A 55,318-nucleotide genomic window follows, 5' to 3' on the forward strand; every position below is an offset into this window, starting at 1 on the left:
GATTCGGCCCAGGCTTCGTCGCTGACCCGCGCACCGGTCATGCGCAGCAATTCACGTCCCAACGCGTGAGGCAGTGAGCCGTCGGCAAAGGTGATGCGCTGCAACGCGGCTTTGACGAAGTCCGGTACTGGCACAAAATTCTTGCGCAGCGCCTTGGGCAAGTTGCGCACCAGTGCGATGCACTTGGCTTCGATCACTCCCGGCACCAGCCATTCCAGGCGCTCGGACGGCAGTGCCGGCAGCAATGGCGCCGGCACCCGCAAGGTCACGCCGTCACGTGGATGGTTGGGCTCGAAGTGGTAGCTCAAGGCCAACGCCAGATCACCCAAATGCAAGGTGTCCGGATAATGCGCAGCGGTCACTTCACTGGCCTCGCGGGCCAACACGTCTTCTTCGCGCATGACCAGCAACTGCGGGTCTTTCTGGCTGTGGATGCGATACCAGCTGTCGAACGTCGCAGTCTGGTGGATATCGGCTGGCAGCCGCGCATCGTAGAACGCGAACAGGGTTTCTTCGTCAGCCAGGATGTCGCGGCGGCGCGCCTTGGCCTCCAATTCGTCGAGTTGCTCGAGCAGTTGCGTGTTGGCGGTCAGGCACCTGGCTCGGGACTGGATTTCCCCGCGTACCAGGCCTTCACGAATAAACAGCTCACGGGACAGTACTGGCTCGATCGGCCCGTAATGCACCGGCCGCCGGCCAACCACGATCAGCCCGAACAAAGTGATTTGTTCGAAGGCGACAACCTGCCCGCGCTTCTTCTCCCAATGGGGTTCGAAGTGGTTCTTCTTGATCAAGTGCCCGGCCAGCGGTTCGATCCAGTCAGGTTCGATCTTCGCCACCATCCGCGCGTAAAGCTTGGTGGTTTCCACCAGTTCTGCGGTCATCAGCCATTGCGGGCGCTTTTTCCCAAGCCCCGATGAAGGGTGAATCCAGAAGCGTCGTTGGCGGGCACCGAGGTAATCGCCGTCTTCGGTCTTCTGACCGATCTGGCTGAGCAAACCGGACAGCACGGCTTTGTGCAGTTTCGGGTAATCCGCCGGTTCTTTATTAAGGCTCAGCTGCATGTCGCGGCAGATCAGACTCAGCTGCCGATGGGAATCGCGCCATTCGCGCAGACGCAGGTAATTGAGGAAGTTCTTGCGGCACCAATTGCGCAGCGGACTGGCAGTCAGGGCCAGGCGCTGCTCTTCAAAGCCACGCCACAGATTGACCAGACCGGCGAAGTCCGAGTCCACGTCTTTCCACTGCGCGTGGGCCTGATCGGCGGCTTGTTGACGCTCCGGTGGGCGCTCGCGCGGGTCCTGGATCGACATGGCACTGGCGACGATCAGGACTTCCTGCAAACTGCCCAACTTGGCGGCTTCCAGCAGCATACGGCCCATGCGCGGGTCCACCGGCAGGCGCGCCAGTTGCCGACCCAGCGGTGTCAACTGGCTTTCGCGATCGACCGCCGACAGCTCTTGCAGCAGGTTGAATCCGTCGCTGATGGCCTTGCCATCCGGCGGTTCGATAAACGGGAAATCGGTGATCTCGCCCAAGCGCAGATGCAGCATCTGCAGGATCACGGCCGCCAGGTTGGTGCGCAGGATTTCCGGATCGGTAAATTCCGGCCGTCCGATAAAGTCTTCTTCAGCGTACAAACGAATGCAAATGCCCGGCTCGACCCGTCCGCAACGACCTTTACGCTGGTTGGCGCTGGCCTGGGAGATGGCTTCGATCGGCAGACGTTGCACCTTGGCGCGGTAGCTGTAGCGGCTGATTCGCGCGGTGCCACTGTCGATCACGTAGCGGATGCCCGGCACCGTCAGCGAGGTCTCCGCAACGTTGGTCGCCAGCACTACACGACGCCCCGGGTGAGACTGGAAAATTCGCTGCTGCTCGGCTGGTGACAGCCGTGCGTACAGCGGCAGGATTTCGGTGTGTTTGAGCTGGGCCTTGCGCAGCATGTCTGCGGCGTCGCGAATTTCCCGCTCGCCGGGCAAGAACACCAACACATCGCCAGGGCTGCGGCGTTCGCTGCGTTCATACGCGGCGATTTCGTCGAGGCTCGCGAGGATCGCCTGATCCACCGTCAAGTCGTCTTCGACGCGGTTACCCTCTTCGTCCTGCTCCAGCGTTAGCGGGCGATACCAGGTGTCCACCGGGAAGGTTCGGCCGGAGACTTCGACAATCGGCGCGTCATTGAAGTGTTTGGAGAATCGCTCCAGGTCGATGGTCGCTGAGGTGATGATGACTTTCAGGTCCGGGCGACGCGGCAGCAGGGTTTTCAGGTAACCGAGCAGGAAGTCGATGTTCAGGCTGCGTTCGTGGGCTTCGTCGACGATGATCGTGTCGTAGCGCTCGAGGTAACGGTCGTTCTGGGTTTCGGCCAACAGAATGCCGTCGGTCATCAGTTTGATCAGGGTGTTCGAATCGCTCTGATCTTCGAATCGCACCTGATAACCGACCAGCGCACCCAGCGGTGTCGCCAGCTCTTCAGCAACCCGGCTGGCGACGCTACGAGCGGCGATACGGCGTGGCTGGGTATGGCCGATCAGGCCGTACTGACCGCGCCCGATTTCCAGGCAGATTTTCGGCAACTGGGTGGTTTTACCCGAGCCGGTTTCGCCGGCGATGATCAGCACCTGGTGCTTGAGCAGCGCCTCTTTGATTTCGTCACGCTTGGCGGCAATCGGCAGGCTGTCGTCATAACGAATCAGCGGCAGGCTGGCACGCCGCGCCACGACCCGTTCACAGGACGCCTGCATACGCGCGACCCACTGGGCCAGCTTGTCCTCGTCAGGTTTTTTGCGCAGCTCAAGCAACTGCCGCCGCAGCCGGTGACGGTCGGCAAGCATGGCGTGATCGAGGTTTTTCAGCAGTTGGTCGATAGCGGGCAATTCGTCAGTCATCAGGTACGCAAAAGTCGTCTAGTGGTGCAGGGGGCCGATTGTCGCAGATTTGGTGTGGATTGCGGGTGCCTGATCGTTCCCACGCTCCACGTGGGAATGCAGCCCGGGACGCTCCGCGTCCCAAGAGCGTCCATTGAGGCATTCCCACGCGGAGCATGGGAACGATCTGATGGGGCTATTCGTTATCCAGCGCCTTGCGCCGATAGGGGAACACGTCGATCACCTTGCCGGCGCGAATGTCCGCTTGCAGGCCTTTCCAGTAATCGGCGTTGTACAGCTCGCCATGCAGTTGATCAAACAACCGTCGCTGCCCGGAATCGGCGAACAGGAACGGTGGGAACTCTTCCGGAAACACATCCAGCGGCCCGATCGAGTACCACGGTTCCGAGGCCATTTCATCTTCCGGCGTGCGTGGGGCCGGAATGTGGCGGAAGTTGGCTTCAGTCAGAAAACAGATTTCGTCGTAGTCATAGAACACCACGCGGCCGTGACGGGTAACGCCGAAGTTCTTCAGCAGCATGTCGCCGGGGAAGATATTAGCCGCCGCCAATTGTTTGATCGCCAGGCCGTAATCTTCCAGCGCCTCGCGAACCTGCGCTTCGTTGGCATTTTCCAGATAGAGGTTCAACGGCGTCATGCGTCGCTCGGTCCAGCAGTGACGGATAAGCACTGTGTCGCCATGGACCTCCACCGTTTTGGCCGCCACTTCCAGCAATTCTGCCAGGCAGGCCGGGTCGAACTTGCTCAGCGGAAAACGGAAATCGGCAAACTCCTGGGTATCGGCCATGCGCCCTACCCGGTCGACGCTTTTCACCAGACGATACTTCTCGATCACCGTCGCGCGGTCGACGTTCTTCGATGGCGAGAATCGGTCCTTGATGATTTTGAATACGGTGTTGAACCCCGGCAGGGTAAACACGCTCATGACCATGCCGCGCACACCCGGGGCCATGATGAACTGATCGTCGGTGTTGGCCAGGTGATTGATCAGTGAGCGATAGAATTCGGACTTGCCGTGCTTGTAGAAACCGATCGAGGTGTAGAGCTCGGCGATGTTCTTGCCCGGCAGGATGCGCTTGAGGAAGCCAATGAACTCGGCTGGCACCGGCACATCGACCATGAAATACGAACGGGTAAAGGAAAAGATGATCGACACATCGGCTTCATCGGTGATCAGCGCATCGATCTGAATCCCGTGGCCTTCACGGTGCAGCAGCGCAATCACCAACGGCCATTGGTCATCCTGGGTGTAGATGCGCCCCACCAGATACGCGCCCTTGTTGCGGTACAGCACCGAGGAAAACAGCTCGACGCTCAGCTGCGGGTCCTTGCAGACCCAGTCCGGCAGGTTCTCGCGCAACTGGGCTTCGTGCCGACGCAGGTCGCCAGGCAAATCGGCATAGGCCTCGCTGAAGCTGAAGTCGCCGAAGATCTGCTCGAGCATGCTCGACAGTTCGCCCTCAGGCTTATAAGTACGGGTTTGCGCAGCACGGGCCCGGCGCAGGCTTGGCCGCGTGGTATGGATGAACATGCAGCCGTCGCTGATCAGGTCATGGCTGAACAGTCCGCAGAAGGTCGAGTTGTACCAGGTCTCGGACAGCTCATCGTCAAAGCGCAGGTCGATCAGGCTGATGTAAGCGCTTTTCACCAGCGGCCAGAACGTGACATCCAGCAGCGCCTCGGCATCGAAGGCCTCATGCAGCCGACCGACTACTTCACTGACTTTCGCTTCATAGAGGTTGATCCGCCCCGCTGAGGCGATCTGCGCCTCCTGCCATTGCGCCTGCTCGAAACGCGCCCGGGCACCGTCGGTGATCTGGCGGAAATGCTCGCGGTAATCGTCGAAGCCATCGAGGATCATTCGGGCGATGTCGCCGGCTGGCCATTGCTGCGGCATAGAAAGACCTCTGGGAATGTTTCTTATCGTTGGAAGCTGAGCTTAGAGGCCAATTGTTACGCAAAGCAACCATTGCCATGCATCGCACCTGCGGCGACACTTGCGCGCCAATTCAGTAAGGAACAAGCCGTGAACCCCGTCGATATACTGCGCTTGCTGCTGCTTGCCGCCATCTGGGGCGCAAGTTTTCTGTTCATGCGCATCATCGCCCCAGTGATTGGCACAATCCCCACTGCCTTTTTCCGCGTATCGATTGCCGCCACCGGGTTGCTGGTGATCCTGGCGCTGATGCGCGTCAGTTGGGATTTTCGCGGCAAGTTCAAGACCGTGCTGTTGCTCGGGGTGATTAACTCGGGGATTCCGGCAACGATGTATTCGGTAGCCGCGCAAGTGCTGCCGGCCGGTTACTCGGCGATTTTCAATGCAACGACGCCGCTGATGGGCGTGTTGATTGGTGGTGTGTTCTTCAGCGAAAAGCTCACCCCGGCGAAGATTGCCGGTGTCTGCCTTGGGCTGTTCGGGGTCGGCATTCTGACCCGTGCAGGTCCCGTGGCCTTCGACATGGAACTGCTGATGGGCGCCCTTGCCTGCCTCCTCGCGACCACCTGTTACGGCTTCGCCGGTTTCCTCGCCCGTCGCTGGCTCGATCAGCAAGGCGGGCTCGACAGTCGTCTCTCGGCGTTGGGCAGCATGCTTGGCGCGACGCTGTTCCTGTTGCCGCTGTTCGGTTACAGCGCCATCAGCCAGCCACCGGCAAGCTGGGGGGGCTGGAGTGTCTGGTTGTCGCTGCTGGGGTTGGGGCTGGTCTGCACAGCCTTTGCCTACATCCTGTACTTCCGCTTGCTCAGCTCGATTGGCCCGGTCAAATCAATGACCGTGACCTTCATGATCCCGCCCTTCGGCGTGTTGTGGGGCGCGCTGTTCCTCGATGAACCATTGTCCATGGCCCATCTGTATGGCGGGGTGTTGATCGCCGCGGCATTGTGGCTGGTGCTCAAGCCGACGGTGGTGAAGGTATCGAAGGTGGCTGTACGGTAGAGAGCAGCCTCGCCACAGGAAATGCGCTGAATCAATCACCCCGCCGCCATCCGCACCCGCCGGGCCTTTAGCCCGGCCATCAACGATGGCCCGAGGGCTACCAGTGCCGAGCCAAACACCACCAGCACTGCACCACCATAACCCAGACCATTGATTTGCTCGGCATACACATATTCAGGCCAGAGCCTGGCAGCCAGTGCCACCGCAGCGAAGGTCACCAGCGGCGTGATCGCCAGCGTCGCACTGACCCGAGAGGCCTCCCAATGCGCCAAAGCTTCGGCAAATGCGCCATAGGCGATCAGCGTATTCAAACAGCAACCGAGCAGCAGCCAGCCTTGCAGCGGGCTCAGTTGCAGCGCCTCCAGCGGATGCACCCACGGCATCAGCAATAACGCGCAAAACAGGTAGATCACCATCATGATCTGGAAAGAATTCCACACCGTGAGCAATTGCTTCTGACCCAGGGCATAAAAGGTCCAGACCGCCGACGCCGCCAGAACCAGCAAGACGCCAGCGGTGTATTCACTCAAAGACGTCAGCAGTTCACTCAAACGCTGATTGAAAAACAGCCCGAAGCCGATCAATAGCACCAGCAGTCCAATGCCTTGCCCAAGGCTGAAGCGCTCCTTGAAAACAAACAGGCTGGCGATCAGCAGCAGGATCGGCCCCATCTGCACCACCAACTGCGCGGTACCGGAACTGAGCAGATTCAGGCCCATCAGGTACAGCACGTAGTTGCCCACAAGCCCCAGGACCGCCATCAACAACAGCCAGCCGCCCCGTGGGCCGAGCACTCGCAAGCTTGGCAAACGCTTGACTGCAGCCAGATAAATGAACAGAAAACCACCGGACACCATCAGTCGATACCAGGTCACCGTGACCGGGTCCATCACCAGCAGCACTTGCTTGAGTTTGATCGGCAAGATCCCCCACAGCAGCGCGGTCAGCGAGGCGAGGAACAATCCATAAACCCAGCGACCGGACGAAATGTGCATGGAGCCCCCAAAACCAGACCGCGAGAAAATCATTCTAGGCCTGGATCGCCCCGCCACACAGTTACAGTTTGGAACCGGCCGCTAATGAGACTGTACAGGTCGCAACCTGAAGTTGGCGATATGCCACCAATGTCCCCGCGAAGGCGATCTGCACAGCGACAGAGAAGTTGAAGCGGACGCAGAGGGTCCAGCGCGGCATTCCTTTGCTGCGCGTGGGAACGATCATCTGGCCCGCATTTCTGGTTTAACGCACCGCTTCAAACAACCCTGTCGCGCCCATCCCGCCACCGACGCACATGGTCACGATGCCGTAACGCAGGTTGCGCCGTTGCAGCTCGCGCACCAGGTGCCCGACCTGGCGCGAACCGGTCATGCCGAACGGGTGGCCGATGGAGATCGAGCCGCCGTTGACGTTGTATTTATCGTTATCGATTTCCAGCCGATTGCGGCTGTACAGGCACTGCGAGGCGAAGGCTTCATTGAGCTCCCAGAGGTCGATATCGGCCACCTGCAAACCCTTGAGCTTGAGCAATTTGGGCACCGAAAACACCGGGCCGATGCCCATCTCGTCCGGCTCACAACCGGCGACGGCGAAACCACGAAAGAACGCACGGGGTTTGAGGCCCAGTTCCAGGGCTTTTTCCAGGCTCATCACCAGGGTCATCGACGCGCCATCGGACAGCTGCGAGGAGTTGCCCGCGGTCACCGAGCCGTCTTCGGCAAACACCGGCTTCAACCCGGCCAGACTTTGCAAGGTAGTATCAGGGCGATTGCAGTCATCACGGTCGACGATACCTTCCAGGATCTGCACCTGGCCGGTGGTTTTGTCTTCGACTGCGTATTTCACCGCCATTGGCACGATTTCATCGCAGAACAGCCCGGCGGCCTGGGCCTGAGCGGTGCGTTGCTGACTTTGCAGGGCGTAGAGGTCCTGCTCTTCACGGCTGACGTCATAGCGGCGGGCGACGATTTCGGCGGTCTGGCCCATGGGAAAATAAATACCCGGCACCTGCTCCTTGAGTAACGGGTTGATCAGATTGTCGGTGTTGACGCGGTTCATGGTCAGGCTGATGGACTCCACGCCACCGGCGATGATGATGTCGCTGCAACCGGAGGCAATCTGGTTGGCGGCAATGGCAATCGCCTGCATACCCGAAGAGCAAAAACGGTTGAGGGTCATGCCTGCCGTGCCGGTGCCCAGTTTCGATAACACCGCGACATTGCGGCCGATGTTGAAACCCTGGGCCGCTTCGTTGGAACCGGCGCCAACGATGCAATCCTCGACACTGGCCGGGTCGATGCCATTGCGGGTCAGCAGCGCATTGACGCAATGGGCAGCCATGTCATCAGGACGAGTCTGGTTGAACTTGCCACGAAAGGATTTGGCCAGGCCAGTCCGCACGCTATCGACGATCACCACTTCACGCATGGCATACCTCATTGTTGTCGGTCAGGGATGGAATCAGCATAAATCCACCCTATTACCGACTGCGACAATCATTCACCTCGCGTATGCGCAACCATCGGCTTACTTGTTGTCCTTTTTCGCCTTCCTGTCGTGTTTGTCGGACTTCTCGAAGGCCTCCTCCAGCGCCCGATTGATGGTGCGCAACACCTTGACCCGGGCCCAGCGTTTGTCGTTGGCCTCCACCAGCGTCCAGGGTGAAATCTCGGTGCTGGTACGGTCGACCATGTCACAGACGGCGACGCGGTAGTCATCCCATTTTTCGCGGTTGCGCCAGTCGTCCTCGGTGATCTTGAAGCGTTTGAAGGGAATTTCTTCGCGGTCCTGGAAACGCTCCAGCTGGGTTTGTTTGTCGATGGCCAGCCAGAACTTCACCACGATCACGCCGGAATCACTGATCTGCTCTTCGAAGTCATTGATCTCGGCATAAGCGCGCATCCAGTCGGCACGGCTGCAATAGCCTTCGATCCGCTCCACCAGCACCCGGCCATACCAGGAGCGGTCGAACACGGTGAATTTTCCCCGCGCCGGAATATGCCGCCAGAACCGCCAGAGATACGGTTGAGCGCGTTCTTCTTCTGTCGGTGCGGCGATCGGCACGATGCTGTATTGACGCGGATCGAGGGCCGCCGCCACTCGCCGGATCGCCCCGCCCTTGCCCGCCGCATCATTGCCCTCGAACACCGCCACCAGCGCGTGTCTGCGCATGCGTTTGTCACGCATCAAACCAGAGAACCGCGCCTGCTCGGTGATCAGTTGCTCTTCGTAGTCGTCCTTATCCAGGTTCAGGGTCATGTCCAGGCTGCCGAGCAGACTCAGCTGATCGACGCTACCCGTCAGTGGCGCGGCGTTCACCGTATCCGGTTTGACCTTGGGTCGGCGCAGGGCGCTTTGCAGACCTTCGAGCAGGATCTTGCCTACCGTCAGGCTACGATAATGCGCGTCGACACCTTCGATCACATGCCAGGGCGCGTAATCACGGCTGGTGCGACGCAGCACCCGTTCGCCGAAGCGCACAAACCTGTCGTAGGTTTGCGATTGCTGCCAGTCCAGCGGGCTGATACGCCAGCTGTGCAGCGGATCATCCTGCAAGACCTTGAGGCGGGTTTTCATCTGTTTCCTGGACAGGTGAAACCAGAACTTGAAGATCAGCGCGCCTTCATCGCAGAGCATTTTTTCAAACCGCTCGGCCTGGTTGATCGCCTGGTCCAGCACCGCGTCCTTGAACAGGCCATGAACCCGGCCCTGCAACATCTGGCTGTACCAGTTGCCAAAGAAAATCCCCATCCGCCCCTTGGCCGGCAGCATCCGCCAGTAGCGCCAGGCCGGTGGGCGGGCCAGCTCTTCATCGGTCTGCTGATCGAACGTGCGAACCTCGATAAACCGCGGGTCCATCCATTCGTTGAGCAATTTGACCGTCTCGCCCTTGCCAGCGCCTTCGATGCCGTTGATCAACACGATGACCGGGAAGCGCCCTTGCTGTCGCAGTTCGAACTGGGCTTCGATCAAGGCTTCACGCAGGGCCGGCACTTCGGCCTCAAAGGTTTCTTTGTCGATGGCGTGACCGATTTCAGCGGATTCGAACATGGGGCGGCTCCCTTCCAGGTTTGAGCAAGACTAGCGGATTGGGCAGCGCTTTGTCTGAGCAATGCAGCAGGCGCTGCCATGGACCGATTCCGGGTGCAGCGATCAGCTAGAATGGCCACCTTGCCGTTGCCGAGCCAAACATGACCACTGAAATGTCCCACGCCCAGATTGACTGGGACGACCAAGGCCGTCCGCGCTCGCGCGTGTTTGACGACGTGTATTTCTCCGATCAGTCGGGCCTTGAAGAAACCCGCTATGTGTTCATCGAACAGAATCGCTTGAGCGAGCGCTTTGCCGCATTACCGGCCGATGGGCGACTGGTGATCGGGGAAACCGGTTTCGGCACCGGGCTGAATTTTCTCTGCGCCTGGCAGTTGTTCGAGCAACAGGCTGTGGCCGGTGCGCGGCTGCATTTCGTCAGCGTGGAGAAATACCCGCTCAGCCACCCCGACCTGCAACGCGCCCTTGCCCTTTGGCCTGGGCTCAAGCTTTTTGCCGATCAGCTCCTGGAGCAATATGTCGCTATCCATCAGGGCTTCCAGCGCCTGGTGCTCGGTGGCGGGCGCGTGACCCTGACCTTGCTGATCGGTGATGCGCTGGAGCAACTGCCACAACTTGACGCACAGATCGATGCCTGGTTTCTCGACGGCTTCGCCCCGGCGAAGAACCCGGACATGTGGACCCCCGAACTGTTTGCCGAACTCGCCCGGCTGGCCGCGCCTGGCTCGACCATCAGCACCTTTACCAGCACCGGCTGGGTACGACGCCTGCTCAATGCGGCCGGTTTCAAAATGCGCCGCACACCGGGCATCGGTCACAAATGGGAAATCCTGCGGGGCGAATTCCTCGGCTGGCCGCAAGACGTGCCTCTGCCTGCCGCTGGCAAGCCGTGGTTCGCCCGTCCTGACCCGCTCGTTAGCGAACGTCGAGCCTTGGTCATCGGTGGCGGACTGGCCGGTTGCGCCAGCGCTGCGAGCCTTGCTGCGCGCGGCTGGCACGTCAGCCTGCTGGAGCGCCATGGCGAGCTGGCCCAGGAAGCCTCAGGCAATCCGCAAGGGGTGCTGTACCTGAAACTGTCGGCGCACGGCACGGCATTGTCACAGTTGATCGTCAGTGGTTTCGGCTACACCCGACGCCTGCTCGAACACCTGCATCGCGGTATCGATTGGGACGGCTGCGGTGTGCTGCAACTGGCCTTCAACGTCAAGGAAGCAGAGCGCCAGGCGCAGCTTGCGGCCGCTTTTTCTCCGGACCTGTTACACCTGCTGGATCAGCCGCAAGCGCAAGCTCAGGCGGGTATTGGTCTTGAGCATGGTGGCCTGTTTTTCCCCGAAGGCGGGTGGGTTCACCCACCCGCTTTGTGTCAGTGGCAAGCGACGCACCCGACGATTGAATTGCTGACGCATCACGATGCGTTGGAACTGCGCAAGATCGATGATCAATGGCAAGCCTGGAGCGGTTCAACATTGTTGGCTTCAGCCCCGGTGGTGATTTTGGCCGGTGCTGCCGAGATCAAGCGCTTCCCGGCAAGCAGCCAACTGCCGCTCAAACGTATTCGCGGACAGATCACCCGCCTGGCACAAACGTCAGAAAGCGCGAGCCTGGCAACTGTGGTCTGCGCCGAAGGTTATGTCGCCCCTGCCCGGCTGGGCGAGCACACCCTGGGCGCCAGCTTCGATTTCAAGAGCGATGACCTGACCCCGACCACAGCCGAGCACGCGGGTAATCTGGAGCTACTCAAAGAGATATCGAGCGATCTGGTTGAGCGCTTGCACGCTGCGCAACTGGACCCCGGGCAGCTTCAGGGCCGCGCGGCCTTTCGCTGCACCAGCCCCGATTATTTACCCATCGTCGGTCCATTGGCCGATCACCAGGCCTTTGCTCAAACCTACGCCGCGTTGAGCAAGGACGCCCGGCAAGTGCCCGACATCCGTTGCCCCTGGCTGGACGGTTTGTACGTTAACAGCGGCCATGGCTCTCGCGGGTTGATCACCGCCCCATTGTCTGGGGAGTTACTGGCGGCGTGGCTGACCAACGAACCGCTGCCGCTGCCCAGAAGCGTGGCCGAGGCCTGTCACCCGAATCGCTTTGCCTTGCGCACACTGATTCGCGGCAAGGCCTGATGCGCGACGGTACGCAATGGAAAGCGCAATGAGCCGATCAACACAGTTGCGCCTACTGGCCGCGCGGCCCCAAGCCCAGTAGCATCTCCAGGATTGTTTACCTGAGGTACCTATGCTGATTCCCTACGACCAACTTGAAGTCGACACCCTGACCCGCCTGATCGAAGACTTCGTCACCCGTGACGGCACCGACAATGGCGATGAAACTCCGCTGGAAACCCGCGTGCTACGGGTTCGCCAGGCGTTGACCAAAGGTCAGGCGCTGATTGTCTTTGATCCGGACAGCCAGCAATGCCAATTGATGCTCAAGCACGATGTACCCAAAGAACTGTTTGATTGAGGCTGTCTGCTGCGATTGATCTGCCTCGTTCGCGGGAAGGTTTCAGACGCTGGAAAAGCGGGGGCCAAACAGAATAATGCTCGCACCGATCACGCAAAGGGCAACGCCCAGCCAGTCTGAACTCAAGGGACGAACCCGCTCGACCACGCCAAGCCAGCCGATGGACGCAATGATGTAAATACCGCCGTAAGCCGCGTAGGCGCGGCCGGCGTAGTTCGCTTCAACCTTGGTCAACAGCACCGCAAAGAGCATCAGGCTGAGTAACGCAGGCACAATCCACCAGGCACTTTTACCCTGGCGTAACCACATCCAGAACGCGAAACAGCCGGCGATTTCAAACAGCGCCGCAAGAAAAAACCACAGGTAATTGAGCATGCAACGGTCTCCTCAAGGCTGCCAGAATCGGCAACCCTAACGAGGCAGCTCCCCGTGAGCAAGTTCAGCCGGCGGTTTGTTTGGCCTTGGCGCGCATTTTGTCCGCCATCACGGTCATTTCGTTGTACAGCAACTGCGGGGTCTTCTGCTTCAGCGCCCAGGCCATGCGCCCCTGTTCATGGGGCAGAATCATGAATTCACCCTCGGCGACATGTTGGTAGATGTAGTCGGCGATATCGCTGGCGCTGATCGGAGAGCTTTCCAGCAGTTTGCCGACCTGGGCTTTCATGGCAGGTGTCGGGCCACGGAAGGAATCCAGCAGGTTGGTCTGGAAGAACGACGGGCAAACCACGTGCACAGCGATTTCCTGGTGCGCCAGTTCAATCAACAGGCTTTCGGACAAGGCCACCACGCCGGCCTTGGCCACGTTGTAGTTGCTCATCGCAGGGCCTTGCATCAAGGCTGCCATGGAGGCGATGTTGATGATTTTGCCTTTGCTTTTTTCCAGCAGCGGCAGGAAGGCCTTGCAGCCTTTGACCACCCCCATCAGGTTGATCGCGATCTGCCAGTCCCAGTCTTCGAGGGACAGCTCACTAAAGAAGCCGCCCGAGGCCACGCCTGCGTTATTGACGATGACATCGATGCCGCCCAGCTTCACTTCGCAGGCTTGAGCAAACGCGGTCAATTGGCTGTAGTCGCGCACATCACAACGCTGGATAAAACCGTCGCCTCCGGCTTCACGAACCAGTTTGAGTGTCTCTTGCAAACCCGCCTCGCTGACATCCGACAAGGCTAACTGCCAGCCTTCACGGGCCCAGCGCAGAGCGATTTCGCGACCAAGGCCGGATCCAGCGCCGGTGATCATCATGCGATTTTGCATAGGAAGTTGCCTTGTTGTTCCGGGGAAGATGAGCCGCAGTGTAGCGAAGGACTTTCCTCCATCCACGCACCATCAGAGTGCTGAATGCCCCAGGCAAACCACGGAGCTGTACGACGACAAATTGCGTTGCAGCCAATCGCGGGCAAGCCTTGCTCCTACAGTTTTAACGCGTACTCGTAGGAGCGAGGCTTGCCCGCGATTGAACGATAACGCGGTCTTGCTGAATGAATGCAGCAAGTAAAACAAAAGAAATAAGCCAGGCACCGGAAAACATGTTCAAAAAAAGAGGCCCACATGGGGCCTCTTCCTTATTGAGCCAAACCCTTAGTCCGGGTTGCCGTCGACAACGCCTGCGGTGTTATCGAGCAGGCTCTTGGTAGCGGTCTGCAGGAACGCGTCCAGTTTCTGCTTGAGGCCGGCTTCATCCGGCGAGTTCGGGATCACCTGACCTCCAGGGTTGGCCCCAAGCTTGTACTGCCAGACCTTGGCCGGCATATCCTTGGGTTGTACCAGAATGTGGTCACCGTTGATGATGGCCACCGTCGGTTCGTTACCCGAAGGTTTGATGACACCGATGCCCTTGTCGCCTTCCGGCAGGTTGAGCAAGTCACGCCCCCAGCATTGCTGGCGGAACTCGCCACCGATACGGCCCATGATGGTCGGCACGATATCAATCTGCGTGCCCACGATGTCACTGCGCTTGCCGAACTTCTCCTGGAGGCCCGGAGCGATCATCAGCATTGGCACGTTGAAACGTCCCAGGTCCATCTCGGTGATCTGCTGATCGTTACCAAACCCGTGGTCACCCACAACGACAAACAAGGTTTCTTTGAAATACGGCTCTTTACGCGCTTTTTCGAAGAACTGGCCCAAAGCCCAGTCGGCGTAGCGCATGGCAGTCAAGTGCTCGTTCAATGTGCCGCTGTCCGTAACCTTGTCGACGGGCAAGGGTGTCGGCAACGCATACGGTGTGTGGTTGGACAGGGTTTGCAGCAGTGCGTAGAACGGTTTTTTGCCATCGCGTTTCTTCAGTTCTTCGAGGCCACGATTGAACATGTCCTGATCGGAAACACCCCACGTCGGATCGGAGAACACCGGGTCGATGAAGTCGTTACGACCAATGAAGTTGGTCATGCCCTGATTGCTGAAGAAGCCTGATTGGTTATCCCAGGCAAAGTCGCCGTTATAGACGTACACATCGTCATACTGACGAGTGCTGAGCAATTGAGGCAGACCGGACAGCTTGTGGCTGCCTTCCGGGGTTTGCATCAGGTACTCGAAGCCCGGCAGGTTGGGGAAGCAAGCCATGGTCGCAAACATACCCTGGTGGGTATGGGTACCGTTTGAGAAGAAACGGTCGAACAAAAGGCCTTCTTTCGACAGATTATCGAAGTACGGCGTGATATTGCCGGGACGACCCAGCGCGCCCACCGAATGACCGGCGAAGCTTTCCATCAGAATGACCACGACGTTTTTGATCGGCAGGGTATTTGCCTGCGGCGGCGTAGTATCGCGACGCATGGCGGCAATATCGGCGTCGACCAGCTTGTCGTTGGCCACCAGCAACATGTCGCGCACGGTCTGCTGAGCCAAAGGCTGATCCAGAGTGGCTCTCCAGATATTGGAGCGATCGTCGGACAAACGGCTCTCCGCCGCGGAGATCAGTGTCAACGTTCCGTTGAGGCCCAACTGGTTGGCAAAGTTGGAGTTGGTGGTGTAGGCATCACCCCAACGCAGTGGCGGGCCTTGACGCAAGGTGCCACGGGCAGCCACGACACAAATCAGCATACACACCACGAATACACCGATGCGCACGTACCACGGGGCGATTTGACGCGTGCCGATGCTGCCACCGCTGAACGGGCCACGAGGCCGGGTCGCACGGTCGGCGCCCTTGAACGCCAGGCTCAACAACCAGGTGCCAACGGCCCAGGCCAGCAGATAGCGAACCACCGGGAAGCCGTACCAGAGCATGCTCATCACGGTTTTCGGGTCTTCCTTCACGTACTGGAAGACCAACCCGTTAAGGCGCTGGTGAAACTCGCGGTAGAAGTCCATCTCCATCAGGCCGAGGAACAGCGCAATGCTGGAGGCAATGGTCAGCCAGAAACGGAAGAAACCACGGGCGGCCATGATCCGGACACTGAACAGTGCCAGCAGCAGCGGGATACTGATGTAGACCACCAGACGCACGTCAAAACGCAGGCCGTTGGCAAAGGCTTCGAGGAAGGTCGAGGCCGGGGTGTCGAGGATCATCTCTCGGTTATAAACCAGCAACGCCACGCGCAGCACAGAGAGCATCACCATCATGACCAGGGCGCAGAGTAGCGTATATGCCAGATGCGATTTGACGGTCGGTTGCAGCAAGCGACTTGAAGCTCGCTGCTGACTCAGGGCGTCCGGGATTGCCATGTCGATTCAGAACTCATTGGAAGTTAAAATTTCATAAATGCAGCTGCGCCCTGCCCTCTCATAGCCATTACTTGTACGTATTGGTCGCGGGGTTTTCGCGGTGCGTAAATGGTGCACGATCACTCGCGGCATTGCCATTTATTACTGGCATGCGCTCCCAGCGTGGTGTTTCAAGGCTCTGGAACAGGAGGCTGATGAAGGCTGAGCGCGGAAAACAGCGGGTGCGGATTGTCTTGGAGCGGTTGTGAAAATTTCGTTCAACGCACATCTTGACACATAAAAAAGGGCCTTGCGGCCCTTTCATCAACACTGTTGCTTAGTCATTGCTCGGTTTATTAATCGCCTGTAATACATATTGCGGCAAGGCGAAAGCGCCGATATGAATCTCAGGGTTGTAATAGCGAGTGATGATGCCGCTGCCAGCAAAACGCTGACTCAGAGTCTCGCGGGACAACTTGCGGTAAGCGGTGTTGGTCGCGCCCCAGGCGAAGGTCATCGCGCCGCCGATGTAGGTCGGCACCGCAGCCTGATAGAAGTGCCAGTCCGGGAACAGGCTACGCATACGACCGGCAGTGGTTTGCACTTCGCTCAGTTGCATGAACGGCGTGCCGTTCTGGGTCACCAGGATGCCGCCCTCGTTCAGGCAACGGTGGCACGCCTGATAGAAGTTTTCCGAGAACAGCACTTCGCCCGGACCGATCGGGTCGGTGGAGTCGGAAATGATCACGTCGAACTTCTCTTCAGTGGTCGCGACGAAACGCATGCCGTCGTCGATCACCAGATTCAGGCGTGGATCATTGAACGCGCCCTTGGAGTGATCCGGTAGAAACTCTTTGCACATGTCGACCACGGTACCGTCGATTTCGACCATGGTGATGTGTTCGATGCTGCGGTGCTTGGCTACTTCACGCAGCATGCCGCCATCACCACCACCGATGATCAGCACCCGCTTGGCAGTGCCATGGGCCAGGATCGGTACATGGGTGAGCATCTCGTGGTAGATGAACTCGTCGGCTTCGGTGGTCTGGATCACGCCGTCCAGGGCCATCACGCGACCCATGCGCGGGTTCTCGAAGATCACCAGATGCTGGTGTTCGGTGCGCACTTCGTGCAGCAGTTTTTCCATGCGGAAACGCTGGCCGTAGCCTTCGTAAAGGGTTTCCAGGTACTCGCTGTTCTGGGTGGTGCTCATGGGTAAGTCCCCCGGTAAATGCTGGTGGCAACGGACGGTCACCCGCCCATGCTGGCCAATCGTCGGCACGGGTGTCGGCAATTGACCAAGGAAAGGCGCGCATTCTACGTCGCAGAACATGACAGGTCGAACCTTCTGGCTCTATCTTTGTGCCTGACCTTTACCAAGAGCCAACAAGATGTTTTACCGCTATCACCCAAGCCCGATCGGGCCGCTGCTGCTGGCCGGGGATGAGCAGGGGCTGCGCCAGCTGTACATGGACAACCACCAGTACTGGACGCCGCCGCAGTACTGGTTCGAAGCCGGTAATGAACTCGATACCGTCTGTCGGCAACTGGATGAATATTTCGAGGGTAAGCGTGAGTGTTTCGATGTGCGCCTGGCACTTCAGGGCACGCCGTTCCAGCAAACGGTGTGGCAGGCCTTGCAGCGAATCCCCTACGGCCATACCTGGAGCTACGCCGAGCTGGCGGTGCAGATCGGCAACCCGAAAGCCGTACGTGCGGTCGGCACCGCCAATGGCGCCAACCCAATATCGATCATCATCCCTTGCCATCGGGTGATCGGCAGCAACGGGACCCTCACCGGCTATGGTGGTGGACTGGAACGCAAACAAATGCTTTTGCAACTCGAGGGTGCGTGGCTGATTTGAACCGAAGCGCAGTCGCCGGGCTGGCAAAAAGATCGCAGCCTGCGCCAGCGCCTACATATTGTTGCCCCGTGGCCCGGCGATGGCCCAGATGATCAGACCCAGTACCGGCAGCAAGAAAATCACCATCACCCAGATGATCTTCATCCCGGTATCGACGCCGCTTTTAAGAATGTTGATGATCGCCCAGATATTCAGGACAAGGACTATCAGGCCGACCAGACCATTGAAAGTGGAACCCACGGTGTCGCTCCTAAGTGATGGCTAGCACACTCAGGATAGCCGGGCTTGATAAGGATTCCGTCTGATTATGGTTAGACGTGAATCGCCACTCGTAGTGCTTCAAGGGACGGCGCAGCGTTGATGCCGACTTCGGCGCACAACTCCAGCACCCGTGGCACGTCATTGCCATACACCAGCACCGCCTGAATTTCGTCATCGAGCAATTGGCTGAAGTTCATCAGCACATAACCACCGTTTTCAGGGTTCATGCTGCTCAGCTGGATCTGGATGCGGTTGAGCGCAGTCAACGCCTCGACTTTGGCAAGCTGTTTGGGTTTGATATTGAACGCCACGCCCGGGCCGAACGAAGCGACTATCCCGGCGAACAGGTCCATGTAGGTGTCCGCCTGAAACAACACGGTTTCCGGCAGGCTGCCCACCACGACCCACTCACCCAGCGGGATCGAAAACGTGTCGTCGTAGTTGATGTCCGGATTGGCCGCCAGGAAAGCGTCCGCATCGGCGTAGGCCTGCGCGGCTTCGTCGGCGATCCGCGCCACTTCATCATCACCCATACACCCGGAGCTGATTTTGCTGATGAGTTCAACGAGGGCGGTTTTCATGGGCGAATCCTGTAACGAAGGAAATTTGAGGGCGCGAAGGATAGCGCATTCGGGGGCAAACCTGTGTAGCAGGCTTTGCCAGCTGCTACAGACAACCTTGAACTCTCAGCCCGGCAACTTTTCCAACTGCGCCGTGGTGTCCGCTGCGCCCATGGTTTTTGCGGCGTCCAGCGCGGACACGCCATTGGCATCCCTGGCCTTTGGATCGGCGCCTTTGCTGATCAGGTAGTCGACGATTTGCGTACGGTTGAACATCGCCGCCATCATCAACGCGGTGCGACCGTCAAAGGACGAACCCTCGACCTCGGCGCCACCTTCGACCAGCACTTTGACCACCGGCAGGTCACCTTTGAACGCTGCGCCGGCAATCGGGCTTTGGCCGTTGTCGTTGCGGATCTCCGGATCAGCCTTGTGCTCGAGCAATACCCGCACCGCATCGACGTGCCCGTGATAGCTGGCGAGCATCAGCAAGGTATCGCCCTTGTGATTGCGCAGATTGACCGGCAGGCCTTTGCTCAGCAGCGCCGCGAGCATGGCCGCGTCGCCTTCACGCGCTTTGTTGAACACCTGCTCGGCAAACTCCGCAGCTTCTTCTTCGGTCATCTGGCGGCTTTTGTCTGACATTCGGGACTCCACATTCTGATCGCAAAGCCGATAGTTTCCCGAGCGGCCTCGCGCCTGTCACCCCTTTTTTCTCAAGGCCTGCCATAGTCAGAATCAATAGCGAAACTTGCCGCCTTGAATATCCGCCAGCACCTGCTCGGTCACTAGCACGTAAGTGTCCGATCCCGGCACGCCCCTGATATTTTTTTGCATGAAGCCGACCTCGTTGCGAATCGGCGCACAGCGGTTCAGCGTGTTGCTGCGATCTGAAAATCCCTGCAAACCACGCAGAATGCACGATGCACGATGGCCACTCATGCAAATTGCACGAGGCCGAAATGCCTGTAAAATTATAATCTACTGATTTATATAGTATTTTTTATAGCGACAATACTGGCACAATCAATGCTCCTATCACTTCACGCTTGCCATTCAAGAGCTAACGGAGCTGATAGACATGAACCTTATCCAGGAAAAGTTCTCTTCTTTGTTCTCCGACTTCAACGTCACCACCCAGGCGCGGCCTGACGGCGGTATTGTGCTCACGTTGTGCGACCGCGAAGGTAAACAGCTCAAACGATCCATTTCTTATGCGCAGTTACATGCCGGTGAGCAACTTTCCTGGGTGATCAGCGCAATTCGCCGCGACCTGGCAGAACAGGCCGGCGAACTGCCAAAGATTTCAATGCTGCAAAGCCAACAACGCTTTGCGCTGCCGACCTATTACTCGGCCTGATTCATCACCCGCTTCAACTGTTCAGGTCGTGAAGCCTTCTGGCTTCACGACCTGATTTCATTTTGGGGTCAGTTCAATCGTGCCCCAACCGCTGCGGCTTAGAACCCTGCCGGATCTATTTGCGCGAAACTGTTCACGTTCAGATGCCCGGCCAGTTCACCGCCATTGCGCACCAGACCACACGTGGCCATGCCCGCTTGCTGCGCCGCATCCAACTCCTGGACGATATCGGACAAGAACAGAACGTGCTCGGGCTCGCAGCCAATCGCCTGGCTGATCCGCTGATAGGACTGCGCTTCGCGCTTGGGGCCCGACGTGGTGTCGAAATAGCCACTGAACAACGGCGACAAATCACCGGCTTCGGAGCAACCGAAAATCAGCCGCTGAGCCTGGATAGACCCGGAGGAGTAAACAAACAGTTGATAGCCGTCCTGATGCCAGCGTCCAAGCGCTTCGACCGCATCCGGGTAAACGTGCCCTTTGAGCAGCCCGGCTTGATACCCCTGCTCCCAGACCATCCCTTGCAAGGCTTTGAGTGGCGTCGCCTTACGGTCTTCGGCAATCCAGTTCAAGAGGATCTCGATGACCCGCTCAACGTCTGCCGTCGGTTCACCGCTGTCCTGACGTACTGCCTGCAGTTGCTCAGCCACGTTCGGTTGTTCGGCGTTCTTGCGGACAAACTCCGGAAGGTGCCGGATGGCAAAAGGAAACAGCACCTCAAACACGAAACTCACGGCGCTGGTGGTGCCTTCAATGTCGGTGAGAATGGCTTTGATCGACATCCGCTCAGTCCTCCAGACGTGGGAAGCGATTGGCGATGTCTTCGCCAGTGAATTTGGCCACCCACCCCTCGGGATTGTTGAACAGGCGGATCGCCACAAAGTGCGGGTTCTCGCCCATGTCGAACCAATGCGGCGTACCCGCGGGTACCGAGATCAGATCATTTTTCTCGCAGAGCACGGCGTACACGTAATCGTCGATGTGCAGGGTGAACAAGCCACGCCCGGCGACAAAAAACCGTACCTCGTCCTCGGCATGCCGGTGCTCATCAAGGAACCTGGCACGCAGCTCGGCTTTTTGCGGGTGATCGCTGTTGAGGCTGATGACGTCGACAGTGATGTAACCGCGCTCGGTCATCAACTGATCGATCTGCACCCGATAAGCGGCGATCACTTCGTCCTGGCTCGCACCCGGCTCGATTCGTGTAGCGGCTTGCCAGCGGTCGAAGCGCACGCCCTTCTCGGCCAGGGTCGAAGAAATATCGTCGAAATGGGTCAGAACCTTGTTTGGCAGTTCCGGGCTGGATACGTGGTAAACGGACAGGCTGCTCATGCTGGCAACTCCTCGGTATCAGCATCGCCTTCCGGTTTTTTACAGACCGGTCAGGTGGTGCGTTTCATCAGGCGGTGAGCTACTTCTGAAGAAGTAAGCGTTAACGGTTAAGCACCGAGCGGGTCTTCAACTCACACTCGAACAAAAATTCAAAGGCTTCGATCTGCCGCAGCGCATCACTCATCCGCGCGCCCCAGGTGTACAGGCCATGGCCGCGGATCAGGTAACCCACGCAATCGGGGTGAGCCTCAAGCCAAGGCTGCACCCTGGCGGCCAGGCGAGCAATATCCTGATCGTTATCAAAGATCGGCACCCGCACTCTGGACTCGTGAGTGGAGATGCCACTGAATGCCTTTTGCAGTTCGTAGTCTTCGAACTCGATAAAGTCTTCGACGGTCAGCCGCGACAGTACGGTGGCGTTCACCGAATGCGTATGCAACACCGCGCCGATCTCCGGGCGCCAGCTGTAGAGCTGGGTGTGCAGCAGGGTTTCGGCCGAGGGTTTCTTGCCCGGTTCCAGGCTGTTGCCGGACAGATCGGTGGCCAATACGTCATCGGGCCCCAACTGACCTTTGTGCTTGCCGGAGACGGTCAGCAAGGCTTCGCCGGGCGACAGCCGGGTCGAGTAATTGCTGCTGGTGGCCGGCGACCAGCCGCGACCATAGAGAAAACGCCCGGCTTCGATGATTTCCAGGGCTAGCTGTTCACGGGTAAGGCTCATGGCCTGTCCTCTTGCATACGAGTGGCAATGATAACGGCTGCAGCCAGCGCTGCGAGGCTGGCAATACTAAAGGTCAACGTCGCCCCCAGGGCATTCCAGCTGTAACCGGAATACAACGCGCCCAGTGCGCCGCCAGTGCCGGCCAGCGCGGCATATAGCGCCTGGCCCTGACCTTGCTGACGAGCACCGAAGCTACGTTGCACGAAATGGATGGCAGCCGCATGAAAGCTGCCGAAGGTGGCCGCGTGCAGCACTTGAGCAAACAGCAGCACCCATAAAAACTCAGCGAAGGAGCCCAGCAACAACCAGCGCAACGCGGCCAGCAGGAAACTCGCCATCAGCACGCGACGCACGGAGAACCGCACCAGAATCTTGCTCATGGCCAAAAACATCAGCACTTCGGCGACAACACCCAACGCCCAAAGCATGCCGATCAAGCCACGGGTGTAACCCAGTCGCTCGAGGTGCAGAGTCAGGAAGGTGTAATAAGGTCCATGACTCATCTGCATCAGCCCCACACAGGCATAAAACGCCAATACGCCGGGGCTGCGCAATTGCTTTACAAAACCCTCGCCCGCCAGACGACTGCCCTGGACTGGCTGGGCATTCGGCACCCAGGCGCTGCTGACGACAATCCCGGCCATGATCACCACTATCGCCACCGGATAAATGTCCAGACTCAGCCATTCGAACAAGCGTCCAAGCGCCACCACCGTGATGATGAAGCCGATGGACCCCCATAAGCGGATCTGGCTGTAACGCGAGGTCTGGTCGTTCAAGTGCGCCAGGGTGATGACTTCGAATTGTGGCAACACCGCGTGCCAGAAGAACGCATGCAGGGCCATGACCATCGCCAGCCAGGCGTAGCTCTTGCTGACGAAGATCAGTGAAAAGCTCAGCAACGTGCAGACCGCGCCAAAACGCACGATCGCCAGTCGGCGCCCGGTGTAATCACCGAGCCAGCCCCAGATATTCGGCGCCACGCAGCGCATCAGCATCGGTATTGCCACCAGCTCGCCAATGCGCGCGCTGGAAAAGCCCAGGTGATCGAAATACAACGCCAGAAACGGCGCCGTCGAACCGAGCAAGGCGAAATAGAACAGATAGAAACTGGATAACCGCCAGTACGGCAGCGCCGCCACGGCCGTCAGACCGTGGCGACTGGCTGGGCGCCGCCGGCCATTACAGCTGGCCCAGCACCGGTGTGCTCACGCGCACGTCCGCGTTCTGCCCACGATTGCGCAGCAAGTGGTCCATCAGCACGATGGCCATCATCGCTTCGGCGATCGGCGTGGCACGGATGCCGACGCACGGGTCGTGACGGCCCTTGGTGATGACATCCACCGGATCGCCGTGCACATCAATGGAACGGCCCGGTGTGGTAATGCTCGAAGTCGGCTTGAGGGCCAGGTGCGCAACGATCGGCTGCCCGGAGGAAATCCCGCCCAGAATGCCGCCGGCGTTATTGCTGAGGAACCCTTGTGGGGTCATTTCGTCACGGTGCTCGGTGCCGCGCTGAGCGACGCTGGCGAAACCGGCACCGATTTCCACGCCCTTGACCGCGTTGATGCTCATCAGCGCATGGGCCAGTTCAGCGTCGAGGCGGTCGAAAATCGGCTCGCCCAGACCCGGCATTACGCCCTCGGCGACCACGGTTATCTTCGCACCGATGGAGTCCTGATCACGGCGCAGCTGGTCCATGTAGGCTTCAAGCTCCGGCACTTTGTCCGGATCAGGGCAGAAGAAGGCGTTCTCTTCCACCGAATCCCAGGTCTTGAACGGGATTTCGATCGGCCCCAGCTGACTCATGTAACCGCGAATTACGATGCCCTGGCCGGCCAGGTATTTTTTCGCAATCGCGCCGGCCGCCACGCGCATGGCGGTTTCCCGCGCCGAACTGCGACCGCCGCCGCGATAATCGCGTTCGCCGTATTTATGGTGATAGGTGTAATCAGCATGGGCTGGACGGAACAGATCCTTGATCGCCGAGTAGTCCTTGGACTTCTGGTCGGTGTTGCGGATCAACAGACCAATCGGGCAACCGGTGGTGCGGCCTTCGAAAACCCCTGAGAGGATTTCGACTTCATCGGCTTCCTGGCGCTGGGTAGTGTGGCGGCTGGTGCCGGGCTTGCGCCGATCCAGATCGCGTTGCAGGTCGTCCAGCGACAGCTCAAGGCCCGGCGGGCAGCCGTCGACAATGGCGACCAACGCCGGACCATGGCTTTCGCCAGCGGTGGTGACAGTGAACAGCTTGCCGTAGGTATTGCCGGACATGCAGGGCGCTCCGCGAAATCAGCTCAAAAAACCAAAGGCGCCAGTATACGCAGGCTGCCTCAGTAGTTCATCCTCGAACCTTATCGGTGCCTGCGAGTCCAACCTGCACCTTGTCCATGATGGCGCGATGATGCTGCGAGTTCTTGTCTTGAGCCTTTCCCTGTTTACCGGCCTGGTCCAGGCCTCCGTCCTGCAACGCCCGCTCAGTCTGGACACCGGCAACGGCGAATTGTATGGCTCGATGTTACTGCCAAAATCCGACGCACCGGTGCCTGTGGTGTTGATCATCTCAGGCTCCGGCCCCACCGATCGCGACGGCAACAACCCCGAAGGCGGGCGCAACGACAGCCTCAAACGCCTGGCCTGGGTGCTTGCCAAACACAACATCGCCAGCGTGCGTTACGACAAACGCGGTGTCGCCGCCAGCCTCGCGGCCACCCCCGACGAACGCAATCTGACCCTCGACGACTATGTGGCCGACGCCGTGGCCTGGGGCAAGAAGCTCAAGGCCGATCCACGCCTGGGTAAATTGATTCTCCTCGGACACAGCGAAGGGGCGCTGATCGCCAGCCTCGCAGCGCCTGAAGTGGATGCCGCGGCGGTGATTTCCGTCTCCGGCAGCGCCCGCCCAATCGACCAGGTATTGCGTCAACAATTGAGCTATCGCCTGCCAGCACCGTTGATGCTGCGCAGCAATCAGCTGCTCGACAGTCTCAAGGCCGGGCACGTCGTCGACGACGTGCCAGCACCACTGCTAGTGATTTTCCGCCCCAGCGTACAGCCATATCTGATCACGCTGTTTCGCCAGGACCCGGCGGCGGCCTTCGCCAAACTGAAGATGCCGGCCTTGATCATCCAGGGCAGTAACGACATTCAGGTCGGCGTCGGCGATGCGCAAATGCTCAAGGCGGCCAAACCGGACGCCGAACTGGCACTGATCAGCGGCATGAACCACGTCATGCGCATCGTGCCCAATGATATCAAGCGCCAAATGGCCTCTTACAAAGACCCGCAACTACCGCTGGCTGCGGAGTTGGGCGCGCATATCTTGAGCTTTATTGAAGGACTTCGCGCCAGTTAAGCGCCTTTGCCCCTCCAGTCCTGAAAAAAACGGCCGATAAACCATTGCCGGCAGTTCACTTGCAATCGGCAAGCAGGACTTGGACAGGATTTCGCCGTTATGACTGATACCCAGAATTCACCCGAAACAGCAGCCGATGAAACCGCCCCGCAAGCGGTCGAACTGCTGTGGGCGGACGTCCAGGTCGAGCATCACAAGATGCTCCGCCTGGCGCCGCTGCAAACCGATCGCGCCACCGGCGGACGGCCTTTACGTTTTGTCGAATTCGGCTACGCCGAGCGCAACGGCAAGGACCACAGCCTGCTGCGGATGAATATCCAGTTACCGGGCCAGCGGGTTCGCAAAGAGCAGAACTATCTGGACGTGTGGGTCGATCACGCTACCCGCCGGGTGCGTTTCAGCCCTGAAATCGGCTTGCAGATCGAACCCTGGAACCGTGGGATCGGCCGTTTCCTGATGGCTCAGGGGGTCACTTGGGCGCAGAAAAAATGGTCGAACTACCGCGTCGATGGCATGGATCTGTCGAACAAGGATGCCCTCAACGAGGACACGCGTCTGCGCCGTGATCACTTTTTGCGCATCCATGGTTTCGATGTGGTTTACGCCGATGTCCAGCACCTGAAGGGCAGTGTGAAAGACGTGCTGGTCAGTGAGCTGCGGGGAAACTGGAACACTGAAAAGCTGCAGTTCGTAGAAATCCTCGAAGCCGCGCAGATGCTCCAGCAAGCCGAGCAAAACCTGGCGGAACAAGAAGTCAAACTGCGCCAGCAGGAAGAAAAGGTCAGCAAGTTCAAACGCGAAGATATCGGGTTGCGCTTCACCATTACTTGCCTGGTGGCGTTCTCGGTGTTCCAGGCCGGGTTGTTGATCTGGATTGCTACCCATCGTTAATCCAATTGGTCGGCAGGAGCCTTCGATAACGCCGAAGACTCCCAAGCCGCCTCGAATCAGCTCGTTTTACGGAACACAAACACCAGACCGACGATGATCAGCAACATGCCGAGCATGCTCAGCGCCGCCAGTTTGTTGCCGAAGAACAGATAGTCCATCACCGCTGTTACCGCCGGCACCAGATAGAACAGACTGGTGACATTCACCAGATTGCCCCGGGCGATCAAGCGATACAGCAACAGGGTCGCCAGCACCGAGACTACCAGCCCCATCCACAACACCGGCACGATAAAACCCGTGCTGTGTTCAATGTGAAACGGCTGGAACGGCACAAACACCCCGCACAACAACAGGCCGGCCAGGTATTGGACTGGCAGCGTGCCCAACGGGTTATCGGTAATGCGCTTCTGCATGATCGCGCCGAACGTCATGCTCGCCAGCGCCAGCAAACCGAAGAGCATCCCGGCCAAGGACATACCGGCCAGGCCAATGCCCTGATAAACCACCATGACCAGACCTGCCAGCCCAAGCCCCAGACCGAAGAGCCGGCGCCACGAACGCTGACGCTCCATCAGCACCACGGTGAGGATCGGTTGAACGCCCATGATGGTGGCCATTACCCCGGGGGTGACCTTCAAGTCGAGGGCCAGCAGATAGAAAATCTGATAAGCCCCCAGCAACACCACGCCGGTAGCCGCCGCATAAAGCATCGGTTTGCCGCCACGGGGCAGTCTCAATTTGAGCAACGGCATTAACAGCACCAGCCCGAACAGCGCAATGGCGAAGCGGATCAGCAGGAAGGCAAACGGTGAAGCGTGGGCCAGGCCCCATTTAGAGAAGATCGCCCCGCTGCTCCAGAGCAGGACGAACAGGCTCGTCGAGGCCGCCGCGGCCGCGGATTTTTTCGAAATGACAAACATGGATACCACCTGTAGTCAGGCAAAAACGCCAACTCAGCAAACGCTGAAATTCAGTAGTTTTTTTCAGACGGGCACAGGGAACAGCAAACGAAGCTGATCAGCCCGAAATGCCAACGCCTGGCGGTGATACGACTGCGCACACCGGCGTGCTACTGACAGGTGGGGGGTAATGACTGATCTGCGCAGGCTGTTGATCCCCGCACGGCACGACGCCAGCGTTGACCGCTGAATCGACTACCGCATTGATGAGGGAAACCGGCATGTGCTGATCTTTTTGAGGGAAATCAAGGTGGATGTTGAAATGCACCGAGCGCCGACTATAACCAGCGCTCGATGCCTATTGCAACGACTTGCAACGACTTAGCCAAACAACCAGTAACCCAGCAACGTCAGCGCCACCACCGCCAGCACAGGTCGCAGGACGCGATACAGTTTGGGATTGCGGCGTTTCCATTGTTTGACCACGCCACTGAAGCGGTCGCTGGAGTTCTTGGTCCAGGCGTAGGCCTGGTTGATCCCGCCGACGCGTTCGTCGTCGAGGTTCTGTGGTGCCGTGGCGCGGCCCAGCACGCCACTGACCCAGCGATTGATGCGGGTCATGAGGCGGCTGCTCAGGGGACGCTCGATGTCACAGAACAGGATCACGCGGGTCTTCTCGGTTTCGTTCTTGACCCAATGCACGTAGGTTTCGTCGAACATCACGTCTTCGCCATCGCGCCAGGCGTAGACCTGACCGTCAACGAAAATCCGGCAATCGTCGGAGTTCGGTGTCGACAGCCCCAAGTGATAACGCAACGAACCGGCAAACGGATCGCGGTGCGGGTTGAGGTGGCTACCGCCCGGCAGCAAGGCAAACATCGCGCCTTTTACATTGGGAATACTGCTCAACAATGCCACGGTTTTCGGGCAGAGCACATTGGCCGACGGCAGCGGCTTGTCGTACCACTTGAGGTAAAAACGCTTCCAGCCCTTCTTGAAGAACGACCCAAAACCGGCGTCGTTGTTCTTCTCGGCAGCGCGGATGTAGCCCTCGTCGAACAAGTGCATGGCTTCGTCGCGGATGACTTCCCAGTTGTCCTTGAGTACATCCAGTTCCGGGAACTTGCTGCGATCCAGGTACGGTTTGGATGGCACGCCGGAGAACAGGTACATCAAGGCGTTATAGGGCGCGAACAATGCCGAATGGTTGACGAATTGACGCAATACCGGCAAACGCGCCTTGCCGCGCAAATGCACATAAAGCGTGCTGCCCAGGAACAGCAGCAACACCGACGCCTTGGCGGCAAAGGAAAAGGTCATGCAACAACTCCTTGAAAATAGGCAACTCTGTGCTGCGTCATTTACCCGACATGGCAGCCGGGCATGATAAACACTACCGGCCTCGGGAAAAACCCGCATAACTCAACATTCAGTGTTAAGGGATACGCAATAAAGCACTTATTAACATAAGGCGGTTGAATGGGAGCTGATGTGGGTCAGCACAATTGTGCCCAGACTATTTGCGACCGCTTCGCGATCGATCGCGGGCAAGCCTCGCTCCTACAGGGATCCGCCGCACCATAGGAGCACTCCTTGCCCGCGAAGGCGTCCTCACAGACGCTAAAAAACTATCGACACAAGATCGTTACTGCTGATTTTCCTGTTCAGTAAACAAATCGCTGAACAACATGCTCGACAGGTAACGCTCACCCGAGTCCGGCAGGATCACCACAATAGTCTTGCCCTGCATTTCCGGGGTTTCGGCCAGCCGCGCGGCGACGGCCATGGCCGCACCACTGGAAATGCCGCACAAAATCCCCTCTTCCTGCATCAACCGTAGCGCCATGGTCTTGGATTCTTCATCGCTGACCAATTCGACCCGGTCGACCATCGACAGATCAAGGTTATTCGGCACAAATCCGGCGCCGATGCCCTGGATCTTGTGCGGACTCGGTTTTATTTCTTCCCCTGCGAGCTTCTGAGTGATGACCGGTGAGCTAATCGGCTCCACCGCCACCGACAGAATCGGCTTGCCCTGGGTGTTCTTGATGTAGCGCGACACCCCGGTAATAGTCCCGCCGGTGCCCACACCCGCCACCAGCACGTCTACCGCACCGTCGGTGTCATTCCAGATTTCCGGGCCGGTGGTTTTTTCATGAATAGCCGGGTTGGCCGGGTTATCGAATTGTTGTGGCATGAAGTACATCGCCGGATCGCTGGCGGAAATCTCGGTAGCCTTTTCGATGGCGCCTTTCATGCCTTTGGCAGGGTCAGTCAGCACCAACTCGGCACCCAGCGCCTTGAGAACCTTGCGTCGTTCGATACTCATGGACGACGGCATGGTCAGCACCAATTTGTAACCGCGAGCTGCCGCGACGAACGCCAGGCCGATACCGGTATTGCCCGAGGTCGGCTCGATAATGGTCATACCAGGCTTGAGCTTGCCGGTGCTTTCGGCGTCCCAGATCATGCTTGCGCCAATCCGGCACTTGACTGAATACCCTGGATTACGCCCTTCGATCTTGGCCAGAATCGTCACGCCACGGGGGGCGATGCGGTTGATCTGTACCAGGGGCGTATTGCCGATGGAGTGGGCGTTATCAGCAAAAATACGGCTCATGACTGGGTCCTTATGCAGCATCGAAGAAGCCTTCAAGGGTATGCCTCGTGCTCATGGGCGTCCAGTCAGCCGAGCGACTGTCGTGTAGAACAATCAATGGCTTAATGCGACTTGGGACTAACCAGCACAACGCATCGGTTGACTAATTCTTGCGGGTCACTTGATAACGGCCGGTTTCTTCGGCTGCTTGCAGAGCGGGCGATGCCAGCTCCTGCAACGAGTCCCAGCCCAGACAGGCCAGCGCCAGAGACCGAGGCACCGGCTCGCGGCCGTTACTGTAGCGGGAGATGCTACGCGTACTGACCCCCAGCGCTTCGGCGGCCTGGCTAAGTGGCAACCCGGTACGGGCTCGCCAGCCGATGAAGATCCGGGTGTTTTCGTCTGCAGCATTCTGCGCCAGAGCATCCAGGTACAAGGTGTCGGCGCCGATCTGAATGTCCAGCTCCGGCCATTCCACGGTCCAGCCGTCATCACCCAACTCTGCGCCAGCAAACGCTTGCCCATCCTGCAGTGGCAACAGCCCCGGGAATTTACTCGGATCGCTGCTTAAATCCAGGGTCAATTGCTGACCATCGATAAAGGTCAATGCCAGTCTGCTATCAGGCAATGCCTGCACGGCTGCCAAGCGTGGCCGTTTCATCGATGCCATAGTTTCCACTCCTCCAAAAGTTGCTCGCGATGCGCCCTTACCCATTCCAGCGCTTCCTTCAGGATCAGCGCGGGAGCATGGCCCGCCATCACTTCCACGGTTTCCAGGCTAATCATTACATCCACCCCGCCACCGGTCAGATGAACGTGTGGCGGTAAATGGTCCCGTTCCCGCAACTGAATACGGTATTTGTCGCGAAATCGATATTTTGTAGACATGCCGAGCAGGCTATAGCCAAAATGGCGATATATCGATACTGGCTCCCCGCCCTGACTGAGTCAAGATGTGACGCCCCATTCAGAGACTGAATGGGGCGTCTGCGTTCACAGTCGACCGGGCACCGCGTTATAGTCGGACATGACTTTTACTTCGCCCGCCCTGCTTTGCTCAGGTCGGCGTTACCGTTCGAGGATTTGCAGATGAAGTTCGAAGGCACCAGCGCATACGTCGCCACCGATGACCTGAAGCTTGCGGTCAACGCCGCCATCACGCTGGAGCGACCATTGCTGGTCAAGGGCGAACCCGGCACCGGTAAAACCATGCTCGCCGAGCAAATGGCCGAGTCCTTCGGCGCGCGGTTGATCACCTGGCACATCAAGTCCACCACCAAGGCCCATCAGGGCCTTTACGAGTACGACGCGGTCAGCCGCCTGCGTGACTCGCAGCTGGGCGTGGACAAGGTCCATGACGTTCGCAACTACCTGAAAAAGGGCAAGCTGTGGGAAGCCTTCGAGTCCGAGGAGCGGGTGGTTCTGCTGATCGACGAAATCGACAAAGCCGACATCGAATTCCCTAACGACCTGCTGCAAGAACTCGACAAGATGGAGTTCTACGTTTACGAGATCGACGAGACGATCAAAGCCAAAAAGCGGCCGATTATCATCATTACCTCCAATAACGAGAAAGAACTGCCGGACGCCTTCCTGCGCCGCTGCTTCTTCCACTACATCGCCTTCCCGGACCGCATCACCCTGCAAAAAATCGTCGACGTGCACTACCCGGATATAAAGAAAGATCTGGTCAGCGAAGCGCTGGACGTGTTCTTCGACGTACGCAAGGTGCCGGGGCTGAAGAAGAAGCCGTCGACCTCCGAACTGGTGGACTGGCTGAAACTGCTGATGGCCGACAACATTGGCGAAGCGGTGCTGCGTGAGCGCGATCCGACCAAAGCCATCCCGCCGCTGGCAGGCGCCTTGGTGAAGAACGAGCAGGACGTGCAATTGCTTGAGCGTCTGGCGTTCATGAGCCGTCGCGGCACTCGCTGATACTTCTTTTTTACGATCTCAAGGGCGACAGCCATGCTGCTCAACCTGTTCAATGAAATGCGCGCAGCCAAGGTGCCGGTTTCGGTACGCGAACTGCTGGACCTGATCAACGCGCTGAAACAGCGGGTGATCTTCGCCGACATGGACGAGTTCTATTACCTCTCCCGGGCGATTCTGGTGAAGGACGAACGACATTTCGACAAGTTCGACCGGGCGTTCGGCGCCTACTTCAATGGCCTGGAAAAGCTCGACGATCATCTTCAGGCGTTGATCCCCGAAGACTGGCTGCGCAAGGAGTTCGAGCGCTCCCTGAGCGATGAAGAACGTGCGCAGATCCAGTCCCTTGGTGGCCTGGACAAGCTGATCGAAGAATTCAAGAAGCGCCTCGAAGAGCAAAAGGAACGTCACGCCGGCGGCAACAAATGGATCGGCACTGGCGGCACCAGCCCGTTCGGCTCCGGTGGTTTCAATCCGGAAGGCATTCGGGTTGGCGATGCCGGAAAACGTCAGGGCAAAGCGGTCAAGGTCTGGGATCAGCGCGAATACAAGAACCTCGACGATTCGGTCGAACTGGGCACCCGTAACATCAAGGTCGCCCTGCGTCGTCTGCGCAAATTCGCTCGCCAGGGCGCGGCGGAAGAGCTGGATATCGACGGCACCATCGACCACACCGCTCGCGATGCTGGCCTGCTGAACATTCAGATGCGTCCGGAGCGTCGCAACACCATCAAGCTGCTACTGCTGTTCGACATCGGCGGCTCGATGGACGCCCACGTGAAGATTTGCGAGGAGCTGTTTTCGGCCTGCAAGACCGAGTTCAAACACCTGGAGTATTTCTACTTCCACAACTTCATTTATGAATCAGTGTGGAAGAACAATATGCGTCGCGGCTCCGAACGGACTTCGACCCAGGATCTGCTGCACAAGTACGGCGCCGACTACAAAGTGATCTTCATCGGCGACGCCGCCATGGCGCCCTACGAAATCACCCAGGCCGGCGGCAGCGTCGAGCACTGGAACGAAGAAGCCGGTTACGTGTGGATGCAGCGTTTCAAGGAGAAGTACAAGAAGCTCATCTGGATCAACCCCTACCCGAAAGACACCTGGGGCTACACCGCCTCGACCAACATCGTGCGCGACCTGGTCGAAGATCAGATGTTTCCGCTGACGTTGCGTGGGCTGGAAGAAGGGATGCGGTTTTTGTCGAAATAGTTTCTCGGTGTCTATGACACCGTCATCGCGAGCAAGCCCGCTCCCACATTTGATCTTCGGTGTGTTGTAGATAGTGTGCACACCGATGAACTAATGTGGGAGCGGGCTTGCTCGCGATGCTCTTAGCGGATAATGAACCGCTGCAAATATTCAATCTGCTGCTGATGGGCTGTTTCCTGCACCACCGGTGTGAGCCGCACTTGCATGCCCGGCAAACACTGCGCCAACCGCGCCAACGCCAATGGCGTCAACGCCCCCAAGCGTGGATACCCACCAATGGTCTGTCGGTCGTTAAGCAGCACAATCGGCTGCCCATCCGGCGGCACCTGAATGGCGCCCAGCGGGATGCCTTCGGAGATCATTGGCTGGCCCTGATACTGCAACGCGGGCCCAAGCAGACGAATGCCCATGCGGTCAGCACGGCTGTCGACAGTCCAGGTGTTGTTGAAGGCATCAAACAGACTTTGTCCACTGAACTCGCCAATCTGCGCACCGAGCACCACGTCCAGTGGTCGGTTCGATTTGAAATCCGGAATGAGTTCGCGAGGCAGTTCGCGCACAGTCGCTGCTGACGGTACATAACTCAGCTGCGCACCTTTTGCCAACGCCTGCCCAAAACCATCAAGCCCACCCAGCTCTTCACGCACCACCGTGGCACAGCTGCCCAACACCCTGGACGCGCTGAAACCACCTGGTGCCGCGAGGTAGGCTCGTGCTCCGAGCAACGGTTGAGTGAACTGCAGGCGCTGGCCCTTCTTCAAGCTGAAACTGCGCCACGGTGAAAGAGGCTGGCCGTCGAGTTGAGCCCCAAGGTCTGCTCCCGCCAACGCCAGGCAACAATCGTCCTGCGCCAATAACGTGAAGCCACCGAGAGTCACTTCAATCACCGCCGCATCCAGCGCATTGCTTAGCAACCAATTAGCCCAGGACATCGACACCCAGTCCAGCGCGCCACCCTGAGTCACGCCCAGATGCCGCACACCGAAACGCCCTGCGTCCTGCAGCAGGCACAACGGCGTGCTGGCTTCAATCAATAGACGGCTCATGCCACGCTCTCCAACGGCGAGTCATCACCGCCCAGATTAATGAACTCTGCATGGCTGACGGCCTCGAAGCGCACGGTGTCACCCGGCTGCATCAGGCTGTAGCCGTCGCGTTCCCGGTCGAACAATTTGCTCGGTGTGCGACCGATCAGGTTCCAACCGCCGGGAGAGACCACCGGATAAGCGGCGGTCTGCCGCTCGGCGATCCCCACACTGCCGGCCGCCACGCGCTTGCGCGGCGTACTCAGACGTGGCGCAGCCAGCACCTCCTCCACCAGGCCCATAAAGGCAAAACCCGGTGCAAAGCCCAGAGCGAACACCTGATATTCGCGCTCGCTGTGGCAACGAATCACTTCGTCGACCGTCAAGCCGCTGCGCCGGGACAACAAACCCAGCTCAGGCCCGACGCTTGGGTCATACCAGACCGGCAGCACATGGCTCCGGCCTCTGGCCTGCGGGTTCGGCGTCAGATCGGTCAAGGCCTCGGCAATCAGTTCTCGGGCCCGGGAGGGGGTCAGCGCGGTCAGATCGTAATGCACCATCAAGGTCGTATAGGACGGCACCAGATCGATCAGATGCCCGGCGAAACCGCTGCGCAGTCGTTCGCTGGCAGCGAGCATCCACGGCATGTTGTCCTCGGCGATGACGTCGAACAGCCGCACCATCAGACAGTCAATGGCCACCACTTCAACCCGTGGTCTCATGGTTGAGTCTGCTGGTTCAAGGCCTCGCGGATACGCCGCACGGCGGCGACCGAACTGGCATTGTCGCCATGCACGCACAGCGTGTTGGCCTGCAACTGCAAGGCGCTTCCATCACTGGCGATCAGGTTCTCACCACGGGCAATGATCAACGCTTGCTCGATGATTTTCTCGGGATCGTGATGCACCGCACCCGGTAACTGCCGTGACACCAGGCGCCCGGCACTGTCGTAGGCCCGATCGGCGAACGCCTCGAACCACAGCGACACGCCGTATTCATCGCCCAGGGCCTGAGCCGCACTGTTGTCGCGGGTCGCCATCAGCATCAACGGTAATTGCCGGTCATAGGCGGCCACGGCCTGGATCACCGCACGCAGTTGCTCAGGATTGGCCATCATGTCGTTGTACATCGCACCGTGGGGTTTGACGTAACTCACGCGACTGCCCTGGGCCCGGCAAATGCCATCCAGGGCGCCAATCTGATAGTGCAGCAGATCCTGAATTTCCTGCGGGGTGCAGGCCATGGAGCGGCGACCGAAACCCACCAGGTCCGGATAGGCCGGATGCGCTCCGACCTGTACGCCATGGGCCAGCGCGAGGCTGACCGTCTTGCGCATGATGCTCGGGTCGCCGGCATGGAAACCGCAGGCAACGTTGGCGCAATCAATGAACGGCATGACCTCGGCGTCCAGACCCATGGTCCAGTTGCCAAAGCTTTCGCCGATGTCGCAGTTCAATAGCAGGCGGCTCACGATGAACGCTCCTGTAGGCTTTTGAATGTTCTTGTGCGGGATCTTTCGTCAGCATCCTGCAGGTTATCAGTTACTGCACCTCCAGTTGCTTGCCACGGGCTTGCGGCAGGCTCAGGGCCGCCAGAATCGCCACGCCGTAAGAGACCGCTGCAAAAACCCCGATCCCCATGCCCAACGGCACGTTCTGGCTAAGCAGACCCATCAGCAGCAGGAAAAATGCCGTCAACGCCCGGCCAATCATGGCGAGTATCCACGTTAAATTCATGGGTATCGTTCTGAACCACGACGACGCATATCGTGGATTGGGCGCATTCTTTGGCGCAGGCGCCCTGCCCGTCCAATTAATAAAAACCACCCGCCGAGCAGATGATGGACACCTATCCCTTCAATCGTTCCCACGCGGGAGCGTGTGAACGATCAGCATCACGCCAAACTTACAATCCCCGCAAATCGCGCTCTTCAATCGGCCGGCTCTGGCGCAGGCGTTTGCCGCCCAGTACCACCCAGTCGATCAAGCGATACAGGCATTCCAGACCAAACGAGAGCAGCAACGCACCGCCCATGCCCCAACCCATTGCTTCAGGGTTCAGCAGGATCTGATAGCTGTAGCCGTTCCAGGTTTCCTTGCGAATGTCCGGGTCGGCGGCCAATGCCACCTGCAACGCACGGATGTACCACGGGCCTTGCATGGCCTGGAACTGTTTATCCAGGGCCAACTGGCGCGTGAGCAAAGTACTCAGGCTCTCGGCATCGCTGCGAAACACCGGGTCTTCACTGGCGCGGTAATGAGCCACCAACGCTTGCAGGTCGCCCTTGAAGAATTGCCGGGCGGTACCCTGAAAACCTTGAAGCCCGGTCTGCGCCTCGATCAAGTGGGCTTCAACCCGCTTGGCGTAATCGCTGATGAAACCCGGCACTTGCACACCAACCAACAAGCCAATGGCAAACAACACCAGTCGCAAATAACTGAGCAACATAGGGGGTCCTTATTCGGTCTGGCCCTGACTGACGCATTCGCCGCGTCGCCACAGGCTCCATTGGCCCGGTTCGTAGCGGGTCCAGGTTTCGTTTTCGGTCAAGGGCTCGGTAGCAATCACAGTCACCACGTCATTGGGCGTGGTTTCTGCCTGGAAATCGACGATCACATCGACATCCTTCAAGCGCGCCGGGCCGAACGGCGCTCGGCGAGTGATATGCGCAAGCTTGGTCGAGCAATAGCAGAACAGCCAGTCGCCATCGCTGAGCAGGCAGTTGAACACACCTTTGCCGCGGTATTCGGCGCAAGCGGCCACCAGGTCCGGCAACAGCTGCTCGACGTCCACCGGTTCGGGAAACGCCTGGCGCACACGATTGAGTAAATCGCAGAACGCCGCTTCGCTGTCGGTATCGCCGATCGGCCGATAGAAACTGGCGGTGGGCTGCAAATCGGCCAATTGGCCGTTATGGGCGAAACACCAGTTACGCCCCCACAGCTCACGAACAAACGGATGGGTATTGGACAGGCAGACCTTGCCGACATTGGCCTGACGGATATGGCCAATCACTACTTCGCTTTTGATCGGATAACGCTGCACCAGTTGCGCGACTTGCGAATCGCAACTGGCCGCCGGGTCCTGAAACAACCGCAAGCCCCGGCCTTCGTAGAACGCAATGCCCCAGCCGTCACGGTGCGGACCGGTGCGGCCACCGCGCTCCATCAGCCCGGTAAAGCTGAACACGATATCGGTCGGGACATTGGCGCTCATGCCCAATAACTCACACATGCTCGGACTCTCGCTTCAATGCCGGGGCAGAGTTACAAACGCGGTTCGACTCGCAAACGCTGGGGGCTGCCAGGAACGGGTGGGCGGCCATAGCGGTCATCACCGGCGCCACCAAAGGGCTGTTCATCCTCAAGTTCCGGCACCGTAGCCGCAGCCTTCGCAGCCTTCGCGGCCGCGGCCTGCTCGCGGCGGGCTTTGGAAGCGCGCTCGATCGGCCAGCGGATCAACACGAAAACGAGGTAAATGCCAAAGGCAATCATGCTGTACATGAGTAGGTCAGAGATCGCACGCCAGACGTTGTTACCGACCTTGAACAGCAGGTCCAGAGCGGTAATGGCCACGGCCGGGGCGAACTTTTCCTTCACCGGGTCGATAATGGTCGGACTGAACAGCAGCACGGCCATCAGCAGGCGCAATGGCTCGCGCAACCAGCGCCACATCCAGCGGGTCATGCGCATCCATACCAACAGGCAGCCTAAAGCGGCGAAGGCGTAGAGGCCCCAAGCGATCAGATAGTCGTTCTCGGTCATGGTGTCCATGGCAAGGCAGGCAAAGAGACGCTTATGATAACGGCTTTTCGCATGTCAGGCTGCACCGCCGTCGGCGAACCCTTCTTTTGTACAACGTCCGAGAGCCATTCATGCCCCTATCCGCCAACGTTCTCGCTGCCCCGATCGCCCACAAGGCCGATGGTGCTGACCCTTATGCCTGGCTACAGGACCGCGACAGCGCGCCGGTGCTCGACTACCTCAAGGCTGAAAATCGCTACCAAGAAGCGCAACTGGCCGATCAGGCCCAACTGCGCGAAACCCTGTACCAGGAAATCAAAGCAAGAATTCGCGAAACCGACCTTTCGCTGCCCTCGCCCTGGGGCCCGTATCTGTATTACACGCGCACCACAGCAGGTGATGAGTACGCCCGGCATTACCGCTGCCCGCGCCCGGCCGATGACAGCCTGCAGGTCGATGAAAGCCAGGAAGAGCTGCTGCTCGACCCGAACATATTGGCCAATGGCGGATATTTCTCCCTCGGTGCGTTCAGCATCAGCCCGGACCACCAGCGCCTGGCCTACAGCCTGGACACCAGCGGCGAGGAAACCTACACCTTGTTCGTCAAGGAACTGGCCAGCGGTACAGTCAGCGAACTGTCGTTCGAAAATTGCGACGGCAGCATGACCTGGGCCAACGACAGCCTGACGCTGTTCTTCGGCGAGCTGGACGACACCCATCGCCCGCACAAGCTGTTTCGCTACCGCCTGGATGGCACCGCGGCCGAGGAGGTGTTCAATGAGCCGGACGGACGTTTCTTCCTGCATTGCTACCGCTCCAGCTCCGAACGCCAACTGATTTTGTCTCTGGGCAGCAAGACCACCAGCGAAGTCTGGGTGCTCGACGCCACACAGCCACAGCAACCCTTTACCTGCCTGGCGCCACGGGTCGAAGGCCATGAATATGACGTCGACCACGGCAAGCTCGACGACCAGTGGGCCTGGCTGATTCGCAGCAACCGTGACGGAATCAACTTCGCCTTGTATCAGGCCGCCGACAACGGCGTCGTACCGTCCCAGGATGACTGGCAGAATCTGGTCCCCCACAGCGACAGCGTGATGCTCGACAGCATGAGCCTGAACGCTTCGGCCCTGACCCTGAGCCTGCGCGAAGGTGGCTTGCCAATCGTAGAGGTCCGCCCCCAAGGCCTGCCCGCCTACCGCGTGCAACTGCCCGACGCGGCCTACAGCCTGCATGTGCAAAACAGCCTGGAGTTCGCCAGCGACAAGATCCGTCTGCGCTACGAAGCGCTGAATCGTCCGGCTCAAATCCGTCAGCTTGAGCTTGCAACCGGCGAACAGAAAGTCCTCAAGGAAACCCCGGTGCTCGGCCCGTTCGATCCGGACGCTTATGTGAGTCAACGTCTCTGGGCCACCGCCCCTGACGGTACTCTGGTGCCCATCAGCCTGGTGGTCAAACGCGAAGCCTTGCTCGAAAACCAGGAGCGTAAACCAACACCCCTCTACCTCTACGGTTACGGCGCCTACGGTGAAAGCCTCGATCCGTGGTTTTCCCATGCGCGCCTGAGCTTGCTCGATCGCGGCGTTGCCTTCGCCATCGCCCATGTGCGGGGAGGCGGTGAACTGGGCGAAGCCTGGTATCGTGCCGGCAAACAGGAACACAAACACAACACCTTCAGCGACTTCATCGCCTGCGCCGAACACCTGATCGCCAAGGGTTTTACCACCTCATCGCAACTGGCGATCAGCGGCGGCAGCGCTGGCGGCCTGTTGATTGGCGCGGTGCTCAATCAGCGTCCGGAGCTGTTCCAGGCAGCGATTGCCGAAGTACCGTTTGTCGACGTGCTGAACACCATGCTCGATCCCGACCTGCCGCTGACCGTCACCGAATACGACGAATGGGGCAATCCTGAAGAGCCTGAAGTCTATGACCGGATCAAGGCTTATGCGCCCTACGAAAACGTCAGTGCCCAGACCTATCCGGCAACGCTGGTGATTGCTGGCTACAACGACAGCCGCGTGCAGTACTGGGAAGCTGCAAAATGGGTGGCCAAACTGCGGGCGACCAAGAGCGACGACCATCTGCTGCTGCTCAAGACCGAACTCGGCGCTGGCCACGGTGGCATGAGCGGTCGTTATCAGGGACTGCGTGACGTGGCGCTCGAATACGCATTTGTTTTTAAGGTATTGGGCATTGCCTGAGGAACTCCACCCGGCGTCCCGGTCTTAACACTGGGCCGCCGGGGTTTGGCGTTTCATCCAACGCCCGGAACAGTAACAGACACAAAAAAAGACTGTGATGACATGTCAGAACCCACTTTACTGAACAACGAAATCCGCGACTGGCTGATGGACTGCGGCATGTTCGATCAGCTGTTGCCGGTCGACTTCAGCACCGCTGCCGGCTACTTCAGCATCAGCACCATCGCCCAGGGCAAAGAGATTTTTCATGAGGGTGATGCCGGCAGCTTCATGTGCATCATCCACACAGGCCAGGTCGCGGTGCAAAAGACCAACGGCGAAGGCCAGCAGGTGACCATCGCGACCCTGCGCAGTGGCCGGGCCTTCGGTGAGATGGCGGTGCTCGACGGCGAACGGCGCTCGGCCAGTTGTGTCGCCGCCAGCGATTGCCAATTGCTCAATCTGGGCAAGGACTCGCTGGAAAAGATGCTCAATGACGCCCCGAAAATCGCCGCCAAGATCATCCGTGCCATCGCTATTGCGCTGTCCAAACGCTTGCGCATGGCTGATGGGCAACTGCTTTCGCAGCAGGTCTAACCGCCGGGCGTCTTGGCTTTCTGCTGATTCTGCTCCAACCCCGGCAAGGTCTGATCCTTGGGCGGATTGGGCATTTCGATCGGTGGCAGCAAAGGCGAACCGGCACTCCCGCCACCCGCCCTGGGCACACTCCTTGGTGTAACCTGCGGATACGGCGTAGGTGTCGCGGTGCCCGGCGAACCTGACGCCGGCTCGGGTGTAATGGGGACAGGTTGCAGCTCTTGCGCCCGCGCTGCACTTATCGAGAGCGCGGCCAACACAATGGCCGTTAGAATAGTGCGCTTCATCAATGGCTCCGTTGCCCTTGTTGGGGTCTTCAGGCTACTCCCAACCGCGCAGTTTTGCCCTTCTCAATGCCAGTTTTCCCTCCCTAATGAGAGTCCCATGAAACGTTTCGTTCTGCTCGACACCACCCCGATTCCCGAAAACGGCGGTGCCTTGTGCCTGTTCGAGTATGGCGAGGATTTCGTCATCAAGATCCAGGGCGGTGACGGCGGACAGCTGATGAACACTCGCATGCACGGCTCCGAAGACGCCCTGGCGGAAATTCCCTGCCGTAAGGTTGCCGGCCGTCCGGGCTCTCGTGTGTTGATCGGTGGTCTGGGCATGGGCTTCACGCTGGCCGCGGCCCTCAAACACCTGGGCAAGACCGCCGAAGTGGTGGTCGCGGAGCTGGTACCTGGCGTGGTTGAGTGGAATCGTGGGCCGCTGGGGGAAAAATCCGGTCGACCGCTGCTCGATCCGCGCACAGTGATCCGCATGGAAGACGTGGCCAAAGTGCTACAAGCCGAGCCGCAGGGCTTCGATGCAATCATGCTCGACGTCGACAACGGCCCCGAAGGCCTGACCCAGAAGGCCAATAGCTGGCTGTACTCCTCAGGCGGCCTCAGCGCCTGCGCCAAAGCCTTGCGCCCCAAAGGCGTGTTGGCGGTATGGTCGGCCAGCGCTGACCGGCAGTTCTCCGACAAATTGCGCAAGGCCGGTTTCAAGGCCGAGGAAGTGCAAGTCTTCGCCCATGGCAATAAAGGCACCCGGCACACCATCTGGATTGCCGAGAAGCTCAAGGGCTGAGCTAAACTTGTCTCATAACCGTCATTAGTCTTTTTACAAAGGTGAACCCATGAGTTCGTCAACGCCTCCCTCCAACACGGCCAAGCTGGACCGCATCCTCGCCGACGCTCAGCGCGACCGTGAAATGGGTTACCGCGACAAGGCCCTGAAGATGTACCCGCACGTCTGCGGACGCTGCGCCCGTGAGTTCTCCGGCAAGCGCCTGAGCGAGCTGACCGTGCACCACCGCGACCACAACCACGACAACAACCCGCAGGACGGTTCCAACTGGGAGCTGCTCTGCCTGTACTGCCACGACAACGAACACTCGCGCTACACCGACCAGCAGTACTACGCCGAGGGTTCCACCAGCTCGCCGACCATCGCCAAGGCCACCCACAACCCGTTCGCCGCATTGGCCGGGTTGATGAAGAAAGACGAGTAAGCCATGCCAAATCTTCTTTGATAGTTCCGGACTCTCGCGAGCAAGCTCGCTCCTACATGGATTGCACAAGACCTGTAGGAGCGAGCTTGCTCGCGATGGCGATAGATCTAGCACCCCATCCCCAAAGCAAACGCCCCGAGCACAATCCCCGTATAATCGCGTTTTTTCTCGAAGGCACCCGGCTCGTGGCAAACAAACGGTACAGCTGCATTGGTTTGTATAACCCCAAATCACCGGAGAACGTCGGTTCGGTGATGCGCGCCGCTGGCTGTTATGGCGTGGCGTCGGTGTTTTACACTGGCAAGCGTTATGAACGCGCCCGCGACTTCGTCACTGACACCAAGAAAGTCCATCAAGACATTCCGCTGATCGGCATCGAGGACCTGAAGAAAATCCTCCCGCTGGGCTGCATACCGGTCGCTGTCGAATTGGTCGAAGGGGCCCGTTCACTGCCGGAATACACCCACCCGGATCGCGCGCTGTATATCTTCGGACCGGAAGACGGCTCGCTGGATAAAGACATCCGTGACTGGTGTGAGGACGTGGTGTACATCCCGACCACCGGCTGCATGAACCTCGCCGCGACCGTCAACGTGGTGCTTTACGACCGCATGGCGAAAGGTAATAACACACGCTCCGGTCCGAAATTCTAGTTTGTAAATATAGAAAATGGACGGAACAAGCGGCGCACTCGCGCAGTCCGCTTTATATCAATCACCCCGCTGGAGACAGATCATGAGCGACAGCAAAATCGTAGAGCGCAGCGAATCCACCCCGTCCCAGACTCTGCCGACGCAGAACGTCCTGGGCTGGGAGCGCATTGGCTCGCTGGCCGGTGGTGTGGTGATGATGGGCAAAGGTCTGCGCCGAGGCGGCGTTTTCGGTTTGATTCAGGTGGCGATTGGCGGCGTAGCCCTGGCCCGCGGCATCACTGGTCACAGCTCGGCGAAAGACCTGCTGGAAAAAGGCCGTCAGGACATGAACAACGTGCGCTCGAGAATCGAACGAACCGCAGAAGAGTTGAGCCGCTTTAAAGCCAATGCTGGAACAGCGACTCGCACTGCGACGGTGGTCGACAAGGATTCGCTGAAATCGCCTGAAGCCGGGGTTTGAAGCGACACAGATGATCGTTCCCACGCTCTGCGTGGGAATGCATCCGCATCTACTGCAGCAACTCGCTATCCAGCACCTTCGACGGCCCCTCGAGGATGCCTTCACTCAATTGCACAAACTCCTTGGTGCTGACGCTACCCTGGTGCATGACCGCCTGCAGCACGTCATCCAGTGAACGCTTGTTACGGGTTTTCAGGCGTATCTCGCCGTCCAGTGCCTGCAACAGCAACACTGCTTTGGCGACTGCCGGCCCGCTGATCTGTTTACCACGCAGGGTGGTGACCTGGTGACTTTCCCTGGTCAGCCGGGTCTCCAGGCTCTGATAACGCTCGTCACTCATACCGCCAGCACGGCGCACCAGTTCGATCGCGTAGTACTCGGCAAAACCTTCACTGATCCAGTCGCTGTGCTGATTGCCATTGACCCTGCCAAATACCTGAACCAACTCGCGCACCAAGGGGCTGATGCCGCTTTCGCTGACCAGCGGTATGCGGCTGTGCAGGTAGATCGAATCCCGCCCGGCCAGACTGCCGCGCCACATCGGATCGGCGGCACCGACGATCAGCAGTTTGTTCAGGTGGCGCGGGAATACTGCCTGCACTTGCGGCCAAACGAAGGTCAGCAGCGTCAGTACGTCCATACGCCGCATGCCCTGCCCTTGCGGCGAGGCGACTGTAACTTCGGTTTCCCCCAGGCGAGCGCGGCGACTACCCAGGGTTCCGGCGAGCATCCAGCCGGTCGGCCGGTCAAACAGGCGCGAAACGTTGTCGACCCGAAAGCGGTTCTTGCCAATACGCGGCCAGGGGGTTTCGATGCTTTTCCAGCCCGCCGGCAATTCGAATTCCAGACGCGACACCAACTCGGTGCCGTCCTGTTGATCCAATCGCGCCGCCGGCACCAGGTCTTCGCCGCGCAGCAACGCCCAATTGGGGGTCATACGGGTTTCGAACGAGCCATTCTTGCGGGCATTGCTGATGCGCACACGGTAGGTAAGGCTGGACTGGCCACTGGCAGGGCGCCAGATGCCGCGCTGGCTTTCGGAAATTTTGGGCGTAGTGGATTGCCACTGACCATCGGCCTTGAAATCGCTGTAATCACCGCGATTACCCAGATCGAAGTCCAGGCTGTGTACCGCAGCACCGTCGGCCAGTGTCAGCCGAACTTCGGCCTGATCGCTCTGCGGCAACAAACGCACGTGGTAATCCAGATCGACTTTCTTCGCCGCCAACAGCGGCGAACTCAGTGCCAGCAGCAAAATGGCTAACGGCAGCCTTGACCCCACAGCCATATACACGCCCTCGAGAATCAACGTTGAAATGCTTGACCCGCTCGGCCCTCAACCCGCACGGAAGATCAAGTGATCTTCCCAATCCTCTTCGGCCACGCTGCCTTCGGCCAGCATGCGCCCGGATTGGGAAATCCGCTCGTGGTGAACCGCATCGCGATCACCGCAAACCAGATGGTGCCAGAGCGGCAAGTCCTTGCCCTCGCTGACCAAACGATACCCGCAAGTCGGCGGCAGCCATTTGAACTGGTCAGCCTTGCCCGGCGTGAGCTGGATGCAATCGGGCACCGAATCGCGACGATTGGTGTAATCGGTGCACTGGCAGGTTTTCAGGTCCAGCAGTTTGCAGGCAATCCGCGTGTAATAGACGCTGTTGTCTTCCTCGTCTTCAAGCTTTTGCAGGCAGCACAGACCACAGCCATCGCACAACGACTCCCACTCCTCTTGATCGAGTTGTTCGAGGGTTTTGCGTATCCAGAAAGGTTCGACTTTGGCGGCCATGGTTCAAGCATCGGTATCAGCGAGTGAAAAGGCCGCCAGTCTAGTGTGCGAGGGCTCTGGGGCCAAGCGATTGCGACTGCCGGTAGAACAGGACTTGTCAGTTCTTGCGCCGCGAAGTAGCTTTGCGAGTCGAAAGAAGCCATGCACAAGTGCCATCAACGCTCGACCGCGTTGCACTCAGGTTAGCTGCCACACTTCAGAAAACCATATCTGCTCAGTTAACTGCGCCCGCCGGTTTTTTCAACCTTTGATTCTCAAACGTAGTCAGGAACTCTTCATGAGCGCTAACCCACGCGTTGCCGAATATGCCATCCACCCACAGTTCACTGACCGCTGGTCTCCCCGCGCCTTCACTGGTGAAAGCATCCCGCAAGAAACCCTGCTGAGCTTTTTCGAAGCCGCGCGCTGGGCACCTTCGGCCTACAACTCGCAGCCTTGGCGCTTTCTCTACGCGCGTCGCGACACGCCAAACTGGGAGCGCTACCTGGGCCTGTTGAATGAATTCAACCGCAGCTGGGCACAACACGCCTCGGCGCTGGTGATCGTGATTTCGAAAACCACCTTCACGGCACCAGGCGCCGAAGAGGAAACTCCGGCGCTGTGGCACACCTTTGACACCGGCTCGGCCTGGGGCCATCTGGCGCTGCAAGCCAGCCTCAGCGGCTGGCACACTCACGGTATGGCCGGTTTCGATCAGGAGCTGACCCGCAAGGAACTGAATATTCCTGAAGGCTACGCGCTGCACGCCGCGGTGGCGATCGGCAAACTGGGGGACAAAGCGACCCTGGCCGAATACCTGCAAGCCCGCGAAACCCCAAGCCCGCGCCGCCCGCTGAGCGAGCTGGCGGCGGAGGGTGATTTCAGTTTGTAAGCCACACTGCAAAACCAAATGTGGGAGCGAGCTTGCTCGCGATGGCGGCGTGACAGTCAACAGTGATGCTGAATGTGATGGCCCCATCGCGAGCAAGCTCGCTCCCACAGTTGATCACCGCGACTTCAATACCCGCGATTGAAATCCACTTCTCCGCGCAACGCCGTATCAGCCTGATACGCCCGCAGATTCTCGATAAACAACTGCACCATCATCGGCGGTGAAGTCGGCGCCGAACTGTGTCCGGTCAGCAGCAAGCCCCAGGCGGTCCAGAACGGGTGACGTTGCGGCAACGGTTCCTGACGGCAGACGTCGATCACCGCCCCCGCCAGATGCCCTTCCTTCAACGCCTCGACCAGATCCGCATCGACCACCGCCACACCGCGCCCGACGTTAATGAACAACCCGGTCGGCTTGAACTGCTTGAACAGCGCCGCGTCGTACAGATCATGGGTGTCGGGCGTGTTGGGCAGGAGATTGACCACGTAATCGACCTCCCCTACGAGACGGCCCAAATCCTCCAGTCCGGCGACTTCAATAAACGGCGCTTGCTCTCGAGCCTCGCTGGCGATGCCATACAACTGGACGCCGAACGGCACCAGGAACTGCGCCACGCTACTGCCGATATCGCCGGTGCCGACGATCAACACCTTGCGTCCCGCCAGGCTCTGAGCCAAGCGGCTGTCCCACTTGCGCTCGACCTGGCTGACCAGTCGTGCCAATACTTCGCGCTCATGGCCAAGCATATAAGTCAGCACGTATTCAGCCATGACCTGGCCGAAAATGCCCACTGCCCGCGTCAGTCGGTAATGCCGAGGCAAGCCCTCGGCGAGCAACGGGGTGATCCCGGCCCAGGTCGATTGCAGCCACTGCGGCTCGTGGCCCTGACGCAACAGGGTTGCCAGCAGGTCCGGTTGACCAAGCCAGATCGGGCAATCAGCGGCAAGGCTCGCAAGCTCGGCGGAGTCACCACTGGTGAGCACTTCCAGGTCAGGAGCAGCCTGACGCAACAATTGGGCGTAAAGAGCGTGGTCGTGTTCAGCAATCAGAACGCGCATGGTTCAAACCTTTCAAAAACAGTGCAGGAGGTCGTCGATGGTTTTTTCCCATCGTCAACGGCCACCGCCAGATTATTCAGTTCAATTTATAAGAGTGCTCTGGACAGAGCACTCGGACCAGTCCGTCAGACCGGATCATTACGCCGTAGCAATTCTTCAGGCAAATGTTCGATGTACTCGTCTTCGGCCGGTGGCATTTGCAGGTGATAGCCCTGCTTGTCGAGATTCTCCAGTACCACGTTGATGTCCTCGCGGGACAACTTGCGCTCAGGGCTGAGTACCAGATCGAAGGCATGGTGCGGTTTGCCGAAAGCCAACAGCAGGTTTTCCGGAACACGCTCCAGTGCGTCGCTTTTCAGCACGTAGAGGTACATCTCGTTTTTGCGCAGGCTTCGGTAGATGGAGCAAATACGTTTCAAGGCTGTTCTCCGGCGGTGGCCAGGCTGTCGAGCAATGCCTGGCCCATCAATTCGCGGCGCCAGCCACGCAATGAATCAGGCAATTGGTAAGGGCCCTCGGGGAAGCCGCTTTTGAGCAGGGCCTCCAGGGTTTTCTTGCGCAGCATTAATTCCGGCGCCATCTCCAGGCGTTCAGCTTCAGCCTGACCGAGCGCTCGCAAACGCTTGATCAGTGCCGCGGCCTCAACCGGCAACGGCTCGGGCACCACGGGTGGCCATTGATCAGGGGATACACTGCCAGACCGCTTGATCAGTTCAAGCAGAAACTCACCATCCTGACGCACGGTACGCGGGTGCATGTCTTCGATTTTTGCCAGCGCTGCGAGGTTGTCCGGCTGAGTCCGGGCCAATGGCCACAACGAGTGTTCACGGATAATCCGGTTACGCGGCAGGTCGCGAGCGCGGGCTTCACGCTCACGCCAGGCGCAGAGCTCGCGCAGCACGGCCAACTGGGCTCGGGAGAGTTTCCAGGCCAGTTTGGCCTCGCGATAGACCTCGTACGGGTCGACTTCGCGGCGCAGATTGGCCACCAGTTCAGCACCGTCCTCCAGCACCCAGGCGTACTTGTCGTCAGACAATTTGGGGCGCAGGCGGATGTAAACCTCAGCCAGATGCAAAGCATCTTCCGCGGCGTAGCTGATTTGGGTTTCAGACAACGGGCGTTGCAACCAGTCCGAACGGGTCTCGCCCTTGGGCAGATCAATGTCCAGCACTTCCTGGACCAGACGCGAATAGCCCATGGAGAAACCCAGATTCAGATAAGCAGCGGCCAATTGCGTATCGAACAGCGGCGCCGGCAGGCTGCCGGTCAGACGCAGCAATACTTCCAGGTCTTCGCTGCAGGCGTGTAGAACCTTGATCACCGCCGGGTTTTCCAGCAATGCGGCCAAGGGTTGCCAGTTGTCGATCGTCAAAGGATCAATCAGGTAAGCGCGCACGCCATCGCCAATCTGAAGCAGCCCGGCGATCGGATAAAAAGTGTCGACCCGCATGAATTCGGTGTCGAGGGCAACGAATGGCAGTTGCTGCCACTCGGCGCAAAACTGACCGAGGCTATCGTTGTCGCGAATCCAGTGAATATCGATGGCCACACGGCTCTCCCTTGAAGAATGGCGCGCAGTATATAACGCGCCCGGCGATTTCCGAGCATCCACTGCAGAAGTGCGTGTGGGAAAACATTTGTCGGACTACCAGAATAGTCCTACAGATCAGCACTAGCTGCCTTTGCGCAGTACGTAAACCCGCGACAGGGCACAGCCAGGTATGAAGTTTTGATAACCGAGAATCTCGAAGCCCGTCTGTCTGAACTCACTCTCTACCTGAGTTCTACTGGCCAGCGGGTACTTCGCAACGCCTGCCGACGACGGCTCGTCAGCCCCCTGCCCCAGACCTCGCCGAACTTTGAAGCCGACGTCGACCCCCACCGAAACGATCACGGTGTCACGGCTGACACGGTGAAATTCACGCAGCAGCAGCAGTCGGTGCTCACTGCTGACAATGTGTTGAAACAACTGCATGCAGAAAATGCAGTCCACCGCATTGGACGGCAGACCGATGGTGAATGCCGAGCCCTGGAAGGTTTTGACCCGTTTGAGCAGGCCTGGCGAGTGATGGGTCTGGGCATGGTTGAGCATGTCCTGAGAGTTGTCCGTCGCCAGGATTACCCGATTGGCACGCTCGGCCAGCACCGACCAGAAACGCCCGGCACCGCAAGCCACATCGAGAACCAGCCCGGGCTCGCCCGCCGCTTTGAGGGCGCGCCGCACCAACTGCTCATCTCGCCAAAGCGAAAGTCGCCGGGCCAACCCGGTCGGCCGTGTCTCCAGGCAAACTTGAGCGTGCTCCTGGTCGTAACGCCTGGCGAACTCAAGCTCGATGGAGGATGGGGGCTGCGATGACATGACTCGCGAACTCTTAAAAAGGGATCTACTGGCGACAGATTAACGGCTGGCGCGTGAAAAAAAGGTCGAACGGTGGTGAAGACCTTACTGAGTAGTCACAACTGCGTCGATCACAAGGACCGTCAATGAAGACAAGCCTTGGTAGTTGACCAAACCTCAGGCAGCCAGCGATCAACTTTTCGTGCAAAACCAGCCCGCAAATAGTCAATCAATGGCTAATTGCCAAAACCGTCGCCAGAACCCGGGAACTTCAGGCCTGGTGCAAATACCAACGCCAGTCCTGCTCCCCCACTTCCCCCATGAACTGACGGTACTCAGCACGTTTGACCGCCAGATATACCCCAAGAAACCCGGCACCGAATGCATCCCGAGCCCAGGAGGAGCCTTCCAGTGCGCGCAAGGTGGTCAGCCAGTCCGTAGGCAGCAGCTCTTTGGCCTGAGCGTAACCATTGCCTTCAACCGGCGCACCAGGGTCGCACCGCTCACGAATTCCCCGATGAATGCCCGCCAGAATCGCAGCTGCCGCCAGATACGGGTTGGCATCGGCACCGCAGATGCGGTGTTCGATATGCCGGGAAAATGCCGGGCCGCCAGGCACTCGCAAACTCACAGTGCGGTTGTCCACACCCCAGGTAGCGGCCAGCGGCGCGTAGCTGTTGGTCTGGAAACGTCGATAAGAGTTGGCATTCGGACAAAACATCAGCAACGAATCAAGCATGGTACTGAGCATGCCGCCGACCGCTTGCCTGAGCAGCGGCGTGCCGTCGGGTGCTTCGCTGGCGAACAGGTTGTTGCCATCCTTGTCCGCCAGACTGACGTGCATGTGCATGCCGGTGCCGGCCAGGTTATCGAACGGCTTGGCCATGAAACAGGCGGTCATTCCATGCCTGTGCGCCACGCCCTTGACCAGACGCTTGTAACGCACCGCTTCATCCATTGCCTGCAAGGCATCGCTGCGATGTTCAAGGGTGATTTCCACCTGCCCCGGCGCGTACTCGGAAATTGCCGTGCGCGCCGCAATGCCCTGAAGTTTGCAGGCGTTATACAGATCCGCGAGGAATGGCTCGATCTGCTCCAGCTCACGCAAGCCATAGACCTGTGTCGCCAGCGGCCGGCCACCATCGACATCCCGCGCAGGTTGCGGGCGACCGTTGCTGTCGCGTTGGCGATCAAGCAGATAAAACTCCAGCTCCGCCGCCATCACCGGATAGTAGCCATCGGCTTTGAGCGCATCGATCACCTTGACCAGCAAGTGCCGCGGATCAGCCACCGTCGCGGGCATCCCCTCTTGCGGATGCATGCTGACCTGCACCGCTGCCGTGGGGATCTGCCGCCATGGCATGCGCTGCAAACTGCCGCTCAGCGGATACGCCCGGCAATCGATATCGCCAACCTCCCAAACCAGCCCGGAGTTTTCCACGTCGTCGCCATTGATGGTCAACCCGAGGATGGTGCTCGGCAGCGGCCGTCCGCTTTCATAGACCGCCAACAGTTCATCGCGATGCAGCAACTTGCCCCTTGGCACTCCGTTGTTATCGAGGATGAACAGCTCGAACATCTCGATATCCGGGTTGTGCTCAAGAAAAGTCAGGGCTTCTTGCTTTGAGGCAAAGGGGGTCGTGGCAAAACTCATGGGAACTCTCGTATTTCCGCGTCAGGCGAACGCACAGGCGCCGCCGGTTCGATCCACCGCACAGGGCGAACCATATGAAGACTTAACGGGAAATGCAGGTATCCGGTGGGCGCGCGTGGCGACAGTGCCATAGCGCCCAAAAGGCCAGTTCAGAAGGGAGTGCAGACAAGCTCGGCGCGGTGGCAGGGGTGAATCGACGACGGGGCTGAAGGCTTGACGCGCGGGCGCCAGGCGAAGCCTCGTGTTTGATATCAACTGACCAACCGTCCATAGGGATAACCGCAGAAAACAGGTGTCGAGCAGCGTCACACGGGCAGATAAGCCGTTAAATCCAGACTTGACGAAGTGTGGTTGCAGATTGACTAAACATTCCCCCGCTGTTCGACCAACTCGACAAACGCCCCACACGCGGCACTTCGGTAAGCGCCCTTGCGACTGAGCAGTGCCACGGTGCGTTGCAGCAACTCGGGATCAAGTGCCAGCGACTGCAATCCCGTCTGCTCGTGGGCGATGGCTTGCGGGAGAATGGTCGCCAGCTGGCTGCGGCGCACGATTTCGATTATCGCGCTGATGGAGTTGGCTTCAATGGCGATGCGTGGCGCGATGTTTTGCTCACGGCAGTACCGGTCGATGTGCTGGCGGGTGGCAAAGTCACCACTGAGCAAGACCAGCGCCTGCTCACCCAGAGCGTGAGCACTCAGCGACTGTTGCCCGGCAAACCCCGGATGCGCATCACTGACCACCAGGCTCAAGGTTTCGGCGAACAGCGACTGAGATTCGATATCGGCCAAATGCTCACCGCTGAATCCAATGCCGATATCCAGGCGGTCTTCGGCCAGCGCCGCCTCTATACGGTCCTGAGTCATTTCCTCAACGCTCAGGTTGATCGCCGGGTAGAGGTTGTTGAAGCGGGTCAGCAACGGGCCGATCAGGTACGCGGTGAAGGTCGGGGTCATCGCCAGACGCAACGCCCCCCGGCTCAGATCCTGCACGTCATGCATCGCCCGCTTGGCCGCCTGTAGATCCTGCAAGGCCTGCCGCGCATAACGCACATAAGCCTCACCGGCGTCTGTCAGGCGCACGCAACGCCCCGAACGGTCGAATAGCGGCGCACCGAGGGAGTCCTCCAGTTGCTTGATCTGCTGCGACAGCGTCGGCTGGGACACATGCAGAGCTTCAGCGGCTCGAGTGAAGTTGCGATGCTCGGCGACCGCAAGCAGGTAACGAATATGGCGTAGCAGCATGGGCGCTCAACTATAGGCCTGACTTATAGAGACAATAATAAGCCAGTCTTGGGCGCTATAACTGAAAACTTTCATCCTTGCCCCATCAGCAACGCAAGGAGAACCACCATGCAAGACATCATCGACGGCTTCCTCAAGTTCCAGCGTGAGGCCTTTGCGCAGCGTAGCGAACTGTTCAAACAACTTGCCACCACACAAAGCCCCGGCACCTTGTTCATCACCTGCTCGGACAGCCGGGTGGTCCCGGAACTGCTGACTCAACAAGAACCTGGCGGCATGTTCGTGATCCGCAACACCGGCAACATCGTCCCTTCCTACGGCCCCGAGCCGGGCGGTGTCTCGGCCACGGTTGAATACGCAGTCGCCGTACTCGGCGTCATTGACATCGTGATCTGCGGCCATTCCGACTGCGGTGCAATGACCGCCATCGCCACCTGCAAATGCCTTGACCACTTACCGGCCGTCGCCAATTGGCTGCGTCACGCCGAGTCGGCCAAGGTGATCAATGCCTCTCGTACCCACGCCTCAGCTGAAGACCGCCTGGATTCGCTGGTACGGGAAAACGTCATTGCCCAACTGGCCAACCTCAAGACTCACCCCTCGGTCGCTCTGGCCCTGGAGCAAGGTCGACTGAGCCTGCACGGCTGGGTCTATGACATTGAAAGCGGTTGCATCGCCGCTCTGGACGGCGCGTCCCAACGCTTCGTTTCTCTCGCCGAACACCCGAAAACCTGCGCGCTGTCTAGCAAATTGCAACGCGCCGCCTAACCCACAGCTCTTGCATCACTAAAGAGGAAATCATCATGCTGCAATCCCAATTCGCTCAAGCTCCACGCCTGGCCCTGGCCGACATCATCATCGACGCCAAGGCACGCAAGAATCTGTCCTGGCAGGACCTGACCGACGGCACGGGCCTGAGCCTGGCTTTCGTGACCGCCGCCCTGCTCGGTCAACACCCGCTGCCGGCTGAAGCAGCCGATGTGGTTTGCGACAAACTCGGCCTGGACCAGGACGCCAGCCGTCTGCTGCAAAGCGTGCCATTGCGCGGCAGCATTCAGGGTGGCATCCCGACCGACCCGACCGTCTACCGCTTCTATGAAATGCTGCAAGTCTACGGTTCGACCCTTAAAGCCCTGGTCCACGAGCAATTTGGCGACGGCATCATCAGCGCCATCAACTTCAAACTGGACATCAAGAAAGTCGAAGACCCGGACGGCGGTTCCCGTGCAGTGATTACCCTGGATGGCAAGTACTTGCCGACCAAGCCATTCTGATAGACCGCCAGGAAGGTTCTATGAACCTTCCTGGCCCTCAGGATGTTCGCCACTACCCCCTCACCTGATTTTTCAATAACCGCAGCAAGTTTTTGATTTGCTACGCTGCCGCATACCCTGCCTAATCACGCTTATCACTCAACGCCTGATGATGGAAAACAATCGAAGATGAAAAGCGTTAGTTTCGCCACCGCCAACGCAGGAATGCTGATCTGGGCGCTGTTGATCGCTGCCTCGTTTTTTGCCGCTGCACAAGTCAGTCAGGCCATCGATCCAATCCTCCTGACCGGCCTGCGACTGCTGTTTTCGGCATTGATGTTTTTGCCGATGCTGCTGTTGAAAGGCACCACCCCTATGACTGCGCGCGGCTTGCTCAGCCACGCAGCCCTTGGATTATTGCTGGCGGTGTATTTCGGTTCGCTGTTCGAAGCCCTGCGCTACACCTCTGCGGTCAATACCGGGACGATGTTCACCCTCGTGCCATTGATGACGCTGCTTTTCGAAGCCTTTCTGATGCCCAACAACAGCGTTAGAAATCGCTTGCTGCCCATGCTGATCGCAGCGGCCGGCGCAGTGCTGCTGATTCTCAAAGGCGCAGGCCCCGGACAGCTGCCTTCGCTCTACGCAGTCCTGGTGTATGGCGTCGGGTGTCTGGCGATGGCCTTTTACTCGCCCCTGAGCCAGCGACTCAAAGACCACAGCCTCAAAGGTCGCGGCCCGGTGGCCATGACCTTCTGGAATATGCTGTTCGGCTCACTGTTTCTGTTTGTCTTCTCCCTGCTCAGCGGCGGCTGGCGCACGGGTTCGCTATTGGCGATCAGTGATTTCTTCTGGCTGGTTTACCTGGCGCTGTTCGCCACACTCGCTACTTTCTGGCTGTTGCATCGGGCAATCGGTGTCATTGCCCCGTCCACGGTGATTTCCTACGTTTACCTGAGCACGCTGTTCATCACCTTGTTCCATTGGTTCTGGCTCAGACAACAACCGCTGCTGATAGAACTGTTTGGCGCACTGCTGGTGGGGATCGGAATGCTCGCGCTGGTCATCTCCAGCCGACGCTCGGAACCTGCAACGGCGTAAGAGCGGGCGATGGAGTGCGCAGGTCGCCTTACCTGCATTTTGTGCCTCACAGCTGACCACGAAATTTCCCACGAGGCATTCTCTTGGGACTATCGTTCCGTTACCCTTTTACTTACGTGTTGCGCTCAATCGGCGCAAGGGGCTCATGAGACGGATCTGATGCTGAACAGCAACTTGCTTAGAAAGCTCGACATGCAGGACCTTATGGTCTTTATCGCTGTTTATGAACAAAGCAGTGTCACCGGCGTGTCCGAAACCCTCTATGTCAGCCAGTCCACGGTCAGCTATTGCCTGAAAAAGCTGCGTACCAGCTTCGAGGACGAGTTGTTCATCAATACCCGAACGGGTATGCGTCCGACCTGCAAAGCCACCACCATGTACGGGCACGTGCTGAAAATTCTTGAAAGCATCAACCTGTGCCATTCCGGTGTTCAGGCCTTCGATCCGACCCAAAAAGCCGTGACGTTCAACATTTGCGCGCCGGAATACTTCGAACTGCTGATACTGCCGCGACTATTGAAAAACTTCGATTTCGCCGACCTGCCGGTGATCGTCAATGTGCAAAAGCTCGAAACCGATATTCCCGCCGATGAACTGCGCGACGGCAGTCTCGACCTGGTGATTTGCTTCGGCCCCAACTTTCACCGCAGCCACAACGACTTCAAATCCCGGATGCTGGTGGAAGATGACCTGGTGTGCGTCTTCGATAAACGCGCGACCCCGCTGGAACCGCGCTTCAGCCTGCAATCGTTTGTCGAGCGTCGTCACGTGTTCCCCACGCCGTGGACGTCCGATACCAACATGGTGGATGGCTGGCTGGCCCACCAGGCGCATAAACGGCAGATTGTCGCGCGGTCCAACAGCTACAGCGCAGCACTCAAGATGATC

General features: G+C 58.9%; 57 protein-coding genes and 2 pseudogenes (2 of these 59 cut by a window edge). 20 read left to right on the plus strand and 39 right to left on the minus strand.

Features of this window, described 5'->3' with window-relative positions; all coding sequences use genetic code 11:
- Positions 1 to 2,891: pseudogene (hrpA, locus tag AC07O1_RS21370) on the minus strand (ATP-dependent RNA helicase HrpA) (its annotated part extends 1,018 nt beyond the left edge of the window); the annotation flags it as partial.
- 175 nt (positions 2,892 to 3,066) lie between these two features.
- On the minus strand, positions 3,067 to 4,788 hold the full coding sequence (aceK, locus tag AC07O1_RS21375; protein ID WP_495090023.1) for a bifunctional isocitrate dehydrogenase kinase/phosphatase: 1,722 nt from the start codon (positions 4,786 to 4,788) through the stop codon (positions 3,067 to 3,069).
- Between the two features lie 129 nt (positions 4,789 to 4,917).
- On the opposite strand from aceK, the gene AC07O1_RS21380 reads away from it, so the two are divergent.
- Positions 4,918 to 5,826, plus strand: coding sequence for a DMT family transporter (locus AC07O1_RS21380; protein ID WP_494994616.1), 909 nt, complete (start codon positions 4,918 to 4,920; stop codon positions 5,824 to 5,826).
- Positions 5,827 to 5,861: 35 nt separating this feature from the next.
- Here the strand turns inward: AC07O1_RS21380 and AC07O1_RS21385 are convergent, their stop codons facing one another.
- From AC07O1_RS21385 to pap, 3 genes are all read right to left on the minus strand, one after another.
- Positions 5,862 to 6,821 carry a DMT family transporter gene (locus tag AC07O1_RS21385; RefSeq protein ID WP_495090024.1) on the minus strand — a complete coding sequence of 320 codons (960 nt, stop codon included), beginning with the start codon at positions 6,819 to 6,821 and terminating at the stop codon, positions 5,862 to 5,864.
- Between the two features lie 244 nt (positions 6,822 to 7,065).
- A complete protein-coding gene (locus AC07O1_RS21390; RefSeq protein WP_495090025.1) occupies positions 7,066 to 8,250 on the minus strand; it encodes a thiolase family protein in 1,185 nt (394 codons plus the stop codon).
- 99 nt (positions 8,251 to 8,349) lie between these two features.
- The gene (gene pap / locus AC07O1_RS21395; RefSeq protein WP_495090026.1) at positions 8,350 to 9,873 is read right to left on the minus strand and encodes a polyphosphate:AMP phosphotransferase; all 1,524 of its coding nucleotides are present in this window, start codon (positions 9,871 to 9,873) and stop codon (positions 8,350 to 8,352) included.
- Positions 9,874 to 10,013: 140 nt separating this feature from the next.
- Here pap and mnmC point away from each other — a divergent pair, with 140 nt between their 5' ends.
- Entirely contained in the window at positions 10,014 to 11,996 is a 1,983-nt protein-coding gene (gene mnmC, locus AC07O1_RS21400; protein WP_495090027.1) for a bifunctional tRNA (5-methylaminomethyl-2-thiouridine)(34)-methyltransferase MnmC2/FAD-dependent 5-carboxymethylaminomethyl-2-thiouridine(34) oxidoreductase MnmC1, read from the plus strand.
- Between the two features lie 112 nt (positions 11,997 to 12,108).
- A complete protein-coding gene (locus AC07O1_RS21405) occupies positions 12,109 to 12,336 on the plus strand; it encodes a YheU family protein (RefSeq protein WP_419114996.1) in 228 nt (75 codons plus the stop codon).
- 42 nt (positions 12,337 to 12,378) lie between these two features.
- On the opposite strand, the gene AC07O1_RS21410 is transcribed toward AC07O1_RS21405, so the two are convergent.
- The 4 genes from AC07O1_RS21410 to speE form a co-directional block, all read right to left on the minus strand.
- On the minus strand, positions 12,379 to 12,711 hold the full coding sequence (locus AC07O1_RS21410) for a YnfA family protein (protein WP_494994611.1): 333 nt from the start codon (positions 12,709 to 12,711) through the stop codon (positions 12,379 to 12,381).
- Positions 12,712 to 12,775: 64 nt separating this feature from the next.
- Positions 12,776 to 13,591, minus strand: coding sequence for an SDR family oxidoreductase (locus tag AC07O1_RS21415; protein ID WP_495090028.1), 816 nt, complete (start codon positions 13,589 to 13,591; stop codon positions 12,776 to 12,778).
- 324 nt (positions 13,592 to 13,915) lie between these two features.
- Positions 13,916 to 16,003: an LTA synthase family protein gene (locus tag AC07O1_RS21420; RefSeq protein WP_495090029.1), complete on the minus strand. Its 2,088-nt coding sequence runs from the start codon at positions 16,001 to 16,003 to the stop codon at positions 13,916 to 13,918.
- Positions 16,004 to 16,319: 316 nt separating this feature from the next.
- Positions 16,320 to 17,195: a polyamine aminopropyltransferase gene (speE, locus tag AC07O1_RS21425; protein ID WP_495090030.1), complete on the minus strand. Its 876-nt coding sequence runs from the start codon at positions 17,193 to 17,195 to the stop codon at positions 16,320 to 16,322.
- Between the two features lie 178 nt (positions 17,196 to 17,373).
- Between speE and AC07O1_RS21430 the strand changes: the two genes are divergently transcribed.
- The gene (locus tag AC07O1_RS21430) at positions 17,374 to 17,847 is read left to right on the plus strand and encodes a methylated-DNA--[protein]-cysteine S-methyltransferase (RefSeq protein ID WP_495090031.1); all 474 of its coding nucleotides are present in this window, start codon (positions 17,374 to 17,376) and stop codon (positions 17,845 to 17,847) included.
- 51 nt (positions 17,848 to 17,898) lie between these two features.
- On the opposite strand, the gene AC07O1_RS21435 is transcribed toward AC07O1_RS21430, so the two are convergent.
- The 4 genes from AC07O1_RS21435 to AC07O1_RS21450 all read right to left on the minus strand — a co-directional run bounded on the left by AC07O1_RS21435 (position 17,899) and on the right by AC07O1_RS21450 (position 19,610).
- A complete protein-coding gene (locus tag AC07O1_RS21435; RefSeq protein WP_495090032.1) occupies positions 17,899 to 18,087 on the minus strand; it encodes a PLDc N-terminal domain-containing protein in 189 nt (62 codons plus the stop codon).
- A 71-nt stretch (positions 18,088 to 18,158) separates the two neighbouring features.
- Positions 18,159 to 18,689 carry a hypothetical protein gene (locus tag AC07O1_RS21440; RefSeq protein WP_494994605.1) on the minus strand — a complete coding sequence of 177 codons (531 nt, stop codon included), beginning with the start codon at positions 18,687 to 18,689 and terminating at the stop codon, positions 18,159 to 18,161.
- Positions 18,690 to 18,794: 105 nt separating this feature from the next.
- A complete protein-coding gene (locus tag AC07O1_RS21445; RefSeq protein ID WP_494994604.1) occupies positions 18,795 to 19,313 on the minus strand; it encodes an ankyrin repeat domain-containing protein in 519 nt (172 codons plus the stop codon).
- Between the two features lie 93 nt (positions 19,314 to 19,406).
- Positions 19,407 to 19,610 carry a hypothetical protein gene (locus tag AC07O1_RS21450; protein ID WP_495090033.1) on the minus strand — a complete coding sequence of 68 codons (204 nt, stop codon included), beginning with the start codon at positions 19,608 to 19,610 and terminating at the stop codon, positions 19,407 to 19,409.
- A gap of 139 nt (positions 19,611 to 19,749) precedes the next feature.
- On the opposite strand from AC07O1_RS21450, the gene AC07O1_RS21455 reads away from it, so the two are divergent.
- Positions 19,750 to 20,028 carry a DUF3509 domain-containing protein gene (locus tag AC07O1_RS21455; protein ID WP_495090034.1) on the plus strand — a complete coding sequence of 93 codons (279 nt, stop codon included), beginning with the start codon at positions 19,750 to 19,752 and terminating at the stop codon, positions 20,026 to 20,028.
- A 98-nt stretch (positions 20,029 to 20,126) separates the two neighbouring features.
- Here the strand turns inward: AC07O1_RS21455 and mtnC are convergent, their stop codons facing one another.
- The 5 genes from mtnC to aroC all read right to left on the minus strand — a co-directional run bounded on the left by mtnC (position 20,127) and on the right by aroC (position 24,355).
- Positions 20,127 to 20,810: an acireductone synthase gene (gene mtnC / locus AC07O1_RS21460; RefSeq protein ID WP_495090035.1), complete on the minus strand. Its 684-nt coding sequence runs from the start codon at positions 20,808 to 20,810 to the stop codon at positions 20,127 to 20,129.
- Between the two features lie 4 nt (positions 20,811 to 20,814).
- A complete protein-coding gene (locus AC07O1_RS21465; protein WP_495024385.1) occupies positions 20,815 to 21,360 on the minus strand; it encodes a 1,2-dihydroxy-3-keto-5-methylthiopentene dioxygenase in 546 nt (181 codons plus the stop codon).
- Positions 21,361 to 21,460: 100 nt separating this feature from the next.
- Positions 21,461 to 22,081, minus strand: coding sequence for a methylthioribulose 1-phosphate dehydratase (locus AC07O1_RS21470; protein WP_494994599.1), 621 nt, complete (start codon positions 22,079 to 22,081; stop codon positions 21,461 to 21,463).
- Positions 22,078 to 23,223, minus strand: a complete 1,146-nt coding sequence (locus AC07O1_RS21475; protein WP_495090036.1) for an MFS transporter — start codon at positions 23,221 to 23,223, stop codon at positions 22,078 to 22,080. Before AC07O1_RS21475 ends, AC07O1_RS21470 begins: the two co-directional genes overlap by 4 nt.
- Positions 23,224 to 23,263: 40 nt before the next feature.
- Entirely contained in the window at positions 23,264 to 24,355 is a 1,092-nt protein-coding gene (aroC, locus tag AC07O1_RS21480; protein ID WP_495090037.1) for a chorismate synthase, read from the minus strand.
- 82 nt (positions 24,356 to 24,437) lie between these two features.
- Here aroC and AC07O1_RS21485 point away from each other — a divergent pair, with 82 nt between their 5' ends.
- Both AC07O1_RS21485 and AC07O1_RS21490 read left to right on the plus strand, forming a co-directional pair.
- Positions 24,438 to 25,436 (plus strand): alpha/beta hydrolase, encoded by a 999-nt coding sequence (locus AC07O1_RS21485; protein WP_495090062.1) that lies wholly within the window; start codon positions 24,438 to 24,440, stop codon positions 25,434 to 25,436.
- Positions 25,437 to 25,535: 99 nt separating this feature from the next.
- Positions 25,536 to 26,327 carry a hypothetical protein gene (locus AC07O1_RS21490; RefSeq protein WP_495090038.1) on the plus strand — a complete coding sequence of 264 codons (792 nt, stop codon included), beginning with the start codon at positions 25,536 to 25,538 and terminating at the stop codon, positions 26,325 to 26,327.
- Positions 26,328 to 26,383: 56 nt separating this feature from the next.
- On the opposite strand, the gene AC07O1_RS21495 is transcribed toward AC07O1_RS21490, so the two are convergent.
- The 5 genes from AC07O1_RS21495 to AC07O1_RS21515 all read right to left on the minus strand — a co-directional run bounded on the left by AC07O1_RS21495 (position 26,384) and on the right by AC07O1_RS21515 (position 30,713).
- The gene (locus AC07O1_RS21495; protein WP_495090039.1) at positions 26,384 to 27,247 is read right to left on the minus strand and encodes a DMT family transporter; all 864 of its coding nucleotides are present in this window, start codon (positions 27,245 to 27,247) and stop codon (positions 26,384 to 26,386) included.
- Between the two features lie 360 nt (positions 27,248 to 27,607).
- Positions 27,608 to 28,546 carry an aspartyl/asparaginyl beta-hydroxylase domain-containing protein gene (locus tag AC07O1_RS21500; RefSeq protein WP_494994594.1) on the minus strand — a complete coding sequence of 313 codons (939 nt, stop codon included), beginning with the start codon at positions 28,544 to 28,546 and terminating at the stop codon, positions 27,608 to 27,610.
- A gap of 325 nt (positions 28,547 to 28,871) precedes the next feature.
- Positions 28,872 to 29,846 carry a cysteine synthase A gene (gene cysK / locus AC07O1_RS21505; protein ID WP_494994593.1) on the minus strand — a complete coding sequence of 325 codons (975 nt, stop codon included), beginning with the start codon at positions 29,844 to 29,846 and terminating at the stop codon, positions 28,872 to 28,874.
- A 142-nt stretch (positions 29,847 to 29,988) separates the two neighbouring features.
- Positions 29,989 to 30,495, minus strand: coding sequence for a DUF2442 domain-containing protein (locus AC07O1_RS21510; protein WP_494994592.1), 507 nt, complete (start codon positions 30,493 to 30,495; stop codon positions 29,989 to 29,991).
- The gene (locus AC07O1_RS21515) at positions 30,483 to 30,713 is read right to left on the minus strand and encodes a DUF4160 domain-containing protein (RefSeq protein ID WP_495090040.1); all 231 of its coding nucleotides are present in this window, start codon (positions 30,711 to 30,713) and stop codon (positions 30,483 to 30,485) included. The genes AC07O1_RS21510 and AC07O1_RS21515 overlap by 13 nt, the downstream gene beginning before the upstream one ends.
- Positions 30,714 to 30,914: 201 nt before the next feature.
- On the opposite strand from AC07O1_RS21515, the gene AC07O1_RS21520 reads away from it, so the two are divergent.
- Positions 30,915 to 31,760, plus strand: coding sequence for an AAA family ATPase (locus AC07O1_RS21520; protein WP_495024388.1), 846 nt, complete (start codon positions 30,915 to 30,917; stop codon positions 31,758 to 31,760).
- A gap of 33 nt (positions 31,761 to 31,793) precedes the next feature.
- Complete coding sequence (locus tag AC07O1_RS21525) at positions 31,794 to 32,972, plus strand: vWA domain-containing protein (RefSeq protein WP_495090041.1); 1,179 nt, start codon at positions 31,794 to 31,796, stop codon at positions 32,970 to 32,972.
- A 122-nt stretch (positions 32,973 to 33,094) separates the two neighbouring features.
- Here AC07O1_RS21525 and AC07O1_RS21530 read toward each other — a convergent pair whose 3' ends face one another.
- The 7 genes and pseudogenes from AC07O1_RS21530 to AC07O1_RS21560 form a co-directional block, all read right to left on the minus strand.
- Positions 33,095 to 34,018: a 5-oxoprolinase subunit C family protein gene (locus tag AC07O1_RS21530; protein ID WP_495090042.1), complete on the minus strand. Its 924-nt coding sequence runs from the start codon at positions 34,016 to 34,018 to the stop codon at positions 33,095 to 33,097.
- On the minus strand, positions 34,015 to 34,719 hold the full coding sequence (gene pxpB / locus AC07O1_RS21535; RefSeq protein ID WP_495090043.1) for a 5-oxoprolinase subunit PxpB: 705 nt from the start codon (positions 34,717 to 34,719) through the stop codon (positions 34,015 to 34,017). Before pxpB ends, AC07O1_RS21530 begins: the two co-directional genes overlap by 4 nt.
- A complete protein-coding gene (locus AC07O1_RS21540) occupies positions 34,716 to 35,468 on the minus strand; it encodes a 5-oxoprolinase subunit PxpA (RefSeq protein ID WP_495090044.1) in 753 nt (250 codons plus the stop codon). The genes pxpB and AC07O1_RS21540 overlap by 4 nt, the downstream gene beginning before the upstream one ends.
- A 70-nt stretch (positions 35,469 to 35,538) precedes the next feature.
- A pseudogene (locus AC07O1_RS21545) lies at positions 35,539 to 35,706 on the minus strand (MFS transporter); the annotation flags it as partial.
- Between the two features lie 196 nt (positions 35,707 to 35,902).
- Positions 35,903 to 36,445 (minus strand): DUF2937 family protein, encoded by a 543-nt coding sequence (locus tag AC07O1_RS21550; protein WP_495090045.1) that lies wholly within the window; start codon positions 36,443 to 36,445, stop codon positions 35,903 to 35,905.
- Positions 36,446 to 36,454: 9 nt separating this feature from the next.
- The gene (locus AC07O1_RS21555; protein WP_494994585.1) at positions 36,455 to 37,231 is read right to left on the minus strand and encodes a class II glutamine amidotransferase; all 777 of its coding nucleotides are present in this window, start codon (positions 37,229 to 37,231) and stop codon (positions 36,455 to 36,457) included.
- Positions 37,232 to 37,263: 32 nt separating this feature from the next.
- Positions 37,264 to 37,770: an MFS transporter gene (locus tag AC07O1_RS21560; protein ID WP_495090046.1), complete on the minus strand. Its 507-nt coding sequence runs from the start codon at positions 37,768 to 37,770 to the stop codon at positions 37,264 to 37,266.
- A gap of 101 nt (positions 37,771 to 37,871) precedes the next feature.
- On the opposite strand from AC07O1_RS21560, the gene AC07O1_RS21565 reads away from it, so the two are divergent.
- Both AC07O1_RS21565 and AC07O1_RS21570 read left to right on the plus strand, forming a co-directional pair.
- Complete coding sequence (locus AC07O1_RS21565; protein WP_495090047.1) at positions 37,872 to 39,941, plus strand: S9 family peptidase; 2,070 nt, start codon at positions 37,872 to 37,874, stop codon at positions 39,939 to 39,941.
- Positions 39,942 to 40,043: 102 nt separating this feature from the next.
- Positions 40,044 to 40,517 carry a cyclic nucleotide-binding domain-containing protein gene (locus tag AC07O1_RS21570; RefSeq protein WP_495011603.1) on the plus strand — a complete coding sequence of 158 codons (474 nt, stop codon included), beginning with the start codon at positions 40,044 to 40,046 and terminating at the stop codon, positions 40,515 to 40,517.
- On the opposite strand, the gene AC07O1_RS21575 is transcribed toward AC07O1_RS21570, so the two are convergent.
- On the minus strand, positions 40,514 to 40,804 hold the full coding sequence (locus AC07O1_RS21575; protein WP_494994581.1) for a hypothetical protein: 291 nt from the start codon (positions 40,802 to 40,804) through the stop codon (positions 40,514 to 40,516). The genes AC07O1_RS21570 and AC07O1_RS21575 overlap by 4 nt on opposite strands.
- A 97-nt stretch (positions 40,805 to 40,901) precedes the next feature.
- Here AC07O1_RS21575 and AC07O1_RS21580 point away from each other — a divergent pair, with 97 nt between their 5' ends.
- The 4 genes from AC07O1_RS21580 (at position 40,902) to AC07O1_RS21595 (ending at position 43,125) form a co-directional block, all read left to right on the plus strand.
- Complete coding sequence (locus AC07O1_RS21580) at positions 40,902 to 41,588, plus strand: spermidine synthase (RefSeq protein ID WP_494994580.1); 687 nt, start codon at positions 40,902 to 40,904, stop codon at positions 41,586 to 41,588.
- 49 nt (positions 41,589 to 41,637) lie between these two features.
- The gene (locus AC07O1_RS21585; protein ID WP_494994579.1) at positions 41,638 to 42,012 is read left to right on the plus strand and encodes a YajD family HNH nuclease; all 375 of its coding nucleotides are present in this window, start codon (positions 41,638 to 41,640) and stop codon (positions 42,010 to 42,012) included.
- 185 nt (positions 42,013 to 42,197) lie between these two features.
- Positions 42,198 to 42,665: an RNA methyltransferase gene (locus tag AC07O1_RS21590; RefSeq protein ID WP_150642116.1), complete on the plus strand. Its 468-nt coding sequence runs from the start codon at positions 42,198 to 42,200 to the stop codon at positions 42,663 to 42,665.
- Between the two features lie 82 nt (positions 42,666 to 42,747).
- Positions 42,748 to 43,125 (plus strand): YgaP family membrane protein, encoded by a 378-nt coding sequence (locus AC07O1_RS21595; protein ID WP_495011602.1) that lies wholly within the window; start codon positions 42,748 to 42,750, stop codon positions 43,123 to 43,125.
- A 49-nt stretch (positions 43,126 to 43,174) separates the two neighbouring features.
- Here the strand turns inward: AC07O1_RS21595 and AC07O1_RS21600 are convergent, their stop codons facing one another.
- Both AC07O1_RS21600 and AC07O1_RS21605 read right to left on the minus strand, forming a co-directional pair.
- Positions 43,175 to 44,413 (minus strand): hypothetical protein, encoded by a 1,239-nt coding sequence (locus tag AC07O1_RS21600; RefSeq protein WP_495090048.1) that lies wholly within the window; start codon positions 44,411 to 44,413, stop codon positions 43,175 to 43,177.
- A 48-nt stretch (positions 44,414 to 44,461) separates the two neighbouring features.
- Complete coding sequence (locus AC07O1_RS21605; protein ID WP_419115042.1) at positions 44,462 to 44,911, minus strand: YcgN family cysteine cluster protein; 450 nt, start codon at positions 44,909 to 44,911, stop codon at positions 44,462 to 44,464.
- Positions 44,912 to 45,188: 277 nt separating this feature from the next.
- Here AC07O1_RS21605 and AC07O1_RS21610 point away from each other — a divergent pair, with 277 nt between their 5' ends.
- On the plus strand, positions 45,189 to 45,782 hold the full coding sequence (locus tag AC07O1_RS21610) for a nitroreductase family protein (protein WP_494994576.1): 594 nt from the start codon (positions 45,189 to 45,191) through the stop codon (positions 45,780 to 45,782).
- A 125-nt stretch (positions 45,783 to 45,907) separates the two neighbouring features.
- Here AC07O1_RS21610 and AC07O1_RS21615 read toward each other — a convergent pair whose 3' ends face one another.
- From AC07O1_RS21615 to cynR, 6 genes are all read right to left on the minus strand, one after another.
- Positions 45,908 to 46,840, minus strand: coding sequence for a D-2-hydroxyacid dehydrogenase (locus AC07O1_RS21615; RefSeq protein WP_495090049.1), 933 nt, complete (start codon positions 46,838 to 46,840; stop codon positions 45,908 to 45,910).
- 125 nt (positions 46,841 to 46,965) lie between these two features.
- Positions 46,966 to 47,259 carry a YcgL domain-containing protein gene (locus tag AC07O1_RS21620; RefSeq protein WP_494994574.1) on the minus strand — a complete coding sequence of 98 codons (294 nt, stop codon included), beginning with the start codon at positions 47,257 to 47,259 and terminating at the stop codon, positions 46,966 to 46,968.
- Positions 47,256 to 48,389 carry a ribonuclease D gene (gene rnd, locus AC07O1_RS21625; protein WP_495090050.1) on the minus strand — a complete coding sequence of 378 codons (1,134 nt, stop codon included), beginning with the start codon at positions 48,387 to 48,389 and terminating at the stop codon, positions 47,256 to 47,258. The genes AC07O1_RS21620 and rnd overlap by 4 nt, the downstream gene beginning before the upstream one ends.
- Before the next feature lie 123 nt (positions 48,390 to 48,512).
- Entirely contained in the window at positions 48,513 to 49,199 is a 687-nt protein-coding gene (locus AC07O1_RS21630) for a class I SAM-dependent methyltransferase (RefSeq protein WP_495090051.1), read from the minus strand.
- A 250-nt stretch (positions 49,200 to 49,449) separates the two neighbouring features.
- Entirely contained in the window at positions 49,450 to 50,832 is a 1,383-nt protein-coding gene (locus AC07O1_RS21635; RefSeq protein ID WP_495090052.1) for a glutamine synthetase family protein, read from the minus strand.
- Between the two features lie 362 nt (positions 50,833 to 51,194).
- Entirely contained in the window at positions 51,195 to 52,076 is an 882-nt protein-coding gene (cynR, locus tag AC07O1_RS21640; RefSeq protein ID WP_494994570.1) for a transcriptional regulator CynR, read from the minus strand.
- Between the two features lie 108 nt (positions 52,077 to 52,184).
- On the opposite strand from cynR, the gene AC07O1_RS21645 reads away from it, so the two are divergent.
- The 4 genes from AC07O1_RS21645 to AC07O1_RS21660 form a co-directional block, all read left to right on the plus strand.
- Entirely contained in the window at positions 52,185 to 52,844 is a 660-nt protein-coding gene (locus tag AC07O1_RS21645; protein WP_495090053.1) for a carbonic anhydrase, read from the plus strand.
- Between the two features lie 35 nt (positions 52,845 to 52,879).
- Positions 52,880 to 53,350 (plus strand): cyanase, encoded by a 471-nt coding sequence (cynS, locus tag AC07O1_RS21650; protein ID WP_494994568.1) that lies wholly within the window; start codon positions 52,880 to 52,882, stop codon positions 53,348 to 53,350.
- 168 nt (positions 53,351 to 53,518) lie between these two features.
- Complete coding sequence (locus AC07O1_RS21655) at positions 53,519 to 54,430, plus strand: DMT family transporter (RefSeq protein WP_494994567.1); 912 nt, start codon at positions 53,519 to 53,521, stop codon at positions 54,428 to 54,430.
- 159 nt (positions 54,431 to 54,589) lie between these two features.
- Positions 54,590 to 55,318: the 5' portion of a LysR family transcriptional regulator gene (locus AC07O1_RS21660; protein ID WP_495090054.1), read on the plus strand. 207 nt of this gene lie beyond the right edge of the window; only the first 729 of its 936 coding nucleotides appear in the window; the start codon lies at positions 54,590 to 54,592; its stop codon lies off the right edge, out of view.

Source organism: Pseudomonas sp. GW821-FHT07G10, assembly GCF_059418545.1.

Bases quoted from the DNA above. Each gene is read 5' to 3' on its own strand.
- aceK (WP_495090023.1), bottom strand. From the start codon at position 4,788: ATGCCGCAGCAATGGCCAGCCGGCGACATCGCCCGAATGATCCTCGAT.
- AC07O1_RS21385 (WP_495090024.1), bottom strand. From the start codon at position 6,821: ATGCACATTTCGTCCGGTCGCTGGGTTTATGGATTGTTCCTCGCCTCG.
- AC07O1_RS21390 (WP_495090025.1), bottom strand. From the start codon at position 8,250: ATGCGTGAAGTGGTGATCGTCGATAGCGTGCGGACTGGCCTGGCCAAA.
- pap (WP_495090026.1), bottom strand. From the start codon at position 9,873: ATGTTCGAATCCGCTGAAATCGGTCACGCCATCGACAAAGAAACCTTT.
- mnmC (WP_495090027.1), top strand. From the start codon at position 10,014: ATGACCACTGAAATGTCCCACGCCCAGATTGACTGGGACGACCAAGGC.
- AC07O1_RS21405 (WP_419114996.1), top strand. From the start codon at position 12,109: ATGCTGATTCCCTACGACCAACTTGAAGTCGACACCCTGACCCGCCTG.
- AC07O1_RS21410 (WP_494994611.1), bottom strand. From the start codon at position 12,711: ATGCTCAATTACCTGTGGTTTTTTCTTGCGGCGCTGTTTGAAATCGCC.
- AC07O1_RS21415 (WP_495090028.1), bottom strand. From the start codon at position 13,591: ATGCAAAATCGCATGATGATCACCGGCGCTGGATCCGGCCTTGGTCGC.
- AC07O1_RS21420 (WP_495090029.1), bottom strand. From the start codon at position 16,003: ATGGCAATCCCGGACGCCCTGAGTCAGCAGCGAGCTTCAAGTCGCTTG.
- speE (WP_495090030.1), bottom strand. From the start codon at position 17,195: ATGAGCACCACCCAGAACAGCGAGTACCTGGAAACCCTTTACGAAGGC.
- AC07O1_RS21430 (WP_495090031.1), top strand. From the start codon at position 17,374: ATGTTTTACCGCTATCACCCAAGCCCGATCGGGCCGCTGCTGCTGGCC.
- AC07O1_RS21440 (WP_494994605.1), bottom strand. From the start codon at position 18,689: ATGAAAACCGCCCTCGTTGAACTCATCAGCAAAATCAGCTCCGGGTGT.
- AC07O1_RS21445 (WP_494994604.1), bottom strand. From the start codon at position 19,313: ATGTCAGACAAAAGCCGCCAGATGACCGAAGAAGAAGCTGCGGAGTTT.
- AC07O1_RS21450 (WP_495090033.1), bottom strand. From the start codon at position 19,610: ATGAGTGGCCATCGTGCATCGTGCATTCTGCGTGGTTTGCAGGGATTT.
- AC07O1_RS21455 (WP_495090034.1), top strand. From the start codon at position 19,750: ATGAACCTTATCCAGGAAAAGTTCTCTTCTTTGTTCTCCGACTTCAAC.
- mtnC (WP_495090035.1), bottom strand. From the start codon at position 20,810: ATGTCGATCAAAGCCATTCTCACCGACATTGAAGGCACCACCAGCGCC.
- AC07O1_RS21465 (WP_495024385.1), bottom strand. From the start codon at position 21,360: ATGAGCAGCCTGTCCGTTTACCACGTATCCAGCCCGGAACTGCCAAAC.
- AC07O1_RS21470 (WP_494994599.1), bottom strand. From the start codon at position 22,081: ATGAGCCTTACCCGTGAACAGCTAGCCCTGGAAATCATCGAAGCCGGG.
- aroC (WP_495090037.1), bottom strand. From the start codon at position 24,355: ATGTCCGGCAATACCTACGGCAAGCTGTTCACTGTCACCACCGCTGGC.
- AC07O1_RS21490 (WP_495090038.1), top strand. From the start codon at position 25,536: ATGACTGATACCCAGAATTCACCCGAAACAGCAGCCGATGAAACCGCC.
- AC07O1_RS21495 (WP_495090039.1), bottom strand. From the start codon at position 27,247: ATGTTTGTCATTTCGAAAAAATCCGCGGCCGCGGCGGCCTCGACGAGC.
- AC07O1_RS21500 (WP_494994594.1), bottom strand. From the start codon at position 28,546: ATGACCTTTTCCTTTGCCGCCAAGGCGTCGGTGTTGCTGCTGTTCCTG.
- cysK (WP_494994593.1), bottom strand. From the start codon at position 29,846: ATGAGCCGTATTTTTGCTGATAACGCCCACTCCATCGGCAATACGCCC.
- AC07O1_RS21510 (WP_494994592.1), bottom strand. From the start codon at position 30,495: ATGGCATCGATGAAACGGCCACGCTTGGCAGCCGTGCAGGCATTGCCT.
- AC07O1_RS21515 (WP_495090040.1), bottom strand. From the start codon at position 30,713: ATGTCTACAAAATATCGATTTCGCGACAAATACCGTATTCAGTTGCGG.
- AC07O1_RS21520 (WP_495024388.1), top strand. From the start codon at position 30,915: ATGAAGTTCGAAGGCACCAGCGCATACGTCGCCACCGATGACCTGAAG.
- AC07O1_RS21525 (WP_495090041.1), top strand. From the start codon at position 31,794: ATGCTGCTCAACCTGTTCAATGAAATGCGCGCAGCCAAGGTGCCGGTT.
- AC07O1_RS21530 (WP_495090042.1), bottom strand. From the start codon at position 34,018: ATGAGCCGTCTATTGATTGAAGCCAGCACGCCGTTGTGCCTGCTGCAG.
- pxpB (WP_495090043.1), bottom strand. From the start codon at position 34,719: ATGAGACCACGGGTTGAAGTGGTGGCCATTGACTGTCTGATGGTGCGG.
- AC07O1_RS21550 (WP_495090045.1), bottom strand. From the start codon at position 36,445: ATGTTGCTCAGTTATTTGCGACTGGTGTTGTTTGCCATTGGCTTGTTG.
- AC07O1_RS21555 (WP_494994585.1), bottom strand. From the start codon at position 37,231: ATGTGTGAGTTATTGGGCATGAGCGCCAATGTCCCGACCGATATCGTG.
- AC07O1_RS21560 (WP_495090046.1), bottom strand. From the start codon at position 37,770: ATGGACACCATGACCGAGAACGACTATCTGATCGCTTGGGGCCTCTAC.
- AC07O1_RS21565 (WP_495090047.1), top strand. From the start codon at position 37,872: ATGCCCCTATCCGCCAACGTTCTCGCTGCCCCGATCGCCCACAAGGCC.
- AC07O1_RS21570 (WP_495011603.1), top strand. From the start codon at position 40,044: ATGTCAGAACCCACTTTACTGAACAACGAAATCCGCGACTGGCTGATG.
- AC07O1_RS21575 (WP_494994581.1), bottom strand. From the start codon at position 40,804: ATGAAGCGCACTATTCTAACGGCCATTGTGTTGGCCGCGCTCTCGATA.
- AC07O1_RS21580 (WP_494994580.1), top strand. From the start codon at position 40,902: ATGAAACGTTTCGTTCTGCTCGACACCACCCCGATTCCCGAAAACGGC.
- AC07O1_RS21585 (WP_494994579.1), top strand. From the start codon at position 41,638: ATGAGTTCGTCAACGCCTCCCTCCAACACGGCCAAGCTGGACCGCATC.
- AC07O1_RS21595 (WP_495011602.1), top strand. From the start codon at position 42,748: ATGAGCGACAGCAAAATCGTAGAGCGCAGCGAATCCACCCCGTCCCAG.
- AC07O1_RS21600 (WP_495090048.1), bottom strand. From the start codon at position 44,413: ATGGCTGTGGGGTCAAGGCTGCCGTTAGCCATTTTGCTGCTGGCACTG.
- AC07O1_RS21605 (WP_419115042.1), bottom strand. From the start codon at position 44,911: ATGGCCGCCAAAGTCGAACCTTTCTGGATACGCAAAACCCTCGAACAA.
- AC07O1_RS21610 (WP_494994576.1), top strand. From the start codon at position 45,189: ATGAGCGCTAACCCACGCGTTGCCGAATATGCCATCCACCCACAGTTC.
- AC07O1_RS21615 (WP_495090049.1), bottom strand. From the start codon at position 46,840: ATGCGCGTTCTGATTGCTGAACACGACCACGCTCTTTACGCCCAATTG.
- AC07O1_RS21630 (WP_495090051.1), bottom strand. From the start codon at position 49,199: ATGTCATCGCAGCCCCCATCCTCCATCGAGCTTGAGTTCGCCAGGCGT.
- AC07O1_RS21635 (WP_495090052.1), bottom strand. From the start codon at position 50,832: ATGAGTTTTGCCACGACCCCCTTTGCCTCAAAGCAAGAAGCCCTGACT.
- cynR (WP_494994570.1), bottom strand. From the start codon at position 52,076: ATGCTGCTACGCCATATTCGTTACCTGCTTGCGGTCGCCGAGCATCGC.
- AC07O1_RS21645 (WP_495090053.1), top strand. From the start codon at position 52,185: ATGCAAGACATCATCGACGGCTTCCTCAAGTTCCAGCGTGAGGCCTTT.
- cynS (WP_494994568.1), top strand. From the start codon at position 52,880: ATGCTGCAATCCCAATTCGCTCAAGCTCCACGCCTGGCCCTGGCCGAC.
- AC07O1_RS21655 (WP_494994567.1), top strand. From the start codon at position 53,519: ATGAAAAGCGTTAGTTTCGCCACCGCCAACGCAGGAATGCTGATCTGG.